The 55295-nt window shown below is 61.4% G+C and carries 58 protein-coding genes and 1 tRNA gene (1 of these 59 running past the window's edge); 33 read left to right on the forward strand and 26 right to left on the reverse strand.

Translation table 11 applies throughout. The annotated features are described in order from the left end of the window. Positions 1 to 880: electron transfer flavoprotein subunit alpha/FixB family protein (locus tag G9X67_RS27465; RefSeq protein ID WP_171600145.1), on the forward strand; the 880-nt coding region annotated here is incomplete at its 5' end. Between the two features lie 148 nt (positions 881 to 1028). Next, complete coding sequence (locus G9X67_RS27470; RefSeq protein WP_003543296.1) at positions 1029 to 1910, forward strand: 3-hydroxybutyryl-CoA dehydrogenase; 882 nt, start codon at positions 1029 to 1031, stop codon at positions 1908 to 1910. Between the two features lie 49 nt (positions 1911 to 1959). On the opposite strand, the gene G9X67_RS27475 is transcribed toward G9X67_RS27470, so the two are convergent. Then, positions 1960 to 2622 carry a TlpA disulfide reductase family protein gene (locus tag G9X67_RS27475; RefSeq protein ID WP_138331691.1) on the reverse strand — a complete coding sequence of 221 codons (663 nt, stop codon included), beginning with the start codon at positions 2620 to 2622 and terminating at the stop codon, positions 1960 to 1962. Positions 2623 to 2662: 40 nt separating this feature from the next. On the opposite strand from G9X67_RS27475, the gene argH reads away from it, so the two are divergent. From argH to G9X67_RS27495, 4 genes are all read left to right on the forward strand, one after another. Further along, complete coding sequence (gene argH / locus G9X67_RS27480) at positions 2663 to 4066, forward strand: argininosuccinate lyase (protein ID WP_138331692.1); 1404 nt, start codon at positions 2663 to 2665, stop codon at positions 4064 to 4066. A 134-nt stretch (positions 4067 to 4200) separates the two neighbouring features. Further along, a complete protein-coding gene (locus G9X67_RS27485) occupies positions 4201 to 4413 on the forward strand; it encodes a lipoprotein (RefSeq protein ID WP_138331693.1) in 213 nt (70 codons plus the stop codon). An 11-nt stretch (positions 4414 to 4424) separates the two neighbouring features. Beyond that, positions 4425 to 5693: a diaminopimelate decarboxylase gene (gene lysA / locus G9X67_RS27490; RefSeq protein ID WP_138331694.1), complete on the forward strand. Its 1269-nt coding sequence runs from the start codon at positions 4425 to 4427 to the stop codon at positions 5691 to 5693. A gap of 402 nt (positions 5694 to 6095) precedes the next feature. Further along, positions 6096 to 8747, forward strand: a complete 2652-nt coding sequence (locus G9X67_RS27495; protein WP_138331695.1) for a TIGR02302 family protein — start codon at positions 6096 to 6098, stop codon at positions 8745 to 8747. A gap of 145 nt (positions 8748 to 8892) precedes the next feature. Here the strand turns inward: G9X67_RS27495 and G9X67_RS27500 are convergent, their stop codons facing one another. The 3 genes from G9X67_RS27500 to G9X67_RS27510 form a co-directional block, all read right to left on the reverse strand. Next, complete coding sequence (locus G9X67_RS27500; RefSeq protein ID WP_003543311.1) at positions 8893 to 9252, reverse strand: response regulator; 360 nt, start codon at positions 9250 to 9252, stop codon at positions 8893 to 8895. Positions 9253 to 9368: 116 nt separating this feature from the next. Continuing rightward, positions 9369 to 9911 (reverse strand): hypoxanthine phosphoribosyltransferase, encoded by a 543-nt coding sequence (hpt, locus tag G9X67_RS27505; protein WP_003543314.1) that lies wholly within the window; start codon positions 9909 to 9911, stop codon positions 9369 to 9371. A 127-nt stretch (positions 9912 to 10038) separates the two neighbouring features. Then, positions 10039 to 10695 carry a hypothetical protein gene (locus G9X67_RS27510; protein WP_138389556.1) on the reverse strand — a complete coding sequence of 219 codons (657 nt, stop codon included), beginning with the start codon at positions 10693 to 10695 and terminating at the stop codon, positions 10039 to 10041. Positions 10696 to 10901: 206 nt separating this feature from the next. Between G9X67_RS27510 and ftsE the strand changes: the two genes are divergently transcribed. The 4 genes from ftsE to G9X67_RS27530 all read left to right on the forward strand — a co-directional run bounded on the left by ftsE (position 10902) and on the right by G9X67_RS27530 (position 14401). Beyond that, positions 10902 to 11561 carry a cell division ATP-binding protein FtsE gene (gene ftsE, locus G9X67_RS27515; RefSeq protein ID WP_003543317.1) on the forward strand — a complete coding sequence of 220 codons (660 nt, stop codon included), beginning with the start codon at positions 10902 to 10904 and terminating at the stop codon, positions 11559 to 11561. Continuing rightward, positions 11554 to 12567, forward strand: a complete 1014-nt coding sequence (locus G9X67_RS27520; RefSeq protein ID WP_011653715.1) for an ABC transporter permease — start codon at positions 11554 to 11556, stop codon at positions 12565 to 12567. The genes ftsE and G9X67_RS27520 overlap by 8 nt, the downstream gene beginning before the upstream one ends. 73 nt (positions 12568 to 12640) lie before the next feature. Continuing rightward, positions 12641 to 13351 carry a YdcF family protein gene (locus G9X67_RS27525; RefSeq protein WP_138331697.1) on the forward strand — a complete coding sequence of 237 codons (711 nt, stop codon included), beginning with the start codon at positions 12641 to 12643 and terminating at the stop codon, positions 13349 to 13351. Between the two features lie 252 nt (positions 13352 to 13603). Then, entirely contained in the window at positions 13604 to 14401 is a 798-nt protein-coding gene (locus G9X67_RS27530; protein WP_138331698.1) for a 1-acyl-sn-glycerol-3-phosphate acyltransferase, read from the forward strand. A 2-nt stretch (positions 14402 to 14403) separates the two neighbouring features. On the opposite strand, the gene G9X67_RS27535 is transcribed toward G9X67_RS27530, so the two are convergent. Continuing rightward, positions 14404 to 14934 (reverse strand): gamma-glutamylcyclotransferase, encoded by a 531-nt coding sequence (locus tag G9X67_RS27535; protein ID WP_138331699.1) that lies wholly within the window; start codon positions 14932 to 14934, stop codon positions 14404 to 14406. Positions 14935 to 14985: 51 nt separating this feature from the next. Here G9X67_RS27535 and G9X67_RS27540 point away from each other — a divergent pair, with 51 nt between their 5' ends. Next, positions 14986 to 15987: a DUF2125 domain-containing protein gene (locus G9X67_RS27540; RefSeq protein WP_062941176.1), complete on the forward strand. Its 1002-nt coding sequence runs from the start codon at positions 14986 to 14988 to the stop codon at positions 15985 to 15987. 97 nt (positions 15988 to 16084) lie between these two features. On the opposite strand, the gene G9X67_RS27545 is transcribed toward G9X67_RS27540, so the two are convergent. The 4 genes from G9X67_RS27545 to G9X67_RS27560 all read right to left on the reverse strand — a co-directional run bounded on the left by G9X67_RS27545 (position 16085) and on the right by G9X67_RS27560 (position 19546). Then, on the reverse strand, positions 16085 to 16504 hold the full coding sequence (locus G9X67_RS27545; RefSeq protein WP_138331700.1) for a GNAT family N-acetyltransferase: 420 nt from the start codon (positions 16502 to 16504) through the stop codon (positions 16085 to 16087). 8 nt (positions 16505 to 16512) lie between these two features. Continuing rightward, on the reverse strand, positions 16513 to 17436 hold the full coding sequence (locus G9X67_RS27550) for a prephenate/arogenate dehydrogenase family protein (RefSeq protein ID WP_138331701.1): 924 nt from the start codon (positions 17434 to 17436) through the stop codon (positions 16513 to 16515). Beyond that, positions 17433 to 18530, reverse strand: coding sequence for a histidinol-phosphate transaminase (hisC, locus tag G9X67_RS27555; protein ID WP_171600146.1), 1098 nt, complete (start codon positions 18528 to 18530; stop codon positions 17433 to 17435). Before hisC ends, G9X67_RS27550 begins: the two co-directional genes overlap by 4 nt. 224 nt (positions 18531 to 18754) lie before the next feature. Next, on the reverse strand, positions 18755 to 19546 hold the full coding sequence (locus tag G9X67_RS27560; protein ID WP_130727549.1) for a class I SAM-dependent methyltransferase: 792 nt from the start codon (positions 19544 to 19546) through the stop codon (positions 18755 to 18757). Between the two features lie 53 nt (positions 19547 to 19599). On the opposite strand from G9X67_RS27560, the gene gloB reads away from it, so the two are divergent. Together gloB and G9X67_RS27570 are read left to right on the forward strand one after the other, a co-directional pair. Then, positions 19600 to 20370, forward strand: a complete 771-nt coding sequence (gloB, locus tag G9X67_RS27565) for a hydroxyacylglutathione hydrolase (protein ID WP_138331703.1) — start codon at positions 19600 to 19602, stop codon at positions 20368 to 20370. Beyond that, positions 20370 to 20792, forward strand: a complete 423-nt coding sequence (locus tag G9X67_RS27570) for a cupin domain-containing protein (protein ID WP_138331704.1) — start codon at positions 20370 to 20372, stop codon at positions 20790 to 20792. Before gloB ends, G9X67_RS27570 begins: the two co-directional genes overlap by 1 nt. A 116-nt stretch (positions 20793 to 20908) precedes the next feature. Here G9X67_RS27570 and G9X67_RS27575 read toward each other — a convergent pair whose 3' ends face one another. Then, positions 20909 to 21799 (reverse strand): EamA family transporter, encoded by an 891-nt coding sequence (locus tag G9X67_RS27575; RefSeq protein WP_138331705.1) that lies wholly within the window; start codon positions 21797 to 21799, stop codon positions 20909 to 20911. Positions 21800 to 21829: 30 nt separating this feature from the next. After that, the gene (locus G9X67_RS27580; protein ID WP_138331706.1) at positions 21830 to 22612 is read right to left on the reverse strand and encodes a DUF3108 domain-containing protein; all 783 of its coding nucleotides are present in this window, start codon (positions 22610 to 22612) and stop codon (positions 21830 to 21832) included. Positions 22613 to 22855: 243 nt separating this feature from the next. Here G9X67_RS27580 and rpmB point away from each other — a divergent pair, with 243 nt between their 5' ends. Next, positions 22856 to 23152 carry a 50S ribosomal protein L28 gene (gene rpmB / locus G9X67_RS27585; RefSeq protein ID WP_003543341.1) on the forward strand — a complete coding sequence of 99 codons (297 nt, stop codon included), beginning with the start codon at positions 22856 to 22858 and terminating at the stop codon, positions 23150 to 23152. Between the two features lie 112 nt (positions 23153 to 23264). Continuing rightward, positions 23265 to 23900, forward strand: coding sequence for a VUT family protein (locus G9X67_RS27590; protein ID WP_138331707.1), 636 nt, complete (start codon positions 23265 to 23267; stop codon positions 23898 to 23900). 6 nt (positions 23901 to 23906) lie between these two features. On the opposite strand, the gene G9X67_RS27595 is transcribed toward G9X67_RS27590, so the two are convergent. The 5 genes from G9X67_RS27595 to G9X67_RS27615 all read right to left on the reverse strand — a co-directional run bounded on the left by G9X67_RS27595 (position 23907) and on the right by G9X67_RS27615 (position 29544). Beyond that, positions 23907 to 24473, reverse strand: coding sequence for an AAA family ATPase (locus G9X67_RS27595; protein WP_171600147.1), 567 nt, complete (start codon positions 24471 to 24473; stop codon positions 23907 to 23909). Positions 24474 to 24657: 184 nt separating this feature from the next. Then, complete coding sequence (locus tag G9X67_RS27600) at positions 24658 to 25698, reverse strand: esterase-like activity of phytase family protein (protein ID WP_138331709.1); 1041 nt, start codon at positions 25696 to 25698, stop codon at positions 24658 to 24660. Positions 25699 to 25708: 10 nt separating this feature from the next. After that, the gene (cobT, locus tag G9X67_RS27605) at positions 25709 to 27610 is read right to left on the reverse strand and encodes a cobaltochelatase subunit CobT (protein ID WP_020051849.1); all 1902 of its coding nucleotides are present in this window, start codon (positions 27608 to 27610) and stop codon (positions 25709 to 25711) included. Positions 27611 to 27622: 12 nt separating this feature from the next. Further along, positions 27623 to 28615 (reverse strand): cobaltochelatase subunit CobS, encoded by a 993-nt coding sequence (gene cobS / locus G9X67_RS27610; protein WP_011653731.1) that lies wholly within the window; start codon positions 28613 to 28615, stop codon positions 27623 to 27625. Positions 28616 to 28926: 311 nt separating this feature from the next. Next, on the reverse strand, positions 28927 to 29544 hold the full coding sequence (locus tag G9X67_RS27615; RefSeq protein WP_011653732.1) for a J domain-containing protein: 618 nt from the start codon (positions 29542 to 29544) through the stop codon (positions 28927 to 28929). Between the two features lie 101 nt (positions 29545 to 29645). On the opposite strand from G9X67_RS27615, the gene G9X67_RS27620 reads away from it, so the two are divergent. Beyond that, on the forward strand, positions 29646 to 29930 hold the full coding sequence (locus G9X67_RS27620) for a BolA family transcriptional regulator (RefSeq protein ID WP_171600148.1): 285 nt from the start codon (positions 29646 to 29648) through the stop codon (positions 29928 to 29930). A 47-nt stretch (positions 29931 to 29977) separates the two neighbouring features. Here the strand turns inward: G9X67_RS27620 and G9X67_RS27625 are convergent, their stop codons facing one another. From G9X67_RS27625 to G9X67_RS27635, 3 genes are read right to left on the reverse strand one after another with little or no spacing between them, the layout of a single operon-like run. After that, entirely contained in the window at positions 29978 to 31288 is a 1311-nt protein-coding gene (locus G9X67_RS27625; protein ID WP_138331710.1) for an HlyC/CorC family transporter, read from the reverse strand. Then, on the reverse strand, positions 31288 to 32418 hold the full coding sequence (gene aroB, locus G9X67_RS27630; RefSeq protein WP_171600149.1) for a 3-dehydroquinate synthase: 1131 nt from the start codon (positions 32416 to 32418) through the stop codon (positions 31288 to 31290). Before aroB ends, G9X67_RS27625 begins: the two co-directional genes overlap by 1 nt. Next, positions 32415 to 33005 carry a shikimate kinase gene (locus G9X67_RS27635; RefSeq protein ID WP_003543361.1) on the reverse strand — a complete coding sequence of 197 codons (591 nt, stop codon included), beginning with the start codon at positions 33003 to 33005 and terminating at the stop codon, positions 32415 to 32417. The genes aroB and G9X67_RS27635 overlap by 4 nt, the downstream gene beginning before the upstream one ends. A 148-nt stretch (positions 33006 to 33153) precedes the next feature. Here G9X67_RS27635 and G9X67_RS27640 point away from each other — a divergent pair, with 148 nt between their 5' ends. The 9 genes from G9X67_RS27640 (at position 33154) to G9X67_RS27680 (ending at position 41431) form a co-directional block, all read left to right on the forward strand. Then, the gene (locus G9X67_RS27640; protein ID WP_012759201.1) at positions 33154 to 33330 is read left to right on the forward strand and encodes a hypothetical protein; all 177 of its coding nucleotides are present in this window, start codon (positions 33154 to 33156) and stop codon (positions 33328 to 33330) included. 5 nt (positions 33331 to 33335) lie between these two features. After that, complete coding sequence (gene xerD, locus G9X67_RS27645) at positions 33336 to 34289, forward strand: site-specific tyrosine recombinase XerD (protein ID WP_171600150.1); 954 nt, start codon at positions 33336 to 33338, stop codon at positions 34287 to 34289. 62 nt (positions 34290 to 34351) lie between these two features. Then, on the forward strand, positions 34352 to 35305 hold the full coding sequence (locus G9X67_RS27650) for an acetyl-CoA carboxylase carboxyltransferase subunit alpha (RefSeq protein ID WP_138331713.1): 954 nt from the start codon (positions 34352 to 34354) through the stop codon (positions 35303 to 35305). 310 nt (positions 35306 to 35615) lie between these two features. Further along, complete coding sequence (locus G9X67_RS27655) at positions 35616 to 36863, forward strand: murein L,D-transpeptidase family protein (protein ID WP_138331714.1); 1248 nt, start codon at positions 35616 to 35618, stop codon at positions 36861 to 36863. Positions 36864 to 36868: 5 nt separating this feature from the next. Continuing rightward, positions 36869 to 37093: a sulfurtransferase TusA family protein gene (locus tag G9X67_RS27660; RefSeq protein ID WP_128404958.1), complete on the forward strand. Its 225-nt coding sequence runs from the start codon at positions 36869 to 36871 to the stop codon at positions 37091 to 37093. Between the two features lie 565 nt (positions 37094 to 37658). Further along, complete coding sequence (locus G9X67_RS27665; protein WP_171600151.1) at positions 37659 to 38636, forward strand: TRAP transporter substrate-binding protein; 978 nt, start codon at positions 37659 to 37661, stop codon at positions 38634 to 38636. Between the two features lie 148 nt (positions 38637 to 38784). Continuing rightward, on the forward strand, positions 38785 to 39363 hold the full coding sequence (locus tag G9X67_RS27670; RefSeq protein ID WP_138331716.1) for a TRAP transporter small permease: 579 nt from the start codon (positions 38785 to 38787) through the stop codon (positions 39361 to 39363). 4 nt (positions 39364 to 39367) lie between these two features. Next, the gene (locus tag G9X67_RS27675; RefSeq protein ID WP_029871070.1) at positions 39368 to 40648 is read left to right on the forward strand and encodes a TRAP transporter large permease; all 1281 of its coding nucleotides are present in this window, start codon (positions 39368 to 39370) and stop codon (positions 40646 to 40648) included. Between the two features lie 9 nt (positions 40649 to 40657). Further along, complete coding sequence (locus G9X67_RS27680; protein WP_138331717.1) at positions 40658 to 41431, forward strand: FadR/GntR family transcriptional regulator; 774 nt, start codon at positions 40658 to 40660, stop codon at positions 41429 to 41431. A 30-nt stretch (positions 41432 to 41461) separates the two neighbouring features. Here G9X67_RS27680 and G9X67_RS27685 read toward each other — a convergent pair whose 3' ends face one another. Both G9X67_RS27685 and G9X67_RS27690 read right to left on the reverse strand, forming a co-directional pair. Then, entirely contained in the window at positions 41462 to 42634 is a 1173-nt protein-coding gene (locus tag G9X67_RS27685; RefSeq protein WP_171600152.1) for a GTP-binding protein, read from the reverse strand. 19 nt (positions 42635 to 42653) lie between these two features. Further along, complete coding sequence (locus G9X67_RS27690) at positions 42654 to 43787, reverse strand: serine hydrolase (RefSeq protein WP_171600153.1); 1134 nt, start codon at positions 43785 to 43787, stop codon at positions 42654 to 42656. A 158-nt stretch (positions 43788 to 43945) separates the two neighbouring features. Here G9X67_RS27690 and G9X67_RS27695 point away from each other — a divergent pair, with 158 nt between their 5' ends. The 5 genes from G9X67_RS27695 (at position 43946) to eat (ending at position 49407) form a co-directional block, all read left to right on the forward strand. After that, positions 43946 to 45109 carry a M20 aminoacylase family protein gene (locus tag G9X67_RS27695; RefSeq protein WP_138331720.1) on the forward strand — a complete coding sequence of 388 codons (1164 nt, stop codon included), beginning with the start codon at positions 43946 to 43948 and terminating at the stop codon, positions 45107 to 45109. 54 nt (positions 45110 to 45163) lie between these two features. Beyond that, positions 45164 to 45240 (forward strand) — tRNA-Arg (locus G9X67_RS27700). Positions 45241 to 45823: 583 nt separating this feature from the next. Next, positions 45824 to 47272, forward strand: coding sequence for an ethanolamine ammonia-lyase subunit EutB (locus G9X67_RS27705; RefSeq protein ID WP_138331721.1), 1449 nt, complete (start codon positions 45824 to 45826; stop codon positions 47270 to 47272). Further along, on the forward strand, positions 47269 to 48015 hold the full coding sequence (eutC, locus tag G9X67_RS27710) for an ethanolamine ammonia-lyase subunit EutC (protein WP_138331722.1): 747 nt from the start codon (positions 47269 to 47271) through the stop codon (positions 48013 to 48015). Before G9X67_RS27705 ends, eutC begins: the two co-directional genes overlap by 4 nt. Positions 48016 to 48042: 27 nt before the next feature. Beyond that, positions 48043 to 49407: an ethanolamine permease gene (gene eat, locus G9X67_RS27715; protein ID WP_171600154.1), complete on the forward strand. Its 1365-nt coding sequence runs from the start codon at positions 48043 to 48045 to the stop codon at positions 49405 to 49407. A gap of 158 nt (positions 49408 to 49565) precedes the next feature. On the opposite strand, the gene G9X67_RS27720 is transcribed toward eat, so the two are convergent. After that, positions 49566 to 50084, reverse strand: a complete 519-nt coding sequence (locus G9X67_RS27720) for a DUF2937 family protein (RefSeq protein ID WP_138331724.1) — start codon at positions 50082 to 50084, stop codon at positions 49566 to 49568. A gap of 147 nt (positions 50085 to 50231) precedes the next feature. On the opposite strand from G9X67_RS27720, the gene G9X67_RS27725 reads away from it, so the two are divergent. Then, positions 50232 to 50474, forward strand: a complete 243-nt coding sequence (locus G9X67_RS27725; RefSeq protein ID WP_138331725.1) for a hypothetical protein — start codon at positions 50232 to 50234, stop codon at positions 50472 to 50474. A gap of 8 nt (positions 50475 to 50482) precedes the next feature. Beyond that, positions 50483 to 50746: a hypothetical protein gene (locus G9X67_RS27730; RefSeq protein ID WP_171600143.1), complete on the forward strand. Its 264-nt coding sequence runs from the start codon at positions 50483 to 50485 to the stop codon at positions 50744 to 50746. Positions 50747 to 50821: 75 nt separating this feature from the next. Here the strand turns inward: G9X67_RS27730 and G9X67_RS27735 are convergent, their stop codons facing one another. Both G9X67_RS27735 and G9X67_RS27740 read right to left on the reverse strand, forming a co-directional pair. Then, positions 50822 to 51112 carry a BON domain-containing protein gene (locus G9X67_RS27735; RefSeq protein WP_138331726.1) on the reverse strand — a complete coding sequence of 97 codons (291 nt, stop codon included), beginning with the start codon at positions 51110 to 51112 and terminating at the stop codon, positions 50822 to 50824. Between the two features lie 63 nt (positions 51113 to 51175). Continuing rightward, a complete protein-coding gene (locus G9X67_RS27740) occupies positions 51176 to 51826 on the reverse strand; it encodes a hypothetical protein (RefSeq protein ID WP_138331727.1) in 651 nt (216 codons plus the stop codon). A 378-nt stretch (positions 51827 to 52204) separates the two neighbouring features. Here G9X67_RS27740 and dxr point away from each other — a divergent pair, with 378 nt between their 5' ends. Then, complete coding sequence (dxr, locus tag G9X67_RS27745) at positions 52205 to 53395, forward strand: 1-deoxy-D-xylulose-5-phosphate reductoisomerase (protein WP_171600155.1); 1191 nt, start codon at positions 52205 to 52207, stop codon at positions 53393 to 53395. A 56-nt stretch (positions 53396 to 53451) separates the two neighbouring features. Here the strand turns inward: dxr and ugpC are convergent, their stop codons facing one another. Further along, a complete protein-coding gene (gene ugpC, locus G9X67_RS27750; protein ID WP_171600156.1) occupies positions 53452 to 54525 on the reverse strand; it encodes a sn-glycerol-3-phosphate ABC transporter ATP-binding protein UgpC in 1074 nt (357 codons plus the stop codon). Positions 54526 to 54549: 24 nt separating this feature from the next. After that, positions 54550 to 55295 carry the 3' end of a glycoside hydrolase family 127 protein gene (locus G9X67_RS27755; protein WP_171600157.1) on the reverse strand. Its footprint extends 1177 nt past the window's final position, so 746 of the gene's 1923 nt are visible here — the last part of the coding sequence; its start codon lies off the right edge, out of view; the stop codon is at positions 54550 to 54552.

The raw sequence follows: 55295 nt of genomic DNA on the forward strand, positions 1-55295 counted from the left end.
GACCGCCAAGGCGCTGACGGCAGCAGCCAAGATCGGCGGCGATATCCATGTGCTGGTTGCCGGCAAGGGCGCCAAGCCTGCTGCCGATGCCGCCGCCAAGCTTGCCGGCGTGTCCAAGGTGCTGCTGGCCGAAAGCGACGAACTCGCCAACAACCTGGCCGAACCGCTGGCCGACCTGATCGTTTCGCTGGCGGGCAGCTACGACACGATCCTGTCTGCCGCCACCTCGGTCGGCAAGAACGTGCTGCCGCGCGTCGCCGCTCTTCTCGATGTCGCCCAGGTCTCCGAGATCATCGAGGTGATCTCGTCCGATACCTTCAAGCGGCCGATCTATGCCGGCAATGCCATCCAGACGGTGCAGGCGAGCGATGCCAAGAAGGTGATCACCGTGCGCACCGCTTCCTTTGCCTCTGCACCGGAAGGTGGTTCGGCAACGATCGAGGCAATCCCGGCGGTTTCCGATCCGGGGCTTTCGACCTTCGTCAAGGACGCGCTGTCGGCCTCCGACCGTCCGGAACTGACCTCTGCCAAGATCATCATCTCCGGCGGCCGGGCACTCGGCTCGGCGGAAAAGTTCAGGGAAGTCATTCTGCCGCTTGCCGACAAGCTGGGTGCTGCCGTCGGCGCAAGCCGTGCTGCCGTCGATGCCGGCTATGCGCCGAACGACTGGCAGGTTGGCCAGACCGGCAAGGTGGTGGCGCCGCAGCTCTACATTGCCTGCGGCATTTCAGGGGCCATCCAGCATCTGGCCGGCATGAAGGATTCGAAGGTTATCGTCGCCATCAACAAGGACGAGGAGGCGCCGATCTTCCAGGTCGCCGACTACGGACTGGTCGCCGATCTCTTCGACGTCTTGCCGGAATTGCAAAAGGCGCTCTGACTGCGTCAAATGCTTTTCTTTCGCACTTGCGAATGACTGGAAAATTATCTTTTATCGGGCTACTACTGCTGCCGGGCGATCCTTCGTCCGGCAGTATTGCTAGAAAAATGCGGCGGCGCGGGGGCGAATGCCGTGCGGGGGTTTGGAGATGAATGCGGTGTTGAAGAATATTGGTATTATCGGTGCCGGCCAGATGGGCTGCGGCATCGCGCATGTTTCGGCCGCCGCAGGTTACAGGGTTCACATCTACGATCTCTCGCAGGACCGCATCGAATCCGGCCTTGCCACCATCAACGGCAACCTGGCCCGCCTGGTGACGAACGGCAAGATGACCGAAGAGGAGCGCAAGTCGACCTTGTCGCTCATCACAGGCTCGTCCGATGTCAATGATCTTGCCCCCTCCGATCTCGTCATCGAGGCCGCTACCGAGGATGAAACGGTCAAGCGCAAGATCTATACCCAGGTCTGTCCGGTCCTAAAGCCGGAAGCGCTGCTTGCCACCAACACCTCTTCCCTTTCCATCACCCGGCTTGCTGCCGCCACCGACCGCCCCGAACGCTTCATGGGCATACATTTCATGAACCCGGTGCCGGTGATGAAGCTGGTCGAACTGGTGCGCGGCATCGCCACCGACGAGAAGACCTTCTCCGCCGCCAAGGAATTCGTCGGCACGCTGGAAAAGACTATCACCGTCGCCGAGGATTTCCCGGCCTTCATCGTCAACCGCATCCTGCTGCCGATGATCAACGAAGCGATCTACACGCTCTATGAAGGCGTCGGCACGGTCGACGCCATCGATACGGCGATGAAGCTCGGCGCCAACCATCCGATGGGACCGCTGCAGCTTGCCGATTTCATCGGCCTCGACACCTGCCTCTCGATCATGCAGGTGCTGCATGACGGCCTGGCGGACTCTAAATATCGTCCCTGCCCACTGCTGGTGAAATATGTCGAAGCCGGCTGGCTCGGACGCAAGTCCGGCCGCGGCTTCTATGACTATCGCGGTGAAGTGCCGGTCCCGACGCGGTAAACGGTTGCTGCGCCCCCTCTTCAGCGAAGGAGGGTGACCCATCGCGGCTTTACGTCCCGATCGCGCCCTTGATCAGCGCCTTGGCATCTTCGCTGTCCCAGGCAGCCGGACCGTTCATCGCTGAAATCAGGCATCCCTTGTCATCGATCAACAGCGTCACCGGCAGCCCCATGGCGAGGCCCTCTTTTTTCAGGCTGTTGAACACCGAAATCGTATTGTCGCGATAGAGCTGCAGCGCATCGACGCCAATCTCCGCAAGGAAGGTCTTCGGCTTCTCGTCGTCGCCGCTATCGATATTGACCGGCACGACCTGGAACCTGTCGCTGCCCATCTCCTTCTCAAGCGCGTTCAGCGCCGGCATCTCCTCGCGGCACGGAACGCACCATGTCGCCCAGAGATTGAGAAGCACGGTCTTGCCGGCGAAATGATCGAGCGTCAGCGGCTTGCCATCCGGCCCGTTGAAGGAGACCGCGGTCAGCTTGCGCGGCTCGTAGGCGGCGACCATCGCGGCCACCTGTCCCTTCATCAGCGGCGTGACGCTGGCGACGCGATCCTTGGCAAGCTTGCATTCGGCCGACGCCGTTTCGCCGCCGCCATTGCCAATCCCCGTCTCCTTCACGTATACCGCTGCCGCACCGGCAACGACACCCGCAACGGCGGCCATCGCGATCCATTTCAGGGATGGCAGCCCGAGGGGTTTTCTTGTCGTCATTTCATTCTCCTGGACATGCATCCTCAAGGCGGACACCTTCATGGCCGACGACACCACGGACACCAAATCCTCCAACCAGATGTGGGGTGGGCGTTTCGCCTCCGGCCCGGACGCGATCATGGAGGAGATAAATGCCTCGATCGGTTTCGACAAGAAGCTATTCGCGCAGGATATTCGCGGTTCGATTGCCCATGCGACGATGCTCGCCCATCAGGGGATCATTTCCGCCGAAGATAAGGACAAGATCGTTCACGGGCTAAACACGATCCTGTCAGAGATCGAAAGCGGCAATTTCGAATTCTCGCGTCAGCTCGAAGACATCCATATGAATGTCGAAGCACGCCTGGCGACATTGATCGGACCGGCGGCCGGCCGGTTGCACACCGCCCGGTCGCGCAATGATCAGGTGGCGCTCGACTTCCGTCTCTGGGTGAAGGAAGAGCTGCAGAAGACCGAGCAGATGCTGACCGGCCTGATCGCGGCTTTCCTCGACCGCGCCGAAGAACATGCCGAAAGCGTCATGCCGGGCTTCACCCATCTGCAGGCAGCCCAGCCCGTTACCTTCGGCCATCACTGCATGGCCTATGTCGAAATGTTCGGCCGCGATCGCTCGCGTGTGCGCCACGCCATCGAGCATCTGGATGAAAGCCCGATCGGTGCCGCCGCACTTGCCGGCACCGGCTATCCGATCGACCGCCACATGACGGCCAAGGCGCTCGGTTTCCGCGAGCCGACCCGCAACTCCATCGATACGGTATCCGACCGCGATTTCGCCATCGAATTCCTGTCGATCGCAGCGATTGCGGGCATGCACCTGTCGCGTCTGGCAGAAGAGATCGTCATCTGGTCGACCCCGCAATTCGGTTTCGTGCGTCTCTCCGACGCCTTCTCGACCGGCTCGTCGATCATGCCGCAGAAGAAGAACCCGGATGCGGCCGAACTGGTGCGCGCCAAGACCGGCCGCATCAACGGCTCGCTGGTGGCGCTGTTGACGATCATGAAGGGCCTGCCGCTCGCCTATTCCAAGGACATGCAGGAAGACAAGGAACAGGTCTTCGACGCCGCCGAGAGTCTGGAACTGGCAATTGCCGCCATGACCGGCATGGTGCGCGATATGACCGTCAATACCGCGCGCATGAAGGCGGCGGCCGGCTCCGGCTATTCGACGGCGACCGATCTTGCCGACTGGCTGGTACGTGAAGCGGGCCTTCCCTTCCGCGACGCCCATCACGTCACTGGCCGCGCCGTCGCACTCGCCGAAAGCAAAGGCTGCGACCTTGCCGAGCTGCCGCTCTCCGATCTGCAGGCGATCCATGCCGCGATCACCGACAAGGTCTACGACGTGCTGACCGTCGAGGCCTCGGTCGCCAGTCGCAAGAGCTTCGGCGGCACCGCGCCGTCCGAAGTGCGCAGGCAGATCGCCTTCTGGCGCGCCCGCAACTAAGAGATACCAGGCGTGGCGAAAAGCCGCCGCGCCCTTCCTGCGGGGCGCGCAAAGACCGCCAACAATCAGGGTGCACAAGGCGGATAAACTTCGCTATGAAGATGTCCATTATTCGATATGAATGATGCCATCACATGCCGCAGAAGAGGATATCCATGAAGAGCTTGCCGCACCTCGTCCGCCTGACGGCGGTTCTCGCCGTCATCGGCCTTGCCGTTGCCGGATGCGGGCGCAAGGGCGACCTCGATCCGCCGAGCGCTGCTGCAACCAAGGAAGGCGACGTTTCCAAGCCGACGAAACGGCCGGGAACCGTCGACAGGCCCTTCCTTCTCGATCCCCTTCTTTAAGGCATAAACCCGTGAACCATTTCGAGTACCGCGACGGCGTCCTTCATGCGGAGAACGTCCCCGTTCCCGAGATCGCCAAGGCGGTCGGCACCCCTTTCTACGTCTACTCCACCGCGACGCTGGAGCGCCATTACCGCGTCTTTTCGGAAGCCTTCGCCGACATGGACTCCATGGTCTGCTATGCGATGAAGGCGAATTCGAACCAGGCGGTGCTGAAGACGCTGGGCCGCCTCGGCGCCGGCATCGACGTCGTCTCGGAGGGAGAGCTGCGCCGCGCGCTTGCCGCCGACATCCCGGCAAATCGCATCATGTTCTCAGGTGTCGGCAAGACCCCATCCGAGATGGATTTCGCTCTCGAAGCCGGCATTTACTGTTTCAACGTCGAATCCGAGCCTGAACTCGAGATCCTCAATCAGCGCGCCGTCAGCGCGGGCAAGAAAGCGCCGGTCTCCTTCCGCATCAACCCTGATGTCGATGCAAAGACGCATTCCAAGATCTCGACCGGCAAGAAGGAAAACAAGTTCGGCATCTCCTGGGAGCGCGCCCGCGCCATCTATGCCCATGCCGCCAAGCTGCCGGGCATCGAGGTCACCGGCATCGACATGCATATCGGCAGCCAGATCACCGAATTGCAGCCCTTCGACGACGCCTTCAAGCTGCTGCACGACCTTGTCGCGACGCTGCGCGCCGACGGCCACACCATCCATCACGTCGATATCGGCGGCGGCCTCGGCATCCCCTACAAGGACGACAACAATCCGCCGCCGCTGCCGGACGCCTATGCGGCAATCGTCAAGAACCAGCTGCGCGGTCTAAACTGCAAGATCATCACCGAACCCGGACGCCTGATCGTCGGCAATGCCGGCATCCTCGTGACCGAAGTATTGTATGTGAAGGATGGCGGCGAAAAAACCTTCGTTATCGTCGACGGCGCGATGAACGATCTCATCCGCCCGACGCTCTACGAGGCCTATCACGAGATCCGGCCGGTAACGATTTCGGCGGCCAACGCCCCCCGCATCCGCGCCGATGTTGTCGGCCCCGTCTGCGAGACTGGCGACTATCTGGCGCTCGACCGCGAGATGGCGATGCCGAAGCCCGGCGACCTGGTGGCCGTCAGCAGCGCCGGCGCCTATGGCGCGGTCCAGGCCGGCACCTATAACAGCCGCCTGCTGGTGCCCGAAGTTCTGGTCAGGGGCAGCGATTTCCACACGATTCGACCGCGCAGAACCTATGCCGAACTGATCAGCCTCGACTCCGTTCCGGCCTGGCTCGATTAGTGCATGATGCCGAAAAGTGTGAGCGGTTTTCGGACGACATCATGCTCTCACTATAGAATGTAGAACAGGATTTAGATTTTAGGCCGACCCGGCCTAAAATCATCCTGTTCTAGCGCATCGGCCCGAAAATCGGGATCGATTTTCGCGCAAAAGTGGGCAGCGATTTTGCGACTACCACATGCGTAAAACGAAGATTTAAAGCGCGCGAAGCAATCTGAAAGATCGCGACGCGCTTTAAGTCGCCATCACTTTTTGGCGAATAAACGTGAAAAGCCGGTATTGCCGGCCGCTCGCCCTCGCCTTCGCCACAAAGAGTGTTATCCTTTCGTTCATGAGCGTATTGCCCTGCAATCGCCGGAAGCGCCCTCTGTTCCAGAACGCCAGATCGCGGAGACCGGACCGATGACAAGCCCCTCGCGGCAGAAGAAAGGCGCATTTGCCTATCGTCCCTCGCTTGCCCGGCTGGTGACGACGAAACGACTGCTGGCGCGAATCGTGCTCTTTTTCGAGCAACTGCTGCCGCCTTTGATGCCGGTACTGTCCGTCATCGCCTTTTATCTCTCTGCCTCCTGGTTCGGCGTCTTCCGCAGCGTGCCGGACTGGCTGCGCATCTTGCTGCTGATTGCCTTTGCTGGCGCTTTTCTCGTCTCGCTCCTCCCCTTCCGCACCCTGCGCTGGCCGAGGGTTGCAGAAGCCGACCGCATGCTGGAAGAGCGCAACGGCCTGCCGCACCAGCCGGTCACCGTTCAGGAAGACGAGCCGGCCTTCGATACGCCCTTCGGCCGGGCGCTCTGGCGTGAGCACCAGACGCGCATGGCCGAAAAGATCGCAGCGCTCGATGCCGGACTGCCGCGGCCTGATATCGCCGCGCATGACCGTTTCGCGCTGCGCGCCGTCCCGGCGCTGCTGCTCGTCACGGCCTTCGGTTATTCGCTGTCGATCAACGGCGGCTCGATCCGCGACGCGTTGCAGGCAGCACCCGAGCAGGTGGTCAGCGATCCGGCAGTGCGCATTGACGCCTGGGTGACGCCGCCTTCCTATACCGGCCGCGCCCCGATCTATCTGACGGCTGACGGCAGCGAGCAGGCGCCGATCGGCATTCCGCAGTTTTCAGGCCTCACTGTCCGCGTCAGCGGCGGAAAGACGGCGGAAAAAGTCGTGTTCCGCAAGGCGAACGGCGAGGCACAGGATATCGCCGTGCAGGCCGATACCAAGCCGCAGCAGACCGCGGCATCAGCCAGCGAGCAGCCGACGGCGGCACCAGCCAGCCAGGCTCTCATCGCGCAGACGCATATGATGAAGCTTCAGGAGAACGGTGCACTCGAGGTCAATGGCCGGCGCTGGAGCTTCGACGTGCTCCCCGACAAGGCCCCGGAGATTGCCTTTGACGGCCTGCCGAAGCCCAGCGTCAACGGCGCGCTCGAAATCGGTTTCACCGTCAAGGACGATTACGGCGTCCAGGAAGCGCATGCGGAGATCGTTCCCGTCGAAACAGACCCGACCGCAACGCCGCTCTATCCGCTGCCGGAGTACCGGCTGGATGTCCCCCGCCGCAACGCCCGCGACGCCAAGGGTGTGACCAGCCGGAACCTGACCGAACATCCGCTTGCCGGCAAGCGCGTGCGCATCACCCTCGTCGCCAAGGATGCCGCCGGCCAGACCGGCCGCAGCCCACCGCATGAGATGGTGCTGCCGTCGCGGCCCTTCAACGAGCCGCTTGCCGCGGCCGTCGCCGAGGAGCGGCAGGTTTTCGCGCTCGATACCCGCAAGATGCCGCAGGCGATCGCCCTGAACGAGGCGCTGACCATCCGCCCCGAGGAGACGATCCCCAAGCTCACCAACTATCTGCTGCTCGAATCCGCCTTGGCTCGCATGAAGCTCGCAAAGGGTGAGGATGCGCTGAAGGATACGGCCCAATATCTCTGGGAGATCGCCCTCGGCATGGAGGACGGCGATCTCTCGCTTGCCGAGCGCAAGCTGCGCGAAGCCCAGCAGAAGCTTGCCGACGCGCTGGACCGCAACGCTCCCGACGCGGAGATCAAGAAGCTGATGGACGAGCTGCGCAAGGCGATGCAGGACTATATGACCGAGCTTGCAGAGCGCATGCAGAACGCGCCGATGCAACCGAACCAGAATGCGCAGAATATCCTGCGCCAGCAGGATCTGGAACGGATGATGGACCAGATCGAGAATCTCGCCCGCTCCGGCAATCGTGACGCGGCCCAGCAGATGCTGTCGGAATTGCAGCGGATGATGAACAACCTGCAGGCGGGCCGCCCGCAGCGCGGTCAGCAGGGCCAGGAAAACAGCGAAGCCCGCAAACAGATCGACAAGCTCGGCGAGATCCTGCGCGACCAGCAGAAGCTGATGGAACAGACCTTCCGGCTCGACCAGCAGCTCAGGGACCGCATGCAGCGCGGCGAGCCTGACATGGGCGAAAACGATCCGCTGCTCGACGAGATGAATCCCGGAGAGAACGGCGAGCCACAGGACCAGCAGCAGGGCCAGCAAGGCAAGGAAGGCCAGCAGCCCTCCGACCAGATGACGGCCGAGCAGCTGCGGGAGGCGCTGAAACAGCTGCGCGCCCAGCAGGATGCGCTGGGCAAGCAGCTCGGCGAATTGCAGAAGAGCCTCGGCGAGATGGGCATGAAGCCCGGCCCGGGCTTCGGCCAGGCGCAGCGTGAGATGGAAGGCGCCGGCCGTGAACTCGGCCAGGGCCGCGGCCAGCCGGCCGTCGAGGGCCAGGGCCGCGCGCTCGAAGCACTTCGCCAGGGCGCCCGCGACATGATGAACCAGATGATGCAGGCGCAGCAGGGCCAGCAAGGTCAAGGTCCGAACGGCCAGGTTGGCCAGGGCGACCAGAACGGCCGCGACCCGCTCGGCCGGCCACGCCGGACCCAGGGACCTGAATTCGGCGACAACGTGAAGGTGCCTGACGAAATCGACGTTCAGCGGGCGCGAGAAATCCTTGACGCGATCCGCGAAAAGCTTGGCAACAATCCGCCGCAGGAAATGGAACGGCGCTATCTCGAGCGGCTGCTGGACATCCAGTAGGTCCTACTCCACCACATAATGGATCGCAGTCGCTCTAACAGAATGATTTTAGGCCGGATCGGCCTAAAATCTAAATCCGGATATCAATCGAGGAAGGTGAGCACCATCTCGTCCGACGACCGCTCACACCTTTCGGCATTAAGCCCTAGGCGACGAGCGCCCGGGCAACAGCCTTGCGGATATCGGGAAGCGCGAATGGTTTGGCAACGACATCGATGATCTTTTCGGCAAGATCGTCGGCTCGTTCGCGCTGTTCGGCATAACCGGTCATCAGCAGGATCTTCAGACCCGGAAAAGCGTCTTTTGCCTGATGGGCGAGTTCAATGCCGTCCATCACGGGCATGCGGATATCTGAAAGCAGCAGATCGTAGACCCCGTCCTTGAGCTTCTCCAAGCCCTCGGCCCCATCGGCCGCCTCATCGGTCTCGTGGCCATCAAGCCGCAGGGCCCGGGCCACGAAGGACCGCAGGGAGTCCTCGTCTTCCGTAATCAGAATTCTTGCCATATGTGCATCGCTCCGTATCAGCCCCGCGACGGAAATCACCAGACTTTCCTTTTCGATCGGTAAAGATGGTGAAGCGATGGACGAGATGGTTAACAACCCGTCTTGAAGGCAACAGCTCAGGCGTCCCCGGTAACCACGCCGACGAAGGGCAGTTCGCGAAAGGCATAGGCGACATCCATGCCGTAGCCGACGACAAAATAGTCGGGGCATTCGAAGCCGACATAGTCGGCCTCCAGCTTTTCCTTGCGCTTGACGCGCTTGTCGAGCAGCACGGCGATCGTGACGTTGCGCGCGCCACGTTCGAACAGCAGCTCCTTGGCAAAGAGCAGCGTCCGGCCGGATTCGAGGATATCGTCGATCAGCAGGACGTCGCGGCCATGCACGTCGCTGTCGATATCCTTGACGATGCGCACGCCCTGAGAAACCGTGCCGATGCCGTAACTCGACAGGGTGATGAACTCGACCTCCGGGGCAAGCCCGCTATCATGCAGGGCACGGATCAGGTCGGCGGCGAAGATGAAGGAGCCCTTGAGCACGGCGATGACCAGCAGGTCCTTGGTCGGGCCGCTGGCGATCTCCCGCGCCATCGAATGATTGCGCTCGGCGATCTGCTCAGCGGTGAAGAGCGGCTCGATGTTTTTTCCGCGCACGACAGGCATAAGGGCTTGCTCCATGAAAAGAAGGGTAAGCCGTTAGCACATATGCGAGCCTGAAACAGCCTCGCCGGCTATGAAATTAACGCGATTGGCGCGACCTGCGACGCGAAAATCGGCAATCCATGTCCTGTTACGTCTGCGGCAGGAAGGAAAGCCGGACCTCCGGCATTTTTCCGCCGGCATGCTGGACGCGCGCCGAGAAGCCCCGGCTCTGGCCGCCATAGATCACATCGGCTGGCGGGTTGATGACGATGCTTGCGGTCAACCGTTCGTCGGTCACGAGATCGGCACGGATCGGATGCACCGTCTGCGTCGTGCCGCTCTCGTTTTCGATGATGCCGTTGATGACGAGCACGCGCATGCCGTTCGCATCACGCGGCGTCACCGTGACATGGGTGAAATGCAGCGATGCGCCGGAAGTGGCTCGCTCGCCGGAAAGGCCGGAAAAACCACCCGCAAGCCCGAAGACGAGCACGACGAGCGCCAGCACCAGCGCTGCGAAGCTCCGCATCGACGCGCGCTGCAGCCAGGATTCCACGGTCTGCAGAACGGAAGCAGCCATTGCCGGCATGAACGGCGGCGGTGCGGCGTTTGCGGCAGCCATACGCTTGCGGTTGTCGTTATAGGTCCTTGCATTGAATTCCCTGGGCCGAACTTTGCCGAGGGTGACGAATTCGGCGTCGGAGATATCGGCAGGACGCGCCGAGCGGTACCGACGGTTGGTGGGTTCCGGCGGCAGGAAATCATAGGCCTGGCCCGTCCGGCGACTGAAGGAGGATGCTTCCATGGTGGCTGCCTCGCAGATGTCCACATGGTTTCGCTGCCAGGGGAAATCTTGGCATTGAAACGAATCCTGCTCAGTCGTAAATTTTAATGGTTAATGCTTCGCAAAGATCGCCATCAAACGGGCGTCTTTCCAGCAAAATTTACCGGCTGTTAACGGTGTTGGTTAACAAGTCGTGCGGTGAAACCCACAACAGACTGAGCTGCCCGTTGATCCACTTCGAGAATGTCGGTTTGCGTTATGGCATGGGCCCGGAAATCCTCCGGGACCTGACCTTTGACATTCCGAAGAAATCCTTTCAGTTCCTGACTGGTCCATCGGGCGCCGGCAAGACGTCGTTGCTGCGGATGCTTTTCATGTCGCTGCAGCCGACGCGCGGCTTGATCCGCATGTTCGGGCGCGACATTTCCGAAATCCCCCGCCCCGAACTGCCGCTTCTGCGCCGCCGCGTCGGCATCGTCTTCCAGGATTTCCGCCTCCTCGACCATCTCACCACCTATGAGAATGTCGCTTTGCCCTTACGGGTGCGCGGCAAGGATGAGAGCTCCTACAAGACCGACGTCCTGGAACTTTTGAAATGGGTCGGCCTCGGCGAACGCATCAACGTGCTGCCGCCCGTACTCTCCGGCGGCGAGAAGCAGCGCGCCGCAATCGCCCGGGCGTTGATGGATCGGCCGGAAGTGCTGCTGGCCGACGAACCCACAGGCAATGTCGACCCGCCGATGGCAAAGCGCCTACTCAACCTTTTCCTCGAGCTGAACCGCCTCGGCACGGCAGTCGTGATCGCCACGCATGACCTGGCGCTGATGGAGCAGGTGGAAGCCCGCCGCATGATCCTCTCAGAGGGGCATCTCGATATTTATGACTGAGCCCCCGTCCAGAAACCCCGAGAAGGCGTCTGCCAAGACCCAGCAGAAGCGGCCAGAATTGCGCGTGCGTCCGACCGCGCCGATCCTGCCGCCTTCCAACATCCAGGGCAGCGCCTTGATGGTGGTGATATCAATCATGGCCTTTCTCGCCTGCCTGACGCTCGGCGGCGTCAGCATGGTGCGCTCGACGGCGGCCAGCTGGGAGAGCCAGATCTCGCGCGAGATTACCATCCAGATCAAGCCGGACGACAATCTCGACATGGAAAAGGCGCTGACCCAGGCGCGCGATCTCGCGCTGACCTTCGTCGGCACCAAGAGTGGCCAGATCGTCGATGAGGCGGCGACCGCTCGCCTGCTCGAACCCTGGCTCGGCCCTGGTCTCGATCTCAAGGATCTGCCCGTTCCCCGCCTCGTCATCATCACCATCGACGAGAGCAATCCACCGGATTTCGATTCGATGCGGGCGCTGCTGAAGGAAAGCATTCCGCAGGCCACCCTTGACGATCACCGCACCTGGGTCGACCGGTTGGTGTCCATGGCGCACACGACTGTGATGATCGGCACCGGCATCCTGCTCCTGGTTTTCACGGCGATGGTGCTCACTGTCGTCTTCGCCACGCGCGGCGCGTTGTCGGGCAATCGTCACGTCGTCGAGGTGCTGCATTTCGTCGGCGCCGAAAGCTCCTTCGTCGCCACCGAATTCCAGAAGCATTTCCTGAAGATCAGCCTCAAGGGCTCGGCGATCGGCAGCGCGCTTGCCGCCCTCTTCTTCGCCACCGCCGGTTTCTGGCAAAGCCGCACCCTCGCCACCCCCGAAACGGACCAGGCGACCGCGCTCTTTGGCACCTTCTCCGTCGGCGTGCTCGGTTATGCCGGCATCTTCGCAACGATGATCGTCATCGCGCTGCTCACCACCTTCACCGCCCGGCTCACCGTCATGCGGACGATCTACGAAATCGATACGCTACGCTCGGACCCGACACGCACGGACGGCATCGGAAGTTGATCGTGACCGTGCCGTTTTGCCATGAAAGCGTCTGTTCCGCGCCGCAATCAGCGTATAATCACGATTCATGACGATGGGACACACGACACCCAACCCGATTCATCAGGACCCGGAGCTTGATCGCCCGGCGGGTCTGCCGCCGCGGCGTGGGCCGATCCGCCGCCTGCTGCGCTGGGGCGGCTTTGGCTGCCTGCTGGTAATCGCCCTGGTGTTCGGCGGCTTTCTGCGTTTTGCCGATTCGGTGACGACACTCAGGCCGCCGGCCGAGCCTAAAGCGGATGCCATTGTGGTATTGACGGGTGGTTACCAGCGCATCGACCAGGCCGTGGAGCTGCTGCAGAAGGGTGCCGGCAAGCGCCTGCTCATTTCCGGCGCCCACCCGACGACGACACCGGCACAGATCCGCAAGATGACGCAGGGTTCGGCCGATCTCTTCTCCTGCTGTGTCGATATCGGCTACGATGCGATCGACACGATCGGCAATGCCGAGGAAGCTTCGAACTGGATCCACGCCAAGGGATACCGCAGCGTTCTGATCGTCACCAACAACTACCACATGCCGCGAAGCCTCGCCGAGCTCTCCTATGTCGATCCCGACATCGAGTTCATCGCTTATCCCGTGGTCAACTCGGATTTGAAGAGCCGCAACTGGTTCACCGACCCGAATGCGATGCGCGTCATGCTGGCCGAATATGTGAAAGTGCTGCTGACTGGCGCCCGCAACATCACCGGCTTCGGCCGCCACACTGGCTTGCGCTCGGCAAGTGCGTCCGGCCAAGAATAGAGCGCCGCGCTTCGATAGGACGCGCAAGGACGGTCCATCCCTTTGAAAGTCGCGCATAATCCCTTGCGAAAATCGATTCCGACTTTCGGGGTCATGCGCTATCTTCTTGTTTTTGCGCAATTCCGGACGCAAAACCGCTGCGCACTTTTGCTGGAATTGCTCCAGGCTTTTACATCAAGGCAGCATCAAACGCTTTTTATGGCGGGCAATATCGTGTAGGCCGGTCGCGTGAGCATGCCTCGGGAAAGTTTCATGATCGCCCTGCGTTCCGTTCTCTTCAACACGATCTTCTACGCCAACCTCATCATCCGGATGATTGTGCTCTCGCCCTACTATTTCGTGGTGCCGCGCAAGATCGCCTATGCGATCCCGAAGAACTGGGCGCGCTCCAACCACTGGCTGATGCGGGTGATCGTCGGCACCACCTTCGAGATCGAGGGCCTGGAGAACCTGCCTGACGGCAGTTACATCCTGGCGCCGAAGCATCAGTCCTTCTGGGATACCTACGCACTGCTGCCCTGGCTGAAGGATCCGGTTTATATCCTGAAGCGCGAACTGATGTGGATTCCGCTCTTCGGCTGGTATGCGAAGAAACAGCGCATGATCCCGGTCGATCGCGGCGCCCGCGGCAAGGTGATGGTGGAAGTGCTGAAACGCACGAAGGAAGAGCTTTCGACCGGCCGCCAGCTCATCATCTATCCGGAGGGCACCCGCCGCCCGCCGGGCGCAGAACCGCTCTATAAATACGGCATCGCCCGCATGTACCGCGATCTTAACCTCCCCGTCGTGCCGGTCGCCATGCATCCCGGCCTCTTCTGGCCGCGACGGAGCATTCGTCGTTATCCCGGTCATTTCAAGGTGAGGATCCTGCCGCCGATCATGCCGGGAATGGATCCGGACGCCTTTTTTACCCATCTGATCGAGGTATCGGAGCGGGCAAGCGACGAGCTTCTGCTCGAAACCGTCGAGCGAAATCCGCATCTGCCGCTCCCGCCGACGGCGGTCGAAAGGCTGGTCGAGTTGCGCAAGCTGAACGCGGCAACGGGCTGAGATCAGGCGGCGCGTAGCCGCTCCACTTCGTTGACGACCTGCTCCAGCCAATGGTCGCGAATGCCCATCTGCTTCAGATGCGTCAGCGTGTTGAAGACATAGGCGTCATTCGGACCAGACTGGCCTTTTGCTTCGTTCACCACGCGCGCCGCCGCCAGCGCATCGAGCGCGCCGGCATATTGTTCATGCTCGCGGTCGATGATGTAGGCGACCGCCTCCACCCGGCGCCGTCCGGCAAGCTGCAGCCGCACCCGGCGCTCCAGGTAGACATTGGTGACCAGCTCGCGGGCGCGGAGATAATCGATCACCTCATCCCATTTTTCCGGCGAAATGCGGAAAGCCATGCCGCGGCAGGCGCCACCCCTGTCGAGGCCGAGAACCAGGCCCGGATTGTCGCGGGAGCCACGATGGACAAAGGAGCGGACGCAGAGCGAACGCCTGTAGCCGTAGACCAGGGCCTCTGCCCGCTCCATGAACTCGAAGCCCGGATTCCACATCAGCGAACCGTAGCCAAATACCCAAAATTCGTCCATATCGCACGCCAGACCGGGAATCACATTTGCGATTCACCATTGGAGAACATCATGGCAGCGTCAAGCCAATCCGGCAGCGGTAAGAAATTCTGGTTGCTGGGTGGAGGCGTCCTCCTGGTGATTGCGCTTTATACCGGCGGCTGGTTCTATGCGGCCTCGGCGCTGAAGAACACAGTGCTGAAAGCGATCGCGCCGCGCGATCAGGCAGGCGTCAGCGGCGAATGCTCCGATATCGAATTCCGCGGCTATCCCTTCCGTATCGGTCTGTTCTGCTCGAAGATTGACGTCGACGACAATGTCAACGGCGTCTCCGCCACCTTCGGCGCACTGCGTTCGGCAGCCCAGGTCTATGCGCCCGGCAATATCGTCTGGGAACTCGATTCGCCGGCCGAAATCCGCACCAGCAACGGCCTTTCGATCTCGGCCCAATGGACGGACCTGCAGGCAAGTCTTGCAACCAGGCTGCAGGGCGTCGACCGCAGCTCGACCGTCATCGAAGGTCTGAAGGCGATGGCCGTCTCCTCCTACACCGGCCAGACCATGAGCTTCGATGCCGCTCGCACCGAAATCCATCTGCGCCAGAATGGTGCCGATCTCGACGGTGCGATTTCCGTGCAGGACGCCAACGCGGCGATCAAGGACTGGCCGCAGATCTTCCCGAAATTGTCTGCCAGCATCGATCTGACCGTCGCCGGCAAGGCCGGCCTGATCGACGGCAGTGACCGGAACGGCCTCAATGGTGCCACCGGCGACCTGCGCCGCATCGTCGCCGACATCGGCGACGGCAAGGTGATGACGCTCACCGGCCCCTTCTCCTTCGATGAGCAGGGCTTGCTCTCGGGAAAATTCAAGCTGGAGATCGAACAGCTCGGCCCTTGGGGGGACAGCCTGAAACAGGCCTTTCCGGATATCGCCTCGACCGTCAATACGGCGACCAAGCTCTTGAAGGCGCTTGCCGGCGGCGGCGACAAAGTCTCTGTCGATCTCGTCGTCGATCGCGGCAATGCCACCGTCAGCGGTTTCATCCCGCTCGGCCGGATTCCGCCGATCTGATGCATCCCCCCAAAAGTGTCCAGAGGTTTCTGGGATAACAGGATGCATAGGAAAGGCCTGAAGCGCGTCGCATGATTCCGGCTCGACGCGAGGCGCTTCAGGCGATTCGCTTGATGAAGAAGACTTCCGGCACCGATTGCAGGTCGGGCAGCTCGATCGCACCGGTTTCGGAAAATCCGTTGCGGCGATGCCAGTCCTGAGGCCGGCTTTCGTCGCATTCGCTCGACGTCATCAGCAGGCGGGCGCCGTCGCCGCGCATGGCGTCTTCCCAGGCGAGAAACAGCGCCGTGCCGACGCCCGACCGGCGGTGACCGGGCAGGACGCGGATCATTTCCATATAGGGAACCCTGCCCCAGAAGCGGGAAAAGCGCAGGAAACCGACAATCTCATCGGCCTCCCTGGTAACCAGATATTCGCCGAGCGCGACGCAGCGCGACACCCATGCCGCACCGGCGCTAGCATCCTCGCGCGCCAGCCAGTCGATATCCGCCCGGCCGGCACGTGCCACCTCCACCATCGCCGCGGCTACTTCTTGTCCAGCGCATGGCGGCCGAAATCCGGCGCGTCGACATCCTGGCCAGCCTGGACGATCGAACGGCGGATGGCGCGCGTGCGGGTGAAGAGTTCGAATATCTTGTCGCCCTCGCCCCAGCGGATGGCGCGCTGCAGATAGGCGAGATCCTCAGAGAACCGTGCCAGCATTTCGAGGATCGCATCGCGGTTATGCAGGCAGACGTCGCGCCACATGGTCGGGTCGGAGGCAGCAAGGCGGGTGAAATCGCGAAAGCCGGAGGCGGAATATTTGATGACTTCCGATTCCGTCACCGTCTCCAGATCGTCGGCGGTGCCGACGATATTGTAAGCGATGATATGCGGCAGGTGTGAGACGATGGCGAGCACCTTGTCGTGATGCTCGGCATCCATTTCGTCGACTTTCGAGCCCAGCGCTTCCCAGAAGCTGCGCAGCCGCTTCAGAGCCACCTCATCGGTGCCAGCGACCGGCGTGAAGATGCACCAGCGGCCTTCGAAGAGGCCGGGAAAGCCGGCATCCGGGCCGGATTTTTCGGTACCGGCCAGCGGATGGCCGGGGATAAAATGCACATTATCAGGCATATGCGGCAGCATCTGCGCAATGACAGAAGCCTTTGTCGAACCGACATCGGTGACGATGGCCCCGGGCTTCAGGTTTCCCGAGATCTCCTTCGCCACACTTTCCGAAGCGCCGACCGGCACCGAGACGATCACCAGATCGGCATCCGTGACGGCATCCTGCGACGACGCCGTATAGCGATCGCCGAGGCCAAGCTCTTCCGCGCGCTTCAGCGTATCGGGGCTGCGTGTGGCGACGACGATCTCCCTCGCAAGGCCAAGCCGCCTGATGTCATAGGCGAGCGACGATCCGATCAGGCCGATGCCGATCAGCGCGATACGATCGAACTGCACGCTCATGGCTGATGACCCATGAATTCGGTGAGCGCGGCAATCACGCCGCGATTGGCCTCCTCGGGGCCAATGCTCATGCGCAGCGCATTGGCGAAGCCATAACCGCGCACGGCGCGCAGGATGTAACCGCGGCTCGTCAGCAAATCGTCGGCATCCGCGGCGCGCTTACCGTCGATCTCGGGGAAATGGATGAGGACGAAATTGGCGACGGACGGCGTCACCTTCAGCCCGATCGCTTCGAGCGCCTGGGTCAGCGTCTCCACCCACATCTGGTTGAAGGAGACGGCCTGCTGGATGAAGGCCTGATCGCGGATGGCAGCGGCTGCGGCGGCGATTGCCGGTGCGTTCAAGTTGAACGGCGCGCGCACGCGGTTCAGCGCGTCGACGATCTCGGCGGGCGCATACATCCAGCCGACGCGCAGCGCCGCAAGACCATAGGCCTTCGAGAAGGTGCGGGTCATCACCACGTTGGCATTGGAGGATACGACCTCGATGCCGGCTTCATAATCGTTGCGGCGCACATATTCGGCGTAAGCCGCATCGAGCACCAGGACGACATGTTTCGGCAGTCCGGCCTGCAGGCGGCGGATCTCGCTGACGGAAACATAGGTGCCGGTCGGATTGCCGGGATTGGCGATGAAGACGATCTTCGTCTTCTCCGTCACCGCGGCAAGGATCGCATCGACATCGACGGTATAGTCCTTCTCCTTGACGACGACAGGCGTGGCGCCTGCGCCCAGGATCTGGATCTTGTAGACGAGGAAGCCGTGCTCGGTGATGATGCCCTCATCGCCGGCGCCGAGATAGACATGGCAGAGCAGGCCGAGCAGCTCGTCCGAACCGTTGCCGCAGAGGATGTTTGCCGGATTGAGACCGTGCACGGCGGCGATCGCCTCGCGCAGTTCGATCGCCTGCCCGTCGGGATAACGCCCCAGATTGTCGGCAACCGTCTTGAAGGCCTCAATTGCCTTCGGGCTGGCGCCGAGCGGCGTTTCGTTGGACGAGAGCTTGTAGACACGGGCAACACCCGGCGCATGTTCCTTGCCCGGCACATAGGCTGCGATATCGAGAATACCGGGACGCGGAACGGGCTTGCTCATCTCAACGCTCATGGGTTCGACCTTGGAATTGCCGGTAAATCCGGGCTGAAAAACACCAAGTGGCATTAAAGCGGAATGCGATTGTTGTCGAGAGCTATGGGCGTGACACAAGCAGTTGGACACCGCCGGGAGCGACGTCAGCTCCCGCATAATTCCTTAAATCGGAATCGATTTAAGGATAAAATTATGCAGCATTCAAAGTGCTACAGCGTCCTTTGCGCGTCTTAAAAGACGCGCGGCGCTGTCGTGCGTGTGGTCGGCACGCCATGAGGTGCGAGAACCGGCACGAAGACGCGGCGGGAGGCCCGCGCAGCAACCGGCAGCCCCTGATAGAGCCGCTTCTGCGCTTCGACGATGATGACGCCCGAGAAGGCCGGCCAAAGCGTTCGGCCGATCCGCTCGAAGGCGCGCCGCAGGCGCAGGATGGTTCTGAGCTTCGAAGGCGGGAAGAACAGCGCTTCAGCCGTCGCGCCCGGCGTGAAATTCGTCTCGCGCAGCAGATTTGTCAGCTGACCGCGGGAATAGGGCCGGCCCGAACCGAAGGGCGTATGCTCCATGCGTGCCCAGACGCCGCGCCGGTTCGGCACGACGATGACCAGCCGTCCGCCCGGCGCCAGCACCCGCCAGAGCTCCTTCAGCGTCTCGCGCGGGCTTTCGGCAAATTCCAGCGAATGCACCATCAGCACCCGGTCGATCGAGGAATCCGGCAGCGGCAATTCCTCGTCGAAAACCAGCGCCGTCGTCGAGAGCGAGCCCATCGGCCAGTTCACCGCGCCCTGCCCGGCCGGCATGAAGGCGAAGGTGCGTTCGGTATCGGCCTGGAAGCGATCGAGGAAGGGCACGGCATAACCGAGACCGACCAGACGCTCCTGCGGCAGCCGCACCCAGAGCGAGGACAGCGCCATGGCGATCGACTGCTCGGCAAGACGTCCGAGCTCGGAATGATAGAACTGGCGTAAGTCGACGATATCGGCGTGCATTGCGACAAATGTTATCAGCGGGCGGTTGGACTTCAAGGCCGGAACCTCTACATTTCCGCGAGACTCCTGGGATAAGGGATTATTGAACGATGAAACCTTTGGAATTAGACGTTTTTCTCTGCCGCACCGACAATTTCGGCGTTCTCGTGCATGATCCGGAGACAGGCTTTACCGCGGCGATCGATGCGCCGGAGGAGGCGCCGATTCTGGAAGCGGCGACACGTCGCGGCTGGAAAATCACCCATATCTTCACCACGCATCATCACACCGACCATGTCACTGCCAACCTGGCACTGAAGGAACAGTTCGGCTGTGAGATCATCGGCCCGATCAACGAGGCCATTGCCATTCCCGGCCTCGATCGGACGATGGCCGATGGCGACAGCTTCCTTTTCGGCGATCACACGGTCAACGTCATCGAGACGCCCGGCCACACCGCCGGCCACATCTGCTATTACTTTGCCGATGACAAGCTGCTGTTTGCCGCCGACACGCTGTTTGCGCTCGGCTGCGGCCGGCTGTTCGAACGCCCGGCCGCCGATATGTGGCATTCCCTGCAGAAACTCGCCGTGCTGCCCGATGAGACCGCCATCTATTTCGGCCATGAATACACATTGTCCAATGCCCGCTTCGCGCTGACCGTCGATCCCGACAATGAGCGACTGAAGAACCGCGCCGCCGAGATCGAGGCCTTGCGCGCCGACGGCAAATTCACCATCCCGACGACGCTGGGGCTGGAAAAGGAAACCAACCCGTTTCTGCGCGCCGCCGATCCGGCGATCCGCCGCAATCTGCTGATGGAAGGTAAGACCAACGAGGAAGTCTTTGCAGAGATCCGCAAGCGCAAGGACCATTTCTGATGTCGCCTGAGGACATCATCAGCGAACTCGGCATGCAGCCGCATCCCGAAGGTGGCTGGTACGTGCAGACGTTCCGCGATACGGCGGGCGGAGAACGCGGCCATTCGACGGCGATCTATTATCTGCTGACCAGGGGGCAACGTTCGCACTGGCATCGTGTCCATGATGCGGCCGAGGTCTGGCATTATTACGCCGGCGCGCCGCTCTCGCTGCATCGGTCGGAAGACGGAACGGCAAGCGAGACCCTGACGCTCGGAACGAATCTTCCTGCCGGCGAGCGGCCGCAAGCAATCATTCCCGCCAATTGGTGGCAATCGGCCGAAACCCTCGGCGATTTCACCCTGGTCGGCTGCACCGTCTCACCCGGCTTCGAATTCTCGAGCTTCGAGATGGCTCCACCCGGTTGGAAGCCAGGCGGCTAGAGCATGATGCCGAAAAGTGTGAGCGGTTTTCGGGCGACATCATGCTCCAACTATCTAATTTAGAACAGGATTCAGATTTTAGGCCGACCGGGCCTAAAGTCATCCTGTTCTAAGGCCTATGCTGCAGCCGCAGGCTGCGCCGGAACTTTGCGGCGAAACATGTCCTGAGCGGCGAGCACCGCCCCGCCGGTGACGAGCAGGCAAGCGAGAGCAATGCGCCAGCTCGGCTCGGCAAATCCAAACAGCACCAGAATGAGCGTCGAAAGCAGAGGTGCTGCATAACTTGCCGCGCCGAGAATCTGGATATCGCCGTTCTTGACGCCGTAATCCCACGCGTAGAAGGCAGCACCGACCGGAAAGAGCCCGAGCCCGGCGACGGCGACCCATTCGAAAATCGTTTCCGGCCAGACGGTCGTCTCAAGGCCGAGATGGCAGAAGAGCGACAGCATGGAGGTCGCAAGGCAGAAGCCGGTGACGACATCCGTGGAGACGGCGTCGAAACGCCGCGTTAGCAGCGAATAACCGGACCATGTGAAGGCGCAGAGAAAGGCGGCACCGTAACCGACGGCATAGGCGCCGTCGAAATCGACGCCGTTGCGGCCAACGATCAGGAAGGTACCGCAAAGTCCGGCAAGCGCACCCGCCACATGATACCAGCGCAGCCGTTCGCCCGGCAGCAGCGCCGAACCGACGACGATCAGCAGCGGCCAAAGATAGGCGACCAGCCCCGCCTCCACCGCCGGCGCGTTCCGGAGCGCGGTAAAATAGAGAAAATGATAACCGAACAGCCCCGCAATGCCTGTTATCCAGACCTTGGCCGGCTGCTTCAGCAGCGCCAGCCGCGCGGGATTGAGGATAAGCACCACAAGGCCGGGAAGGCTGCCGATCGCAAAGCAGACGGCCGAAAGCTGGAACGGCGGCATCTTGCCGGAGGCGGCCGTGAACAACGCCAGGAACGACCACATCAGAATGGCCGTAAAACCGATCAACGTCGCGCGAAGCTTCACCTGTCCCCCTTCACGGAGGCAGAAGCCCCGTCAGCTGTTGCTGCCGTATTTGACGGCAGTGATCGTCACCATTCCATATTCGGTTGGAATGCGCACATAGACAGGAGCGTATACATTTGCCGCGTCCGACTTGGCAAACCAGATTTCCATCCGGTTACTCTTGCTGAGATAGTCGATGTCCTTGCGGCCCTTCTTGTAGCCCGAGCGCGGTACGAAGCGCACGCTGCAGACGGTCGCCTTGCCCTTGAAACCATTGGTGGAAAAATCCTCGTCGCCCTTCGGCGACAGCACCAGATCCATGCGTGTCTCGCCATCGAAGATCGGCAGCGTCTGCGAGCAGACCTTGGTGTCGCCGGTGAAGACCAGGCCGGAGATCGGGTCGAGCACCGAGCGCATGTCGCGCGGCGTGACGTCGATCCAGTTCTTCGGACGCTTCGGCATCGGTGTCGTCGTCGCCGAGATGATGTTGCCGTTGCGGTAGCTGACCTCGTAGAAGCGGGCCTTCCGCTTGCCGCTCTTGTAGTAGAGAGAGTATTTTTGCGCCTGCAATCTGTCATTGCGAACTACGCCGGTGACGCTGGTCTTGGCCGAAATCGACGTGACGAGATCGGCAAGACCGGCAGAATTGATGTCGCCGGCGATCTTGTAGCTGTGATCGTCCTCGATCTGCGTCAGGAACGCGGCGCGCGCGATCGGCAGGCCGGCGAGCGCCACCCGGTATTCCGTCCGATGCTGGATTTCGGCCGCCGATGCCGGTATGGCAAGAAGTGCGGCGATGGCCGAAATGAAAATCCGTCTGCCCGAATGAGCCATGGAAAAAAGCCTTGTCTTGCTGCGCGCTGGCAGGCCCTTGCTGAGCGCTCTATACTCCTGCCGCGAAGGGAAGAAAACAGCAGCTTTTTGACAGAATTGCGGGAAAGGCCAAGGTTTGGCTTGACGCGAGCAGCCTGTCTGACTATAGAACCGCAACTTTCCAATCATGCCCGTTGGATTGCGCGCCTGGCTTTGCCGGGAATGGCAATTCGATGGCCCGAGAAAAACAAGAATAGGTGTTCCATGTCCCGCGTGTGCGAATTGACCGGCAAGGCCGTCCTGACTGGTAACAATGTCAGCCATGCCAACAACAAGACCAAGCGCCGGTTCCTGCCGAACCTGTGCCAGGTAACGCTGATTTCCGACGCTCTCAACCAGCGTTATCGTCTTCGCGTTTCGGCTGCCGCTCTTCGCACCGTCGAGCATCGTGGCGGCCTCGATGCCTTCCTGCTGAAGGCCAGCGAAAACGAACTGTCGATGCGCGCTCGCCTGCTGCGCCGTCAGATCGCCAAGAAGACTGCTGAAGCCGCTGCTGCGTAAGCTTCTGCCCTTCTTTTATACGGCTTCAAAAGGCTTGAACGGATAATACCGGACAAGCCTTTTGCTTTGCCGGTTTGCTCCTCCAACTGGTGGCATCACCCAGGATAAAAAAATGCTGAAGACCCGCTATACCATCGCCTATGTCGCGCTGATGACACTCGTCGTCGTCGCCTCCAACTTCCTCGTCCAGTTTCCGCTGAACGCCGAAGTCGCCGGCATCAACCTTGCCGACATCCTGACCTGGGGCGCTTTCTCCTATCCGATCGCCTTCCTGATCACCGATCTGACCAATCGTCAGTTCGGCCCGCAGGCAGCCCGCAAGGTCGTGTTTGCCGGCTTCGTCGTCGGCGTGACGCTCTCCTTCTTCACCTCAGTGCCGCGTATCGCCATCGCCTCCGGCTCGGCCTATCTCGCCGGCCAGCTGCTCGATATCGCCGTCTTCAACCGCCTCCGCCGCCAAGCCTGGTGGCGCGCGCCACTGGTCGGTTCGCTGATCGGCTCGGCGCTCGATACGGTAATGTTCTTCTCGTTGTCCTTCGCCGCCGTTTTCGTCTTCCTCGGCCCGAACGATCCCTTTGCGCTGGAAGCAGCCCCCATCCTCGGCGTCTTCGCCGCGGAGGCTCCGCGCTGGATTTCCTGGGCGATCGGCGATTTCGCCGTGAAGATGATCGTCGGCCTCGTCATGCTGCTGCCTTATGGCGCACTGATGAATGTGCTGCGGCCGATGCAGGCTGCTCGCGCCAGCTAGCTGAAGTTACGGACGCCGCCGGACCGCGTCGGCGGCGAGGGCCGGATGCAGCAGCACCTCTGCCGTCAGATCGTCGATACCTAGCGATGAATCGAGCCGCAGCACCGGCGCTGTCTGTGTTTCCAGCCATTGCTCATGTGCCACAAGGCTGCGGCGTTCGGGGCCGGCCGTATCGTAGCTGGCCGCCCATTCCAGGAATTCCCCGCTTTTTACGGCCATGTCGCCGCCCGGCCTGATTCTATTGCCGTATCGGGCAATCTCCCGCGCAAGGATGCGCGCCATTCTAAGCTCCGAGTCGATCCTGAGGGACACGATCAGATCGTAAAGCGGCTCGAGCGGCCTTCCCCATTTCAGCGCCGATCCGGAGAGGACCCAGCCGTCATGCCGCGCCACCTCATCGAGGAGCAGCCCGATGCGCTCGTCGGCATCCCTCGGCGTCGCGAAGGGCGGATCAGTCGGTAACCAGAAGAAATCGTCGGTGTCGAGATGGGCGATATCGAGCTTCTCGGCAAGCGCACGGCCGAGTGATGTCGTGCCTGAACCGGACGCGCCCATGACATGAATATGCACCACGAACTTCCCTCCGAGGCTGCTTTCCCGATGTCGCAAGCCGACCGATTGCGGCGGGATAGCCGAGGCATATGACATCAGTCTGACGTCTACGTCCTTTCGGACGCACAAAGGACGCTCTAACATTTTGAATCTACGCATCGTGCTTTCCGAAAATCGATTCCGATTTTCGGGCCGATGGCTAGGATCAATTCCGCTTCCGGGAACTCGGCGCTGACCACGCGGCCTCTTCCGAAAGCCGAAATTCCAGCATCAGATTGCGCTGCAGGATCGAATGATTGTCGTCCGACACTAGAATGATATGGGTCGTGCCGTCGGCGGCCTGGAAAGCATCGAGCCCTTCCATATTGTCGATCTGCGAGTTGAAATTGCCTTCCAGCAGCAAGTCGCCGTCGACGACGGCGCCGGGCCTGATGTCGGCGCCCTTGATGCGCCGAAGACGCATGCCGATGCCTTCGGCCATGTTGAAGCGGCGCTCCAGCAGCAGCAGGTCGCCGTTCGGCAGGAAGGCACCGTCGGTGATGTCGAAGCTGCCGTCTCGCTTAACCGAGAAACGGCCTTTCAGCGGTCCGCTGAGAATGGCCGCCAGCCGATTGCCGTCACTGTCGAGACCGCGTTCGGAGACGATGACCACGCCGCCCTTGAGTGGGCTGGATGCCGGCGCCACGGCGATGGTTTCGATGCCGCGGTTGTCGTCCAGCATCTTTCGCGGGATGAGGATCGGCAGGGTGGCGATCACTCCCGAGCCGGCAAAGCCGGGATCGGGATAGACATCGACGCGATGAGCCTGCTCGAAGGAGACCAGGATCCGGTCGCCGTCGAGCGCCAGGCCTTCGGCATCCATATGTCCCTTGCCCTCGAAGCTGCGCCCGGCGCTGTTCTTCATCGGCGTGATCTCGACATCCGAAAGGCCGGAAAGCCTGCCCTTGACGTCGCGCTCGATGCTGCCGGTCAGCCACTGGCCGGTGTCGAGCACAACGACGAAATGTTTTTGGTCCGGCCGGAAACGGATGGAGGAGAGCGAGCCGAATAGCGCTCGGCTGGAGACCATTTCCAGCCCGCCGAGAAATTCCAGCGAACCGAATTGCGTCTCCGAAGAGCCGATCCTGTAATCGGAGATTTGCCGGCTAATGACCGGCACGTCGTCGCCGGCCGCCCATGACGAGGAAGCGCCGGCCGCGACGCAGAGAACGATCGACGCCGCACGGCAGAGGCGCTTGACAGTCATTCTTCCGACGTCAGCCGGCACGGCGTATCCGGCCGCCGCGCGGCTGGACGGATTGGTCCTCGAACAGTGAGGCAAGCTGCTCGGTCATCGCACCGGCAAGCTCGTCGGCATCGACGATCGTCACGGCGCGGCGATAGTAGCGCGTCACGTCGTGGCCGATGCCGATCGCCAGCAGTTCGACAGGCGAGCGCGTCTCGATCTGTTCGATGACGGCGCGCAGGTGCCGCTCCAGATAATTGCCCGGATTCACCGACAGCGTCGAATCGTCCACCGGCGCCCCGTCCGAGATCATCATCAGGATGCGGCGCTGCTCGCGGCGCGCGAGCAGGCGATTATGCGCCCAGATCAGCGCCTCGCCGTCGATATTTTCCTTGAGCAGGCCCTCGCGCATCATCAGCCCAAGATTGGCGCGCGCGCGCCGCCACGGCGCGTCGGCCGATTTGTAGATGATATGACGCAGGTCGTTGAGACGGCCTGGCGTCTGCGGCTTGCCGCCGGCAAGCCAGTTTTCACGCGCCTGCCCGCCCTTCCAGGCCTTGGTCGTAAAGCCCAGGATCTCGACCTTGACGCCGCAGCGCTCCAGCGTGCGGGCGAGAATGTCGGCGCAGGTGGCGGCAACCGTGATCGGCCGACCGCGCATCGAGCCGGAATTGTCGATGAGCAGGGTAACGACGGTATCGCGGAACTGGGTGTCGCGCTCCATCTTGAAGGAGAGCGCCTGCATCGGATCGATGATGATGCGCTGCAGCCGGGCCGGATCGAGATAACCCTCTTCCAGGTCGAAATCCCAGGAGCGGTTCTGCTGCGCCATCAGGCGGCGCTGCAGCCGGTTGGCGAGACGGCCGACGGCGCCTTGGAGATGCGCCAACTGCTTGTCGAGGAAGGCGCGCAGGCGCTCCAGCTCGGCGGCGTCGCAAAGTTCCTCGGCGGTGATGATCTCGTCAAACTCTTCGGTAAAGACGTGATAATCGACCTTCTCGTTGAAATCGGCAAAAGGCGTATTCGGCCGGCGGGTCTCGCCCGGCGTTTCCGAATCGTCCTCACCCTCTTCCATCATGTCGTCGTCGGAGATTTCGGCGCCTTCGGTCTCGCCGTCCTCCATCTGCTCGTCGGCGACTTCACTGTCCTCGACGGGGGCGGCATCGGTGCCGGCATCCTCGTCGACCTCGTCCTGGTCCTGCTCATCGCCGCTCGGCTGGTCTTCCTGCTCCGACTGGTCGTCATTGTCGGCGTCGCTGTCGTCGTCGCCGTACTCCTCGGCCATTTCCATGGCCGACAGCATGTTGCGGATGACCTTGGCGAAGGCCTGCTGGTCGTTGATCGCGCTCGACAGATTGTCGAGTTCGGACCCTGCCTTGTCCTCGATAAAGTCACGCCAAAGGTCGAGCACCTTGCCGGCGGAGGCCGGCGGGCGCTGGCCGGTCAGCTTCTCGCGCACCATCATCGCAACCGCTTCGCCGACCGGTGCGTCTTCCTGGCGCTCGATGCCGGTAAAATTCGCCTTGGAATATTTCTCATCCGTCATGGAGCGCAGGTTCGACGCCATGCCCTCCATGCGCAGCGCGCCGATCGATTCGACACGCGCTTGCTCGACCACATCGAAGATCGCCCGGGCATCCGAGCCCTGCGGCGCCATCGTCGCATGCACCTTCTCGTCATGGCAGGCGAGCCGCAGCGCCATCGAATCGCCGAGACCGCGGGTGACCGCCAGCTCATGCGCCGTCGGCCGCTTGGAAAGTTCCGGCAGCCGAATGCGCTCGCCGGTCATCCCCGGCCGTTCATTGGCGAAGGTCACCTCGACGTCGCCGTCGCCGGCGATCGAGCGCACGCAGCCGGTTATCGCCCGGCGCAATGGCTCGACGTCGACAGGCGCGCCGGGCTTTGCTTTCGAATTGTCACCGCGAGCTGCCATGATCGGTCGGTCTCAAGCTCCGAGAACGATATTGGCGGCACTTTCCTTCAGCTCGACGCCGAAGGCCCGCTGATAGTGCTCGGCGACCAGCGGACGCTCCAGCTCGTCGCACTTGTTGAGGAATGTGACGCGGAAGGCGAAGGCGAGATCGCCGAAGATCTCGGCATTTTCGGCCCAAGTGATGACCGTGCGCGGGCTCATGACGGTCGAGAGATCACCGTTCATGAAGGCAGCGCGCGTCAGGTCGGCGACGCGCACCATCTTCGACACGGTCTCGCGGCCGCCCTTGTCCTTGCCGAAGCTCTTCACCTTGGCGGCGACGATATTCACTTCATGATCATGCGGCAGATAGTTCAGCGTGGTGACGATCGACCAGCGGTCCATCTGCGCCTGGTTGATCTGCTGCGTACCATGATAGAGGCCGGTCGTGTCGCCGAGGCCGATCGTATTTGCGGTCGCAAACAGACGGAATGCCGGGTGCGGCCGAATGACGCGGCTCTGGTCGAGCAGCGTCAGGCGACCGGAGGATTCGAGCACGCGCTGGATTACGAACATCACATCGGGACGGCCGGCATCATATTCGTCGAAGACGAGCGCAACATTGTGCTGATAGGCCCAGGGCAGGATGCCGTCCTTGAATTCGGTGACCTGCAGCCCGTCCTTGACGACGATCGCATCCTTGCCGACGAGATCGATACGGCTGACATGGCTGTCGAGGTTGATGCGCACGCAGGGCCAGTTGAGCCGCGCCGCCACCTGCTCGATATGCGAGGACTTGCCCGTGCCGTGGTAGCCGGAGATCATCACGCGGCGGTTATGGGCGAAGCCTGCGAGAATGGCGAGCGTCGTGTCGCGGTCGAACAGGTAGTCGGTATCGAGGTCCGGCACATAGGCGTCGCCCTTGCTGTAGGCGGGAACGCGGATGTCGGAATCGATGCCGAAGGCCTCGCGAACCGAAACGGTGGTATCGGGCAGTTCGGAAATATCAAGGTCGATCTTGCTCATCATGTCTCCAAGGCGGGTGATGCCACCCGGCCATACTGTCTCAGGCCATGTCGCAACCGTGACGCCGCGTTTTTTTATTCCGCGCCCGTCCAGGTCGGAACGTCGGCGATGCTTCTCCGGGACTGAAACGAAACCTCGGCGGGATAATGACCGCGTGCGAGCATTCTTGAAAGAGTCCCGGACAAGAAACGCCGCGTCCGGAAGGTCGGCGGAGGCGATGTCGGGAAAACGCACAAATATGAGCCGCGTTTGCCTGCGGCCTCAGCCGATTTGGACCATACCCGATTGAAGCCCAAGAGCAAGGACGGGAATTAACAAAAACCGTTCTGCTTCAACAATTGATAGGCCTGGATGACGGCGCGGAAACGCTCCTCCGAGCCGCGGTCGCCGCCATTGGCATCCGGATGGTGTTTCTTCACCAGTTCCTTGTAGCGGCTCTTGATCTCCGCCGATGTCGCATTGGCGTCGAGGCCCATCGTTTCGAAGGCCTTGGTTTCGAGCGATTTCAGCTTGCGTGCCTGCGGAAAACGCGGCCCGCTGCCCTTGCCGCCTTCCTTGACGAAGCCGAAGGGATCGCGAACGCGGGTATAGGCGCCGGAGCGGATCTCCGAATGCAGCGGACTGTCCTTCGCCGCCTTGTTGACGCCGACCGTCCATGTCGGCCGGTGACCGGTGATCGCCTCTTTCTGGTAACGCGCGATCTCGCCGTCCGAAAGACCGGAGAAATAATTGTAGCCCTTGTTGTATTCCTTGACGTGCTCGAAACAGAACAAAAAGAACTGGCCTTCCGCATTGCGGCCGACGGGAGCGCGATGCGCCCCCTTTTTGTCGCAGCCGTCCCACTGACAGGTAGGCGGCGCCTGCTCTGTCTCTGGCTCGCGTTTGCGGCGTGTTCGGATGCGATCGAAATATTTGGAATCAAGTCTCATGACGGCGCTAATTATGGGGCTGTCGCGAAGCGACAACAAGAATTGACAAACGGGAATGTTGCTGGCTTGGTAGGAACCCTTTTCGCGAACAGCAAGACCGGATGATGACCCTGCGAACCCGCATCGAAGAAAAACTTGTCGAAGCCTTCGCGCCCGACCGCCTGAGCGTCATCGACGAAAGCCATCTGCATGCCGGCCACCAGCCCGATATCACGGGCACCGGCGAAACCCATATGCGGGTGAGGATCGTTTCCGGAAAATTCGCCGGCATGTCGCGGCTGGCGCGCCACCGGGCCATCACCGACCTGTTGAAACCGGAGCTCGATGCCGGCCTGCATGCGCTGGCCGTCGAACCGGCTGCACCTGATGAACCGACCCGCTGGTAGCGGCACGCAACCCATATGGGCATTCGCCGTCTAAGATCCAAGCAGAATCAGCCTGGCTTTGCGCCGTCTTCCCCGGCCGGGCGGATGCGCAGCTTGGTGATGCGGTTCTTCTCCCGCTTCATGACGACGAAACGCTTGCCGTAGAAGGTGAAGGCCTGGCGCTCTTCCGGGATGGTCATCGATTCGTGGATGACGAGTCCGGCGATCGTCGTCGCCTCCTCGTCCGGCAGGTTCCAGTCGAGCGCGCGGTTCAGGTCGCGGATCGGCACGCCGCCATCAACGACGACGGAACCGTCGGCCTCCTGGCGCACACCCTGTATTTCGATATCGTGCTCGTCGGAGATGTCGCCGACGATTTCCTCGAGAATATCCTCCAGCGTGACGATGCCCTGCACCTCGCCATATTCATCGACGACGACGGCGAAATGCTGCTTGCGGCGCAGGAAAGCGTTGAGCTGGTCCTCGAGGTTGGTGCTGTCGGGCACGAACCACGGCTTCTGCGCGATCTTCACGATATCGAGGTTCTGCGGCTCCATGTTCGGCTCGGCGAGCGCCCGCAGCAGATCCTTGGCGTGGACGACGCCGATGATGTTGTCGATCGTGCCGCGCCACAACGGCATACGCGTATAGGGGCTTTCGAGGATGACGCGCACCACCGCTTCCGGCGCATCGTCGGCGTTGATCGCCCGCATCGCGGTGCGGTGGACCATGATGTCGGAGAGTTCGAGCTCGCTAAGATCGAGTATGCCGCCGAGGCGGTCACGGTCGGCCTTCACCACCGATCCCTCGCGGTGCAGCAGATCGACGGCGCCGCGCAGCTCCTCATGCGCCGTCAGCATCGATGTCTCGCGTGAGAGATTGATGCCGAACAGCGAAAGAATCTGCCGGACGATCGCATTGACGAAGGAGGAAACCGGGCCGACGACGGCGACGAAGAGCTTGGCCGGCAGCGCGATGGCGAGTGCGAAGCGCTCAGGCGCCGAAATCGCCCAGCTCTTCGGCAGCACTTCCGCGAAGATGACCAGAATGACGGTCATCGCAAGCGTCGCCAGCGCCACGCCGGAACTGCCGAACAGCCCGAGGAAGAGGCTGGTGGCGATCGAGGAGGACAGGATATTGGCGAGATTGTTGCCGATGAGCAGCGCGCCGATCAGCCGGTCGCGCCGCTCGATCAACTGCCGGACGAGGCCGGCGCGTTCGTCGCCATTGACCTCGAGCGTATGGATACGGCTGCGCGAAACGGCGGTCAACGCGGTCTCGGAGCCGGAAAAGAAGGCGGACATGAGCACGAGCGCCGTGATCGAAAGGATCTCCGGCCAATATGTCGAAAGAAATGCCAGAGCGCCTTCGACCGACATCAGGCGTGTTTTTCCCGGAGAAAGCTGATCACTTCGGACGCCGGAACATCGTCGGCGACGAAGGACTGGCCGATGCCGCGTGTCAGGATGAAGGTAAGCTTGCCGCTCTTGACCTTCTTGTCCTGGGCGATCGCGTCCATCAGCGTTTCGGCCGGCGGCAGGTCGCCTGGAATGTCGGACATGCGGGTCGGCAGGCCGACCTCCTTCAGATGCCGCTCGACGCGCCGCGCATCGTCCGGGCTTGCAAGGTTCATCCGTGCGGAGAATTCGTGCGCCAGCACCATGCCGATCGAAACGCCCTCGCCATGCACGAGGCGAGAACTGTCATAGGCGGTCGCCGCTTCCAGCGCGTGGCCGAAGGTATGGCCGAGATTGAGCAGCGCTCGCTGACCATTCTCACGCTCGTCGGCAACGACGACATCGGCCTTTGCCTGGCAGCTTGCGGCAATCGCCTCGATGCGCGCGGAGCCGCCGGTAAAAACCGCTTTCCAATTCGCTTCCAGCCAGGCAAAGAAATCCGGCTTGTCGATCAACCCGTATTTCGCGACCTCGGCGTAACCTGCGCGGAATTCGCGCTCGCTCAGCGAATTCAGCACATCCGTATCGGCCAGAACCAGGTCCGGCTGATGGAAGACGCCGATCAGATTCTTGCCGTGGCGGGAATTGATGCCGGTCTTGCCGCCGACCGAGGAATCGACCTGAGACAGCAGCGAGGTCGGTACCTGCACCAAGCGCACGCCGCGACGGACGATGCCGGCCGCAAATCCCGAAAGATCGCCGATGACCCCGCCACCGAGCGCGATGACGTAATCATTGCGCTCGACGCGCGCCTCCAGCACCTTGTCGCAGGCCGTCATCAGATGTTCGAAGCTCTTGGTCTTCTCGCCGGCCGGCAGGACGACCTCAGCCGAGGCGATACCTGCTTCATCCAGACTTGCGACCAGGGCTTTGAGATAGAGCGGCGCGACATTTTCATCGGTGACAACAGCCGCCTTGCGGCCCTTGAGGCGAGAGGCGATCTCGGCACCGGCCCGCGTAATCAGCCCCGGCCCGATCAGGATGTCGTAGGCGCGCTCGCCGAGCGGCACATGCACCGTTCGGATGGCGGAGGCGGAGGTTATCGCATTCATGACGCTGCACTTTCTTTCTGAGCTTCGATCAAGGCCTTTAAGACTTCGTCGGCCATGATTTCCTTGCGGACGTCGCGCGAAAGCACGGTCAGATCGGCCTGCGCATAGATCGGATAACGCGCATTCATCAGGCCCTCGAGCGTCTGCTTCGGATTTTCGGTCTTGAGCAGCGGCCGTGTGTCGCGCTTGGCGACCCGGTCCCAGAGCACGTCGAGATCGGCCTTCAGCCAGACGGAAAGACCGCCCTTCTTGATATGCTTGCGCGTCCGGTCGTTGATGAAGGCGCCGCCTCCGGTGGAGACGACACGCGGCCCGCTCTTCAGCAGCCGCTTGATCACCCGCGCTTCCAACGCCCGGAACTCCTGCTCGCCATAGGCGGCGAAAAGCTCGGCGATCGTCATGCGCGACACCCGCTCGATCTCGAGATCGCTGTCGATGAAGGGAATGGCGAGCTGGCTGGCGACGATGCGCCCGACAGAGGATTTGCCGGCGCCCATCAGGCCGACAAGGATGAGATTGCGTGAACCGAGCGCGGCGCGAGCTCTGTCTTTCAAGCTTTCAGCAACGGTCAGCAGTTGTTCACTCATCGGTCCATTCACACTTTGTTTGCAAACGGTATCGACAAATGCAGATGGAGCGTCAAGTCGCGGACTAGGGAATCATGGCTTGAATACCGCTTCTTGCACTTGCAGATAGGCTTCTTATAACAGAAGCAGAGCATGAAGGAGTTGCTGGATGCCGACCCTGTTCCGTTTCCTGTTCGTCTGCGCGATCCTCGCCGGGACGGTCTACGGAGCGATGCTGGCGCTTGTGACCTTCGTGGAGCCGCAGCAGCGCGACGTGACGATCCGCATTCCGTCCGAGCGGGTCAATCCGCCCGCGACGGGCGCGATCGACACGACCAGGAAGTGACCGGCATGGTGGATCTCGGCCGCGTCCATGTGGAATCCTTCCTGGAGATGATGAGCGCCGAGCGCGGCGCTGCCGCCAACACGCTGCAATCCTATGAACGCGATCTCGACGACGTCCGCTCCTTCCTGACGGAGCGCAGCATACGGCTCACCGAAGCTGCCTCCGCCGATCTCGCCGCCTATCTCTCCTCGCTCGCCCGAAAGGGTTTCAAACCCTCGTCCCAGGCGCGCCGGCTTGCCGCCATGCGGCAGTTCTACAAGTTCCTCTATGCCGAGGGCCTGAGGACCGACGACCCCACTGGCATTCTCGACGCGCCGAAGAAGGGCCGTCCGCTGCCGAAGACGATGGGCGTCGACGAGGTCGGCAGGCTGCTTTCGCAGGCCGAGGCCGAAGCCGAGGATCCGGCTCCGGGCCAGTTGCAGCGCCTGCGCATGCTGGCGTTGCTGGAGCTGCTCTATGCCACCGGAATGCGGGTCAGCGAACTCGTCTCGCTTCCCGCCCGCGTGCTCGATCAGGAAGGCCGTTTCCTGATGATCCGTGGCAAGGGCAACAAGGAGCGGCTGGTGCCGCTGTCGCATTCGGCAATATCAGCCCTGAAATCCTACGGGCGCCTGCTGGCGGCCGAAAATGCAGCCGTGAAGGAACAGCAGGAAAGCCCGTGGCTGTTTCCCTCCGCCTCGAAGGAGGGATACCTGCCGCGCCAGGTTTTTGCCCGCGACCTCAAGAACCTGGCGATCCGCGCCGGCCTGACGCCGTCGCTGATCTCGCCGCATGTCATGCGCCACGCCTTTGCCAGCCACCTGCTTGCCAACGGCGCCGATCTGCGCGTCGTACAGGAACTCCTCGGCCATTCGGACATTTCGACCACGCAGATCTACACACATGTCCTCGAAGAGAGGCTGCAGCAGCTTGTCCAGACGCATCACCCCCTTGCCAAACAGGCGAAAAAGCACGAATAGGACCGGCGACATGGGGCGGAGCCAGGAAAACGCCCCGGGCACAAGGAACGGAAACGCACCTCATGCACAATTATCTCGACTTCGAAAAGCCGATCTCCGACCTCGAAGGCAAGATCATCGAGCTGAAGAAGCTCGCAACGGAAGACGAGAGCATCGACACCACCGATGAGATCGGCCGGCTGGAGGTTCGCGTCCGTGAGGCGATCGTCGAAATCTATTCCAAGCTCAATCCCTGGCAGAAGACGCAGGTCGCCCGCCATCCGCAGCGCCCGCATTTCATCGATTACGCCAAGACCCTGTTCCAGGAATTCACACCGCTCGCCGGCGACCGCAAATTTTCCGAGGATGCCGCGATCCAGGCAGGCCTTGCCCGCTTCCGCGGCCAACCCGTCGCCGTCATCGGCCAGGAAAAGGGCAACGACACCAAGAGCCGCATCAAGCACAATTTCGGCAGCCCCCGTCCGGAAGGCTATCGAAAGGCGATCCGCATCCTTGAAATGGCCGATCGTTTCGGCCTGCCGGTGATTTCGCTGGTGGATACGGCAGGCGCCTATCCCGGCGTCGGCGCCGAAGAGCGCGGCCAGGCCGAGGCGATCGCCCGCTCAACGGAAATGTGTCTCGGCGTCAAGGTTCCACTGGTCTCCGTCGTCATCGGCGAAGGAGGCTCGGGCGGCGCCATCGCCATCGCCACCGGCAACAAGGTCTATATGCTCGAGCATTCGATCTACAGCGTAATCTCGCCCGAAGGGGCAGCTTCCATCCTCTGGCGCGATTCCACCCGCGCCCGGGAAGCGGCGACCAACATGAAGATCACCGCCGAGGACCTGAAGTCGCTCGGCGTTATCGACGGCATCATTTCCGAGCCGCTCGGCGGCGCGCATCGCGATCCCGACAGCGTGATTGCCGCAACCGGTGACGTGATCGCCAGTGCTCTGGCCGAAATGGCACCCCGCTCGGGCGAGCAGCTGCGCAACGACCGCCGCCAGAAATTCCTCGCCATGGGACGCAATCTCTAGAGCATGATGCCGAAAAGTGTGAGCGGTTTTCGGATGACATCATGCTCTATTTCTTTGATTTAGATCCGGATTCGGATTTTAGGCCGATCCGGCCTAAAACATCCGGATCTGGGCGCAACATTCGGTTTCTCATCGATTGGGGCCAAATCTTGGCCACATTGATGTTATCTGTAGCATTCGCGCTTGCGGGGATGTTCCAGGCACGTCATAGGCTGGTAAGGACTTGTAAAGTATAAACCGTCTATGATTCCGTTTGATGCCTGGACTCCATGGGCGGACCGGGTCGCATTATCTTTATGGGCTAGTTGGGATGCGCATACGTCATTTTGCCTATATCTCCCTCATGGCGCTGGCTCTGTCCGGCTGCAATGACGCGTTGGAAACCGCGCAGGTCGATCTTTCCAAGGTCAAGAACAAGGTCGAGCAGCCGCTTCCCAGCCATATCCTCGCTCAGATGTCCGCCAAGGGCATGGACCGTAATTCGCCGATCATGATCCGCATCTTCAAGGAAGAAGGTGCCATGGAGATCTGGAAGGCGAAAACCGACAACCGTTTCGACAAGATCGCCGATTACAAGATCTGCGCCTGGTCCGGCCGTCTCGGCCCGAAGGTAAAGACCGGCGACCGGCAGGCGCCGGAAGGTTTCTACGACCTGACGCGCGCCAACCTCAATCCCAATTCCAAATATTATCTGGCGATCAACACCGGCTTCCCGAACCGCTACGACGCGGCGAACGGCCGCACCGGTTCCGATCTGATGATCCACGGCGCCTGCTCGTCCTCCGGCTGCTATTCGATGACCGACCAGCAGGTGCTGGAGATCTACGCTTTTGCCCGCGACGCCTTCAAGGGCGGCCAGGCGACGGTGCAGCTGCAGGCCTTCCCCTTCCGCATGACGGCGGAAAACATGGTGAAGCATCGCCTCGACGGCAATTACGACTTCTGGAAGATGCTGAAGGTCGGCTACGACAATTTCGAAGTGACGAAGCGCCCGCCTGAGGTGAATGTCTGCGAGAAGAAATACGTCTTCAATCAGCAGGCAACCGACGGCAACGCCTTCAATGCCGCCGGCAAATGCCCGGCAATGTCGACGCCGCCGGCGCTGACGGCCGCCCTTGCCTCCTACGGCAAGACCTACGATGCCGATTATGCCAAGGCGATGAGCAAATTTGACGGCATGGCCTGGTACGATCCCACCGAAGCCGAACGCAAGGCCGTGGTCGCCAAGCAGCGTAAGGGCCGCGAGCTTGCTTACGCTCCGACCGGCACCTCGCTGGAAGCCGGCCGCATGGTCAAGGTCGCCGAACTCGAAGACATGATGGCCAAGCGCACCGCGCAGGGCCTCGCCGCCAAGAGCGCGCCGGGCGCCACGCCGGCAACACCTGCCGGGCCGCAGGCAATCTCTGCCCAGCCGCAGGCAACGGCCGTCGCTGCCGCGACACCTGCGGTCGTGCCGGTGCCGATGCAGAACCCGCTGGCCTTTGCGGCGCCCGAACCGCAGGAAACGGCGGAAGCCACGGCAAAGAAGCCGTTCTGGAAATTCTGGGCGAGGAACTGAACGGCTTGAACCCCGTTCTCTACGATCTTCGCGGCCTGAAATGCCCATTGCCCGTGATCAAGACACGCAAGAAGCTCGCCGCCATGGCGAGCGGCACGCTCATTCGCGTCGACACCACCGACCCGCTGGCCGTGATCGATATGCCGCATTTCTGCAATGAGGACGGCCACGAACTGGTCGAGACGGAAAAGACCGAAAACGGCCACCGCTTCCTGATCCGCAAGCGCTAAAGCGCGTCGCGCAAAACTGTGCAGCGGTATTTGCGACAACGAGATGCGTAAAAACAAAAACCTAAAACGCGACGATTAAATCCGAAAGTTCGCCGAAGCGTACGCCTCCACCATAAGGCCGTCGTCCGCATCTCCAACCTTGCCTGCTCGCGCTTCCGCAGCTGCCGATCTGAGACCAGGCGCGGTGAAAATTCATCATACAACTACACAGCTTTTGTATGTTGACATTATACTTTACAGGTTCTAGCCATAGTGAGCCGGTCGGAGGAACGGCAAGAATAGAGGAGGCTATTGATCCAAGTCTTCTGTTTCCACAAGAAGAGCGACAGTGTTCGCGTGTAGAGGTCAGCAGCTGCTCCATCGAACCCGATGGGCACCGCTGAGCCATGTCGGTATGTCTCGATGAGGCTCTTCCAACTCGCGCAACTTTTCGTGCCGGACCATCAGTGCCCGATTGTGGAAATATCGCTGGAAGGAGGCGAAGCGTGCAGAGGACCTTCCTCTAAGTCGCAAAGCCGGGATACCGACTCTGAGAATTCATCGTCATGCAAAACGGGAGGAGAGCATGAAAAATTTCGTTAAACTGGCGGCCGGTCTTATGGTTGCCGCTTCATTCATGAGTGGCGCGGCCAGCGCTCAAACGGTGCTGAAATCGTCCGATACGCATCCGGACGGCTATCCGACAGTCGAGGGCGTCAAATATTTCGGCGAGCTCTTGAAGGAGCGGACGCAGGGCCGCTATTCCCTCGAAGTCTATCATTCCGCCCAGCTCGGCGAGGAGAAAGACACGATCGAGCAGGTGCGCTCCGGCGTAATCGAGCTCAATCGCGTGTCAATGGCGCCCTTCAACGGCACGGTGAAGGAATCGATCGTTCCGGCTTTGCCCTATATCTTCCGTTCGGAAGAGCACATGCACAAGGTCATGGACGGCGCCATCGGCGACCAGATCAAGAAGGCGTTCGAACCGGCCGGTCTCGTGGTGCTTGCCTTCTACGATGCCGGCGCGCGCTCGTTCTACAACAAAACGAAGCCGATCAATTCGGTTGCCGATATGAAAGGTCTGAAGTTCCGCGTTATCCAGTCCGATATCTTCGTCGACATGGTGGCGGCCCTCGGCGCCAATGCCACGCCGATGCCCTATGGAGAAGTCTACTCGGGGATCGAAACGGGCGTTATCGACGGCGCGGAAAACAACTTCCCGAGCTACGACACCGCCAAGCACGCCGAAGTAGCGAAGAACTACTCGCTCGACGAGCATACGATCCTGCCGGAGGTGTTCGTCATGAACAAGGCGGCGTTCGACAAGCTGACGCCTGACGATCAGGCGGTCTTCAAACAGGCAGCCAAGGACAGCGTCGCCAAGCAGCGCGAGCTGTGGTCAGCCAAGGTCACTGAATCGCGCGCCAATGTCGAAAAGCTCGGCGCCCAGATCAGCACGCCGGACAAACAGGGGTTCATCGACGCCATGGCCCCGGTTTATGAAAAGCACGTGAAAGACGACGTGCTGAAGAAGATGGTCGAGGATGTAAAGGCTGTGCAATAGCCATAGCTTGCCTTCCTTTTTTGCGGAAAGCGGCGTCGGTTATCGGGGTGGACAGGTATCGCCACCCCGGTTCACCCGCCGTTTCGTGCACATCTTTCTCGATCCTCCCGACAAGGGAGAGTGAGCGCCCAATTTCGACGAGGCCCTTATGTCGAACAACCTGACACCCGTCGTCAATTCTCTGACACGCCTGAGCAACGCCGCCCTTTGGCTCGCGGGCACCGGCTTGGTGCTGATGACGGTCTTTGTCGCCTGGCAGGTATTTTGCCGCTATGTGCTGAACGACTCGCCGAGTTGGACGGAGCCGGGCTCGGTCATGCTGATGAGCTGGTTCATCTTCCTCGGCGCCGCCGTCGGCATCCGGGAGAATAATCATCTTGGTTTCGACGTGCTGCTCTATGTGCTGCCGAAATCCGGCAAGCGCGTCCTGCGCATGATCTCGGACGTCGTCATTCTCGCCTTTGGCGCCGGCATGGTCTGGTACGGCGGCGCGCTCATAAGCCTGACCTGGAACACAACCTTGCCGTCGCTGGGTATTTCCGGCGCGTTCGACTATCTGCCGCTCGCAGGCGGCGGCGTGCTTGCCGTCGTCTTCTCGCTGGAGCGCATCGTGCTCCGCCTCGCCGGCGAACCGATTGACGATGCGTTGGATGAGATTCTGCCGGCGGAAATCGCCGTCGAGATCGAAAACATCAATGCCGATCCGAACGTCAAATTGAAGGTGTAGCGCGATGGAACTCTGGATCCTGTTCGGTGTTTTCACCACCCTGATGCTGATAGGCACGCCGATCGCCTTCTGCCTCGGCGTCGCCAGCTTCGCTACGGTGCTCTACATGGGCCTGCCGCCGCTGGTCATCTTCCAGCGGCTGAATTCCGGCATGAGCGTATTTTCGCTCCTCGCCATCCCCTTTTTCATCTACGCTGGCGACCTGATGGTGCGCGGCGGCATCGCCAGCCGCATCGTCGCCTTCGCCGCATCACTGGTCGGCCACGTGCGCGGCGGCCTCGGCCAGGTCAACATCGTCACCGCCACGCTGTTCGGCGGCATCTCCGGTTCGGCCGTGGCAGAAGCCGCAGCCGTCGGCGGCCTGATGATCCCGCAGATGAAGCAGCGCGGCTATGGCGCCGATTATGCGGTGAACGTCACGTCAATGGCAGCGCTGATCGCGCTGCTCCTGCCGCCCTCCCACAACATGATCATCTATTCGATCTCTGCCGGCGGCAAGATCTCCATCGCCGACCTGTTCACCGCCGGCGTGTTACCCGGACTATTGCTTGCGGTCGCGCTCATGGTGACGGCCTACATCGTTGCGCGCTCGCGCGGCTATCCGACAGAGCCCTTTCCGGGCTTTGTCATGGTGGCTCATTTGTTCGCCGTCGCACTGCCCGGGCTTCTGCTGATCGCCATCATCTTCGGCGGGGTGAGGTCCGGCGTCTTCACCGCGACGGAAAGCTCTTGCATCGCGGTGCTCTACGCGCTGCTGATAACTCTCCTGGTCTACCGGCAGATGAGTTGGAGAGACTTCGTTCACGCCACACAGGGTGCCGTGCGCACGACGGCAATGGTGCTTTTGATTATCGGCACAGCTGCCGCCTTCTCCTGGTTGATGGCCTTCCTGAAGGTGCCTGCCTCGCTGGTGATCTGGATGAAGAGCGTCGCCGACGATCCGCTGACGGTGCTGCTCCTGCTGAATGTCCTCATGCTTGTGCTCGGCACTTTTATGGACATGGGGCCGACCATCATTATCTGCACGCCGATCTTCCTGCCGGTTGCCCAGGCCTACGGTGTCGACCCGGTGCATTTCGGCGTGATCATGATCCTGAATTTCGGCATCGGGCTGAACACGCCTCCAGTCGGCGCGGTGCAATTCGTGGCTTGTGCAGTCGGCAAGATCACGGTCTGGGAGGCCATGCGCTCGATCTGGCCGTTCTACGGTGCGGGCATCGTGGTGCTCGGGCTGGTCACCTACATCCCGGCGATTTCACTGTGGCTGCCGAGCGTGTTCAAATAGGAGTGCGACATGGCGACCGACACAGCCGTAGACTTCAGGGTCGAGCGAAGACCGAAACTCTCCGAAGGCGTCGTTTCGGCCATCCGCGCTCAGGTCGTGTCCGGAGTGTACGCGCCCGGCCAAAAGCTGCCGACGGAGATCCGGATGGGCGAACTCTTCGGCGTCAGCCGCACCGTTGTCCGCGAGGCGATTGCAACCCTTGCCGCCGACGGCCTCGTCGAGGCGCGGCAAGGCGCCGGCGTCTTCGTCAAGAACCATCCGACGATTGCCTTCGGTTCGATCAGCGCCGATGTCGGCAACAAGGTTTCCCATGCACTCAACATAATCGAGGTGCGCATGGGGCTGGAAATCGAGAGCGCAGGGCTTGCTGCACTACGGCGCAATGCAGCTCAGGAAGCGCAGATTCAGGAAGCATTCTTCGAATTCGACCGGCTGCTCGAGCGCGGTGAAGCAACCGGCAAAAGCGACTTCGCCTTCCACCGAGAAATCGCGGCTGCCACCAATAACTCATATTATGTCGAAGTTCTCGATGCGCTTGGCCTGCGGGCCATCCCCTGCGACGTCGCCTCGCCTTGGGGTACAGATAGCACCCTGTCGCGTGACTATCAGGAGGGCCTGCAGCGCGAGCATTTGGCGATTTTGAAGGCGATTTCTGCCGGGGACCCGGAAGCCGCCCGCGCCGCCATGCGCGCCCATCTGGCGGCAAGCCAGGAGCGCTATCGCAGCCTTCTCAGCGGCCAGCAGGCCAAGTGGCTTTCAAGTATCCTTAAACGCAAGACCTGAAGAAAATCGCGCAACAACAAAACCAACGGTTTAAATCCGCATGCCGGGAATGGCGAGCGGATTGTCCGACAGCGCCGCACGATCGGGCATATCGATGCGCGGCTTGCCGAGGAAGGCGTCGAAGAGATCCTTCACGAAGGCTTCCGGCAGATCGCGCGTGATCAGCACCATGCGCGTGCGCCGGTCTTCCCCCGGCCAGGCGGGAAGCCGCACCGGCGGGTGGAAGATGCTCTGCACCCCGTGCAGCACCAGCGGCCGATCCGGCCGGTCGGAGACGGACACGATCGCCTTCATCCTCAACAGCTTCTCGCCATGGGCCGAACGCAGAAGATCGATGAACATCTCAAGCGCCATCGGATCGATCGGCTTTTCCTCGATGATCGAGAAAGAGCGGATCGAGGCATCGTGACGATTGACGTCGTGCGGATCCTGATGCGCGTGCCCCTGTTCACCAAGATGGTGATGATCATGATGGTGGTGACCATGGTGATGGTGATCGCCATCATGATCATGATGATGATGCGCCTCGTGCGCATCCTCGTCCTGCAGCCAGCGGCCGACATCGGCAATCTTCGTCGCCGGATCGTAGAGCCCGTTGACCAGCACCGCGGCACTGCCCGCCTCGGCGCTGTCGGCATCCATCATCGTCGCGCGCGGATTGAGCGCCCGCAGCCGCTTTACCAGCTCGTCCGTTGCCTCGGCCATCGTCTTTTTCGAGACGATCAGCCGGTCGGCGACCGCCGCCTGCTTGCGCGCTTCCTCGTGATTGTCGAGTGTCTGCAGCCCATTCACCGCGTCCACGACGGTGACGACCCCATCGAGTTCGAAATTCGTGGCAATGACGGGATTGCCCATGATCGCCTGCATGACCGGTGAAGGATCGGCAAGACCCGTCGTCTCGATGACGACGCGCTTGACCGGTTTGACGCGGCCCGTCTGCACGGCGTCCATCAGGTTCGCCAGCGTATCGACAAGCTCGCCGCGCACGGTGCAGCAGAGGCAGCCATCGGAGAGCTCGATGATCGAATCGCCGGAACTCTCGACCAGAAGATGATCGATGCCGACATCGCCGAATTCGTTGATGATGACGGCCGCATCCTTCATGACAGGATCTTTGAGGATGCGGTTGAGCAGCGTCGATTTGCCGGCGCCGAGAAAGCCGGTCAGGATGGTGACCGGAATCCTGTCGTTGAGCGCGCTCATGTCATTTTACCTTAAAAGCTTAGAAGGATGTCGGGCGCGGCATCGGCACCGGCACGTTGGCGATCACTCCCGCCGTATCACCCCGCGCCATTTTTTCCGGCTGCGCGGTCGGCTGCGGATCCTGGCCCGGAATGAGGCCGGCAAAGACGAATTGCGGATCGTGATCCATCGGCTGGATATAGGGTGACTGTACCTTCATGCGGCCGACTTCGTCGCGCGTTTCGCTGCGCACCTTGGCGCCCTTGGCGCTACAGATATCGGCACTGATGTCGGTCACCTGGTCCTGTCCCGACCCGTAAGGTCTCAGCGAACCTAATGTGTCGTTGCTGGCAGGCTGGGTGGTGAAGCCCTTCTGCAAAAGATTTGCCGTCGCATCGGCGCGGGCTGCAAGGCTGTCGGTGCCGAGCACGACGGAGACCAGTGTGCGGCCATTGCGCGTCGCCGAACCGATCTGGTTGAAGCCCGAGGCACAGATGAAGCCGGTCTTCATGCCGTCGGCGCCGGCGAAACGACCGATCAGCATGTTGAGGCTCGGCACGTTCTGCTGGCCGTTGGTGAAACCCTCCAGCGAGAAATAGCCGGCATATTGCGGAAAATCGCGGCGCAGCGCCACCGTCAGCACCGCAAGGTCGCGCGCCGTCGTATACTGGCCCTTGCCGGGCAAGCCGTTCGGATTGACGAAGTGCGAATCCGTCATGCCGAGCTTCAGCGCCTCGCCGTTCATCCGCGTCACGAAGCCTTCCTGCGTGCCGCCGATGGCTTCGGCGACCGCGACCGCCACGTCATTGGCCGACTTCACCAGCAGGATCTTCAATGCGCTGTCGAGCGTCAGTTTCTGGCCTGGTTTGAAATACATCTTGGCGGCCGGCTGCGCGGCGGCGCGTTTGCTGATGACGACGGGCGTATCAAGGCTGATCTGACCGGCGCGGATCGCATCGAACACGGTATAGACGGTCATCAGCTTGGTCAGCGAGGCCGGATACCATTTGCGGAAGGCTTCTTCATGCTCGAGCACGCGGCCGGTCTGCACATCGACGAGAATATGCGGATTGGCCTGGGCCAGCGGAACGGAGGCCAGAAAAACGGCCGTCGCCGCTGACGCGAAAGAAAGCGGCCGCAAGGCAGCAAACAAACGGAAGTGGCTCGTCGACACGGTTCGTCCTTCGGATATCAGGAAAATCTCGAAATCTTCCCCTATTTAGCCTATATGGCTATGACATGGCAAAGGTCATTGACTAAGTAATTTCCGTGAGCCTCACACCCTTGTGATGCGATGAAAGATTGTCGAGATTTCATAACAGGAACGCCGATATGCCGATTTTGAACAGAGCCGCGGAGTTGCAGGACGAGGTCGCCGAATGGCGCCGCCACATCCACGCTCGGCCCGAACTCCTCTTCGCGGTGGAAAACACGGCCGCCTTCGTCGCCGAAAAACTCAAGGAATTCGGCGTCGACGAGATCGTCACCGGCATCGGCCGAACCGGTGTCGTCGGCCTGATCAAGGGCAAGGGCGAAGGCCGCCGCACGGTCGGCCTGCGCGCCGACATGGACGCTCTGCCGCTCACCGAAATCACCGGCAAACCCTGGGCTTCGAAGACGCCGGGCAAGATGCATGCCTGCGGCCATGACGGCCACACCGCCATGCTGCTCGGCGCCGCAAAATACCTGGCCGAGACCCGCAACTTCAACGGCAATGTCGCTGTTATCTTCCAGCCCGCAGAAGAAGGCGGCGGCGGCGGCAATCTGATGGTCAAGGACGGCATGATGGAGCGCTTCGATATCGAAGAGGTCTACGGCATGCACAACCTGCCGGGCCTACCGGTCGGCCAGTTCGCCACCCGCAAGGGCGCCATCATGGCGGCGACCGATGAATTCACCGTCACCGTCAAGGGCCGCGGTGGCCACGCCGCCCAGCCGCATAAGACGATCGACCCGATCGCCATCGGCGCCCAGATCATCGCCAATCTGCAGATGATCGCCTCGCGCAGCGCTGATCCGCTGCGCTCGGTCGTCGTCTCGGTGACCAAGTTCAATGCCGGCTTCGCCCATAACGTCATTCCGAACGATGCGACCTTCGCCGGTACGGTCCGCACCCTCGACCCCGAGGTGCGCACGCTCGCCGAGACGCGGTTCCGGCAGATCATCGAGGGCCTGGTCGCGGCCCACGGCGCCGAGGCCGAAATCAGCTTCCACCGCAACTACCCCGTTACCGTCAACCACCCGGATGAGACCGAGCATGCGGTCGCCACCGCCAGCGCCATCGCCGGCGAAGGCAACGTCAACGCCGAGATCGATCCGATGATGGGCGGCGAGGATTTCTCCTACATGCTGAACGCCCGGCCCGGCGCCTTCATCTTCATCGGCAACGGCGACAGCGCCGGCCTCCACAACCCGGCCTACGACTTCAACGACGAAGCCATCGCCCACGGCATCTCCTACTGGGTCCGCCTCGCCGAACAGCGGCTCGGTCTCTGACAACAATTAAGGCTTGGCTTCCCGCCAAGCCTTTTGTATGCATGGCACTCAAGTGGTCCCGTAGCTCAGCAGGATAGAGCACCAGATTCCTAATCTGGGGGTCGCGCGTTCGAATCGCGCCGGGATCACCAGTCAATCAGATGCTTATCTCGACAGAACGCACGTTCCTGCAGACATGCAAGAACGCAATAACGATGTCATGAGAAACCGGCCTTTGATTGGCAGTAGCGAGGCCGAGTGTCGCGTTGAGGCCGCATGACCAAGCTCTTCGGGCCGAGGAAATTGGGCGATCGATTAGACTCGTTCAACTGGCTAGTTTTTCAACATCGGCGTCGATCCACGGGCGGTTCGTTCATGGTTGACGATCGCGTCTCAGCGCAGACTGCCCCACCGAAAAAGCACTCGGGGCCGAACCACTGGATCAGGACGATCAACGAATATATTCGAAATCGGTGTCGAGCCGGGCGCAAATCTGCGCACATCGGAGCATACTATCGTAAAGTGGATACAACCACGCTAGCGAATTAGCTACCCTAAATTGAAAACAGTCTGTGCGATAGCCGCGCGCAGCGTCGGCCCTGATGGTCAGCCATGCGAAGTCCTTGGCACGGCTGCCTCGGCATCCCAGCCCATAAAGAATGGCACGCTTCTTGCGTTGCTTGGCGTAGAGCCGAGCATAGTCGGCGGAAGCCCGCGGATGCTCACAACCGGAAGGTGGATGGGTTCTCGGACATTTGGAATAGGCCGGCCGACGGCCAGGAGCAGATGACAACATATTCGATCGTTCTAGGACGCGAACGCCATGTCTTTCAGGATCTGAAATCGGTATTGGCTTGCGCTTCGCCGCTGAAATCTGGTGACGTGCTGGCTGGGATCGCAGCGTCAAGCAACGAGCGGCGGGTGGCCGCCCGTTATCTGCTCGCGGATATGCCACTCAAAACTTTCCTGGAGGATCTCGTCATCCCATACGAGGTCGACGAGGTCAGCCGACTGATCGTCGACCGCCATGATTGGATGGCATTCGCGTCGGTATCTCATATGACGGTCGGTGAGTTTCGCGATTGGCTTCTCTCTTATGACGCGACCGCGGAAAGACTGCTTGCCATTGCACCAGGCCTCACCCCCGAAATGGTCGCGGCGGTCTCCAAGATCATGCGCAACCATGATCTGATCACCGTCGCCGGCAAATGCCGGGTGGTGACTGCCTTTCGTTCCACGATCGGTCTGCCCGGCCGACTATCGAGCCGTCTTCAGCCCAATCATCCCACCGATGATCCTGAAGGCGTTGCCGGCTCGACGCTCGACGGACTTCTTTATGGGATCGGCGATGCGGTGATCGGCATCAACCCGGCGACCGACAATCTCGAAGCCTGCACAAGGTTGATGGTTCTTTTCGACCGGCTGCGCGAACGGTTCGAGATCCCGACCCAATCCTGCGTGTTGACCCATGTCACCACGTCAATCAAGGCAATCGAGGCTGGAGCGCCGCTCGATCTGGTGTTCCAGTCAATCGCCGGCTCGGAGGCCGCTAACAAGGGTTTCGGCGTCGATCTCGCCGTCCTGAGGGAAGGCCAGCAGGCAGCACTTTCCATGAAACGCGGCACGGTCGGAAACAATGTCATGTATCTCGAGACCGGCCAGGGCAGCGCTCTCTCGGCCGACGCCCATCATGGTGTCGACGAACAGACGGTGGAGGCGCGGGCCTATGCCGTTGCACGTGAACTCAATCCGTTGCTCGTCAATACAGTAGTTGGCTTCATTGGCCCCGAATACCTTTTCGACGCCAAGCAAATTATCCGCGCCGGGCTCGAAGACCATTTCTGCGGCAAACTGCTTGGTGTGCCGATGGGGGTCGACGTCTGCTACACGAACCATGCGGAAGCCGACCAGGACGACATGGACAATCTGATGGTGTTGCTGACTGTCGCGGGCGTCAGCTTCCTCATCGCGGTGCCCGGCGCCGACGACGTCATGCTCAATTATCAGAGCCTTTCCTACCACGATATTGTCGGCCTCAGGCACCAGTTCAATCGTCCGCCCGCCCCGGAGTTCGAAGCCTGGCTCCACCGCATGGGCATGCTTGATCACACGGGTCGTCTTGCGCCTGCCAGCGCCTCGGGCGCCTTTTCTCGCAATCTCTTGAGCTACAGGGCATCGGCATGACTCCCTTCGAACGAGATCCGTTTGCGCGGTTCCGCAACGCCACCCGCGCCCGCATCGGGCTTGGAAGGGCGGGCGACGCCTTGCCGACATCGGCAATTCTCGACTTCCAGCTTGCCCATGCCCGGGCGCGGGATGCTGTGCATGGGCAAGTGGATTTTGTCGTCCTTGCCAAGCAGCTTGCTCCCGTGCCGACGGTCCGGATTCGGTCTCGCGCCAAAGACCGTACGATCTATCTGGCGCGCCCCGATCTCGGCCGTCAGACCAACGCTGCCGATCTCCCGAGCTCAGGCGACCGCTATGATATCGCCTTCATCATTGCAGACGGACTTTCGGCCTCGGCGGTCGAGCACCATGCGGTGCCGCTGTTTAAGGCATGCATGAAGCGTCTCGGCGGCTTCAGCGTCGCCCCGGTGATATTGGGCGAGCAGGCGCGGGTGGCATTTGGTGATGAGGCAGCGGCGGCGTTTGGTGCGGAAGTTGCCATCGTGCTGATCGGCGAGAGGCCGGGGTTAAGCGTGCCTGACAGTCTCGGTGCCTACATCACGTTCCGCCCGCAATCAGGACGGCGTGACAGCGAGCGCAACTGTATTTCGAATATTCATGCCGACGGGCTCAGCTACGAGGTCGCAGCAGACAAGATCGTTTGGATCGTCCGGGAGGCGCTTCGCTTGCAGCTGACCGGTGTCGATCTCAAGGAAAATGCCGAAGGCGCCATAGAAGCGCTGCCACACCAAGAAATCTAAAGTTCAATACAAAAAAGGGGAACAATCATGTCAAATTCTCAACCGACGCTCGCCAAGAGCCTGACCGGGCTGCATTTATGGGGACTTGCAGTCGGCCTCGTCATCTCGGGCGAATATTTCGGCTGGAGCTATGGCTGGGCGGCCGCCGGCACACTCGGCTTTTTGATCACCACGATCCTGATCGCCGTCATGTACACCACCTTCATTTTCTCCTTCACGGAGTTGACGACGGCTATTCCCCATGCGGGCGGACCGTTTGCCTATGCGCTCAGGGCCTTCGGCCCACTCGGCGGCTTCGTTGCGGGTTTTGCAACACTGGTGGAATTCGTCTTCGCCCCTCCAGCCATCGCGCTTGCCATCGGCGCCTATCTCAATGTGCAGTTCCCGGGGCTTGATCCGAAAATGGCGGCCGTCGGCGCCTATATCATTTTCATGGCGCTCAATATTGTCGGAGTCACCATCGCGGCAACCTTCGAACTCTTTATCACCGTTCTGGCGATTGCCGAATTGCTGATCTTTATGGGTGTCGTCGCGCCGGGCTTCTCTTTTGCCAATTTCGCGGCCAATGGCTGGGCTGGCGCCCCTGAATTCTCGGTCGGTGCCATTGGAGGCATCTTTGCCGCCATTCCATTTGCCATCTGGTTTTTCCTGGCGATCGAAGGTGCGGCGATGGCGGCTGAGGAGACCAAGAACCCCACCCGCACCGTTCCCATTGCCTATATTGCGGGTATTCTGACACTCGTCTTCCTCGCCTTCGGCACCATGATCTTCGCCGGTGGCGTCGGCGACTGGCGTACGCTGTCCAACATCAACGATCCGCTACCGCAGGCGATGAAGGCGGTCGTGGGCGAATCCTCCGGTTGGCTGCATATGCTGGTCTGGATCGGCCTGTTCGGCCTGATTGCTTCCTTTCACGGCATCATCATGGGCTATTCCAGGCAGATTTTTGCACTGGGCCGCGCCGGCTACCTCCCGGAAGTCCTTGCAAAAATCCATCCGAAATTCCGCACGCCTTATCTCGCAGTCCTTGCAGGTGGCGCCGTCGGCATCGCAGCCATCTTTTCCGACAGCCTGATCCAGATCGGCGGTTTGCCGCTGACCGCCAATATTGTCACCATGTCGGTGTTCGGCGCGATCATCATGTACATCGTCTCGATGGCGTCGCTGTTTAAGCTGCGTCAGGCCGAACCTGAACTCGCCCGACCCTTCAGGGCCTGGGGTTATCCCGTGGTGCCAGCCATTGCCCTCGGGCTCGCCCTCGTCGCGCTGGCAGCGATGATCTACTACAACTTCCTGATCTTTGTGATCTTCCTCGCGATGGGCGTGGTGGCATTCGGCATTTGGCGTTTGCTTTCAGGTGGCATCGCCAAGGAAGCGGCAGCGTCCACGTAACAAGGCTCTCTGGCCCGATCACCGGGAAGGCAACTGGACGAACCGGTTCCGATCAATATCGACGACTCCCGCCGAAGTTTGGCGGGGGTCATTTCAGTGCAAAGCTTGGCTGATATCATTACGTTCCGGGGCCAGTGCCACGTTCGCCACCGATTGGTTCACCGCACCTGACGATGAATTCGCCGCGTCCTCGTGAGCCGCCGCGCCCCCAATCCCAGCAGCGCCGCCACGACCCAGCCGCCGAGAAATCCAATCGCACCCCAGACGAGACCGGCAAAGCTGACCGGCACACCGGGCACGAAATCGCGCCAGGTATTGGCGAAAACGACGTCATCGGCATTCCGCAGCAGAACGAAGGGCTTGGCGACGGGTGCGGCGGTGCCGAGGTGGAGCTGCTGCGACAGCAGCGTTTCGTAGCGCGAGATCGTGCTCTGCATCGAGACGCCGCGGTCGCGCAGGAAATCGTCGGATGATTGCGCATAGGCGCTCAGCGCCTGCTGGCGATCGAGATGGTGCTCGGCCGCCTGGGCATTGAAATCCTCGACGATGACCCGCAATTCGTCGATCGCCCCGCCGATCCGCTGGCGGTATTGCTGCGCAAATTCCGGTGCCTGCGAAAAAACCGTGCCGCCGGCAAGCCCGGCGACGATGGTGATGATCCTTGCAATCTGTCCCATGATCTATGCCTCCGGCTATCCCCTTGCGCTAACGATCCGGCGCGTCAAAGGTTTCTGCCGTCGACACAATCGGTAACTCTATGTGATTGAACCGACGGCGCTTCCGGCGAGTTGATGCCGTGACCAACTCAGAAAGAGAGGCTTGTCATGAAACAGATTATCCTTGCCTGCACGCTCGCTGCTTCGTCCATCTTTTCCGCAATGCCGTCCCAGGCAGCAAGTGTGACGATCACCACCGATGACGCGCGCCCCTACTACCGCCATTCGGACAGGCCCAATTACCGCCATGACATGAGGGCGCGCCACGTTTCCCGCGATTGCTTCACCAAGACGGAAAAGATTCGCCGTCACGGCCATACGGTCGTCAAGGAAACCCGAATCTGCCGATAAGGCAATCCATGCAGGAAAAGCCCGGCCGATCCTCCCCGGCCGGGCTTTTTCTTTCTGATCTCGCCGATGCGGAACTTCGCCATACCAGCTGCGTTTATCGCGAAACAGGAGTATTCATCATGCGTATCAAGATGACTCTTTTGGCAATCGCCTATGTCGCCGTCAGTGTCCTGCTGCTCGCCATCGCCTACCAGCCGCAGGGATCGGGCGCCGCGCAGAAAACGGATCGTCTGGCGGGCTCGTCCTTCCTCGTCGAACGCTTCGCCGGTTGATCGGCGGCTTATAGGCGACGATGTGGAAATAGTCCTCGCCCGGCAGGGTCCAGGCTCGGAGCGGCCCGCCGTTGGTTAGTGCGAGCCGTCGAGCGAGGATCCGCCAAGCAGGATCCGGTTCTGCACAGCATGCACGCCCTCGACCGCCTTGGCGACCGCGGTTGCCCGTTCGATTTCGCCCACCGTGCCGACGGTGCCGCTCAGTATGATCTGGTCGTTTTCCATCGTCACCTCGACATCCGACGCATCGATGCCGCCGGCAATCGCCAGCGCATTGGCAACGGCTGACTCGACCGTTGCGCGATTGGCGATCTCTATCTCCATCTCGGGTTCGAGCCCGTGAAATGTCTGCTCCTTGAAAACCATGATCCGTTCCTCCGTGAAAGCTTCGTAGGAAACGCTGATCGGCGGAGTTTGGTTCAGTCCCCGCTACCAGTTGACGCGATAGCGGAGATTGACACTGCCCGCCTCACCTCCCGAAAATGGATTGCTCACCGAGGCATCGAGATTGAGGTTCGGCAGAATGGTCTGGCTGACCCCTACCGTGCTCGAGAAGTCGCCGCTGGCATTGCTGACGCCTGTCCCTGCCGAAAGCGAGGTTCCCGTCCAGGGATGAATCAGCTTCAGCGCCTGCGATGCCGTCACCGAAGCCTGCCGGGCCTCGACCGCGTCATATTGCACGCTGATGGATCGGCTCGATTGCATGTCGAGCGAATCGGACAGGATCCAGCTGCGCGAGCGGCTGAGGGTCAGCGCGCCGCTGCCGCGCAGCGTATCGACGCTGACGCTGGCACCCTGCTGTGACCGGCCTGCCGGGGTAACGCTCGTTCTGCTGATCCTGCCCCAAAGCATTGCCTGTTCGGAATCGGGCAGCAGCGCCCCGCCTTTGGTCGAGGCAAGCGCGATGTCGGCGCCGGCACTCGTTTCCCATTCCGCCGGCAGGCGAAAACCCATCGTCGCTTTGTAGGACCGGTCCGAAAGCTTGGCCGGCGACCAGATCAGCAGGTCGTCTGCCCTGGCTGCGGCTGTGAGCGAGGGCAGGATGGCGAAAAGGATGCATGCTAATTTGAATGTCGTCATGAAGTAAGAACGTTTTGCCTGACACAGGGCTGCGGCTCCGAAACCGAAGCAGCAGCGAACATGAAGCGCTCGCAGCGAACGCGATGGGGATCACGGCCAAGCCGCCCATCCCGGTTTCATCCTCGATTTAATGGTTGGCTCGGAAAGCCGACGGCACCGAGTGCCTGTTCTTCAATAGGCGCCTTAGCGCCCCGAATTGCCCTGCGACCGCGACCGGCCGCGGCGGAACCGAATCCACCAGCAATGTTAGAAGGATCACATCCAACCGCCGTTCTGTAAACCCCTCAGGGGTTGAAATCTGCTGCACTGCACACTTGCCGCCCCCCCCAAAGCCTAGTAGAGCCTGAGCCTACGAGAGAAATTTTCGCGAAATTCTACATGATGACCGGCAAAAGCGCGCCGCGGCGCCTCAGCATCTTCGGTTCGACGGGTTCGATCGGCCAGAATACACTCAATGTCGTCGATCATCTGGGCGGACGGGAGAACTTCGAAATCTCCGTGCTGACCGGCAGCGGCAATGTCGAATTGTTGGCCCGGCAGGCGAAATCATCGGGCGCGCGGCTGGCGGTGACGGCAAATGACCGGCATTACGAATCACTGAAGAGCGCACTTTCCGGCACCGGCATCGCGGTCGCTTCAGGAAAATCCGGCCTGATGGAAGCCGCGGACCGCGAAGCCGACTGGGTGATGGCGGCAATCGTCGGCACTGCTGGCCTGGCGCCCACCCTTGCCGCTGCCCGCCGCGGCGCCGATATCGCCCTTGCCAACAAGGAATGCCTGGTATCGGCCGGCGACCTGTTCATCGCAGCGATCCGGGCGGGCGGCGGCAAGCTGCTTCCGGTCGACAGCGAGCACAACGCGATTTTCCAGGTGCTGGAAGAGAACCAGCGCCACGCCGTCGAGCGGGTCATCCTGACGGCTTCGGGTGGCCCCTTCCGCACCGCCTCGCTGCGTGACATGGCGGATGTGACGGTGGAAACTGCGCGCGCCCACCCGAACTGGTCGATGGGATTGAAGATCTCGATCGACAGCGCCTCGATGTTCAACAAGGCGCTGGAGATGATCGAAGCCCGGCACCTTTTCGGTCTCAGACCCGAACAGATCGAGGTTATCTTCCATCCGCAATCGATCATTCATTCCATGGTCGGCTATACCGATGGATCGGTGCTGGCGCAGCTCGGCGCGCCGGATATGCGCACCGCCATCGGTTATGCCCTGTCCTTTCCGCGCCGGCCGAACCTGCCGGTCGAGCGGCTGGATTTCGCCAAGCTCGCCAGGCTGGATTTCGAGGCACCGGATGAGGTGCGGTTTCCGGCGCTGCGGCTCGCGCGCCTGGCGATGACGCGCGGCGGTGTTCAGGGCGCGGTGCTGAACGGCGCCAAGGAAGTGGCGCTCGAAGCCTTCATCGAAGGGCAGCTCTCCTTCCTCGCCATGGCCGAGGTCACCGAGAGGGTCATGGACGATCTGGCCGGCCTGCCGCCGGCCTCCACCATGGACGATGTCTTCGCCGCCGACAGGCAAGCCCGGCAAAGGGCGGCGGAGCTCATGACACTCGCGATCGCCGAGTGAAGTTCAGACGGGCCGATCGCCGAGTGGTCGCCCGCCTGTGATCCTGACACCCGCGATTAGCGCAACCGGTTCCCACCCTCGTCGAACAATCGGCAATCCGACGGTTCAAACAGCAGGCTCACCTGCTCGCCCGCCGCAATACTGATCGGTGACCGATGTTCGACGGTCAGTGACTGGCCATCGGCAAGCTGGCAATAGAGATATTGCGTTCCCCCGAGATACTCTGAAAAATCCACCCTCGCCGTCAGGCTGCCCGATAGGTCGGATGCCACCTTCAAATGCTCCGGCCGCAGACCGAGCGTCACCGCGGCACCAACCGGCCGATTTGCGGGCGGCAGGCCGCTTTCGATCTGCCGGCCGGCGACTTCGACCAGGCCGCCCTCACCCCAGCGGGCATTGAGCAGGTTCATCCGTGGCGAGCCGATAAAGCCCGCCACGAAGGTGTTCGAGGGATTCTCGTAGATTTCCCGCGGCGTTCCCGCCTGTTCGACGCGCCCGTCGCGCAGCACGACGATCTTGTCGGCGAGCGTCATCGCCTCCGTCTGGTCGTGGGTGACATAGATCATCGTGTTGCCGAGTTCGCGGTGGAGGCGGGCGATCTCGATGCGCATCGAAACGCGCAGTTCCGCATCGAGATTGGACAGCGGTTCGTCGAACAGGAAGACGTCGGGCTTGCGCACGATCGCCCGGCCGATCGCCACACGCTGCCGCTGGCCGCCGGAAAGCTGTCCCGGCCGCCGGTCGAGAAGATGGTCGATCTTCAGGATCGCGGAAGCAGCCTTGACGCGCGTCTCTATCTCCGCGGCATTGGTGCGCGCCATCTTCAAACCGAAGGCCAGATTGTCGCGCACGCTCATATGCGGATAGAGCGCGTAGGACTGAAAGACCATGGCGATGCCGCGCTCGGATGGATCGAGATCGGTGACAACACGTCCCTTGATCTCGACCTCCCCGTCGGTCACGTCTTCCAAGCCGGCGATCATGCGAAGAAGCGTCGATTTTCCGCAGCCGGAAGGGCCGACGAAGACGACGAATTCACCCTCCGCGATCGTCAGGTCGATCCCGTGGACCACCTGCAGATTGCCATAGCTTTTTCGCACGTCCTGGAGCACGACGCTCTTGTTACCCATACCGTTCGTCATCCCCAAAAAGACCTATCTGTCCGACTGGACCCAGACGAGCATCTCTCCGGGCGCGCGGTTGTCCCAGAGATGATAGGGCACGAAACGCGCGGTGGCGACCTGCCTTTCGGCAGGCGCCTTGCGGTAGAGCGCCGTTCCCCAGTTCGAGGTTTCCTCGCGCTCGACCTTGAGATCGAGGGCGACGGCATCATTGAGATCCTTCAGTACGACGGTTTCGGCTGTGGAGAGCTCACGCGGCAGGACGATGGCGTTGAGGTCTTCGCCGTTGTCGGTCGTTTCGACGCAATAGACCAGCGGGCCGCGCATCAATGCGACGCGCCCGGCATCCTGGCGCACCTTCGGGTTGGCATATTGCGGCCGAAGCGCCAGCGGCAGGTAGAGGGCGACACGATCGCCCGCAGCCCACTCACGATCGATCCTGGCATATCCGTCCTGCATATTGGCGTTGAGATCGAGCATCTCTCCATTAACGCTGAGGGTTGCGCCTTCAGCCCAGTCCGGAATGCGCAGCGACAGTGCAAACTTCGCCGGCTTCTCCAGCTTGGTGGTAAAGGCGACGGCACCGTCCCACGGATAGTTGGTGGTCTGCTCGAGTTCGACCTCGGCGCCGTTGGCCAGCTTCAGCCTTGCGGTGCTCTCGCCATAGAGGTGCACGGCGATCTCATTGTCCGAAACGGCGTACATGTAGGAGCCGATCGAGGTCACCAGCCGGGCGATGTTGGGCGGGCAGCAGGGGCAATGGTGCCACTTCCACCGGT

The sequence above is a fragment of the Rhizobium sp. WYCCWR 11152 genome (genome assembly GCF_013087615.1).
GTDB classification, from domain to species: Bacteria; Pseudomonadota; Alphaproteobacteria; order Rhizobiales; family Rhizobiaceae; genus Rhizobium; species Rhizobium indicum.

Excerpts from the sequence above, each read along its gene's own strand:
- ugpC (WP_171600156.1), bottom strand. The coding sequence starts at position 54,525 with ATGGGTAACAAGAGCGTCGTGCTCCAGGACGTGCGAAAAAGCTATGGC.
- eat (WP_171600154.1), top strand. The coding sequence starts at position 48,043 with ATGTCAAATTCTCAACCGACGCTCGCCAAGAGCCTGACCGGGCTGCAT.
- G9X67_RS27680 (WP_138331717.1), top strand. The coding sequence starts at position 40,658 with ATGGCGACCGACACAGCCGTAGACTTCAGGGTCGAGCGAAGACCGAAA.
- G9X67_RS27600 (WP_138331709.1), bottom strand. The coding sequence starts at position 25,698 with ATGACTGTCAAGCGCCTCTGCCGTGCGGCGTCGATCGTTCTCTGCGTC.
- G9X67_RS27590 (WP_138331707.1), top strand. The coding sequence starts at position 23,265 with ATGCTGAAGACCCGCTATACCATCGCCTATGTCGCGCTGATGACACTC.
- G9X67_RS27470 (WP_003543296.1), top strand. The coding sequence starts at position 1,029 with ATGAATGCGGTGTTGAAGAATATTGGTATTATCGGTGCCGGCCAGATG.
- G9X67_RS27625 (WP_138331710.1), bottom strand. The coding sequence starts at position 31,288 with ATGTCGGTCGAAGGCGCTCTGGCATTTCTTTCGACATATTGGCCGGAG.
- hpt (WP_003543314.1), bottom strand. The coding sequence starts at position 9,911 with ATGCCTGTCGTGCGCGGAAAAAACATCGAGCCGCTCTTCACCGCTGAG.
- G9X67_RS27730 (WP_171600143.1), top strand. The coding sequence starts at position 50,483 with ATGCAGGAAAAGCCCGGCCGATCCTCCCCGGCCGGGCTTTTTCTTTCT.
- G9X67_RS27670 (WP_138331716.1), top strand. The coding sequence starts at position 38,785 with ATGTCGAACAACCTGACACCCGTCGTCAATTCTCTGACACGCCTGAGC.
- G9X67_RS27580 (WP_138331706.1), bottom strand. The coding sequence starts at position 22,612 with ATGGCTCATTCGGGCAGACGGATTTTCATTTCGGCCATCGCCGCACTT.
- G9X67_RS27525 (WP_138331697.1), top strand. The coding sequence starts at position 12,641 with ATGGGACACACGACACCCAACCCGATTCATCAGGACCCGGAGCTTGAT.
- hisC (WP_171600146.1), bottom strand. The coding sequence starts at position 18,530 with ATGAGCAAGCCCGTTCCGCGTCCCGGTATTCTCGATATCGCAGCCTAT.
- eutC (WP_138331722.1), top strand. The coding sequence starts at position 47,269 with ATGACTCCCTTCGAACGAGATCCGTTTGCGCGGTTCCGCAACGCCACC.
- G9X67_RS27550 (WP_138331701.1), bottom strand. The coding sequence starts at position 17,436 with ATGAGCGTGCAGTTCGATCGTATCGCGCTGATCGGCATCGGCCTGATC.
- G9X67_RS27740 (WP_138331727.1), bottom strand. The coding sequence starts at position 51,826 with ATGACGACATTCAAATTAGCATGCATCCTTTTCGCCATCCTGCCCTCG.
- G9X67_RS27615 (WP_011653732.1), bottom strand. The coding sequence starts at position 29,544 with ATGAGACTTGATTCCAAATATTTCGATCGCATCCGAACACGCCGCAAA.
- G9X67_RS27475 (WP_138331691.1), bottom strand. The coding sequence starts at position 2,622 with ATGACGACAAGAAAACCCCTCGGGCTGCCATCCCTGAAATGGATCGCG.
- argH (WP_138331692.1), top strand. The coding sequence starts at position 2,663 with ATGGCCGACGACACCACGGACACCAAATCCTCCAACCAGATGTGGGGT.
- G9X67_RS27520 (WP_011653715.1), top strand. The coding sequence starts at position 11,554 with ATGACTGAGCCCCCGTCCAGAAACCCCGAGAAGGCGTCTGCCAAGACC.
- G9X67_RS27545 (WP_138331700.1), bottom strand. The coding sequence starts at position 16,504 with ATGGTGGAGGTGGCACGTGCCGGCCGGGCGGATATCGACTGGCTGGCG.
- G9X67_RS27530 (WP_138331698.1), top strand. The coding sequence starts at position 13,604 with ATGATCGCCCTGCGTTCCGTTCTCTTCAACACGATCTTCTACGCCAAC.
- G9X67_RS27570 (WP_138331704.1), top strand. The coding sequence starts at position 20,370 with ATGTCGCCTGAGGACATCATCAGCGAACTCGGCATGCAGCCGCATCCC.
- G9X67_RS27535 (WP_138331699.1), bottom strand. The coding sequence starts at position 14,934 with ATGGACGAATTTTGGGTATTTGGCTACGGTTCGCTGATGTGGAATCCG.
- G9X67_RS27685 (WP_171600152.1), bottom strand. The coding sequence starts at position 42,634 with ATGAGCGCGCTCAACGACAGGATTCCGGTCACCATCCTGACCGGCTTT.
- G9X67_RS27695 (WP_138331720.1), top strand. The coding sequence starts at position 43,946 with ATGCCGATTTTGAACAGAGCCGCGGAGTTGCAGGACGAGGTCGCCGAA.
- G9X67_RS27720 (WP_138331724.1), bottom strand. The coding sequence starts at position 50,084 with ATGGGACAGATTGCAAGGATCATCACCATCGTCGCCGGGCTTGCCGGC.
- G9X67_RS27495 (WP_138331695.1), top strand. The coding sequence starts at position 6,096 with ATGACAAGCCCCTCGCGGCAGAAGAAAGGCGCATTTGCCTATCGTCCC.
- G9X67_RS27485 (WP_138331693.1), top strand. The coding sequence starts at position 4,201 with ATGCCGCAGAAGAGGATATCCATGAAGAGCTTGCCGCACCTCGTCCGC.
- G9X67_RS27735 (WP_138331726.1), bottom strand. The coding sequence starts at position 51,112 with ATGGTTTTCAAGGAGCAGACATTTCACGGGCTCGAACCCGAGATGGAG.
- G9X67_RS27655 (WP_138331714.1), top strand. The coding sequence starts at position 35,616 with ATGCGCATACGTCATTTTGCCTATATCTCCCTCATGGCGCTGGCTCTG.
- rpmB (WP_003543341.1), top strand. The coding sequence starts at position 22,856 with ATGTCCCGCGTGTGCGAATTGACCGGCAAGGCCGTCCTGACTGGTAAC.
- aroB (WP_171600149.1), bottom strand. The coding sequence starts at position 32,418 with ATGAATGCGATAACCTCCGCCTCCGCCATCCGAACGGTGCATGTGCCG.
- G9X67_RS27640 (WP_012759201.1), top strand. The coding sequence starts at position 33,154 with ATGCCGACCCTGTTCCGTTTCCTGTTCGTCTGCGCGATCCTCGCCGGG.
- dxr (WP_171600155.1), top strand. The coding sequence starts at position 52,205 with ATGATGACCGGCAAAAGCGCGCCGCGGCGCCTCAGCATCTTCGGTTCG.
- cobT (WP_020051849.1), bottom strand. The coding sequence starts at position 27,610 with ATGGCAGCTCGCGGTGACAATTCGAAAGCAAAGCCCGGCGCGCCTGTC.
- G9X67_RS27540 (WP_062941176.1), top strand. The coding sequence starts at position 14,986 with ATGGCAGCGTCAAGCCAATCCGGCAGCGGTAAGAAATTCTGGTTGCTG.
- G9X67_RS27635 (WP_003543361.1), bottom strand. The coding sequence starts at position 33,005 with ATGAGTGAACAACTGCTGACCGTTGCTGAAAGCTTGAAAGACAGAGCT.
- G9X67_RS27665 (WP_171600151.1), top strand. The coding sequence starts at position 37,659 with ATGAAAAATTTCGTTAAACTGGCGGCCGGTCTTATGGTTGCCGCTTCA.
- G9X67_RS27500 (WP_003543311.1), bottom strand. The coding sequence starts at position 9,252 with ATGGCAAGAATTCTGATTACGGAAGACGAGGACTCCCTGCGGTCCTTC.
- cobS (WP_011653731.1), bottom strand. The coding sequence starts at position 28,615 with ATGAGCAAGATCGACCTTGATATTTCCGAACTGCCCGATACCACCGTT.
- G9X67_RS27510 (WP_138389556.1), bottom strand. The coding sequence starts at position 10,695 with ATGGAAGCATCCTCCTTCAGTCGCCGGACGGGCCAGGCCTATGATTTC.
- G9X67_RS27725 (WP_138331725.1), top strand. The coding sequence starts at position 50,232 with ATGAAACAGATTATCCTTGCCTGCACGCTCGCTGCTTCGTCCATCTTT.
- gloB (WP_138331703.1), top strand. The coding sequence starts at position 19,600 with ATGAAACCTTTGGAATTAGACGTTTTTCTCTGCCGCACCGACAATTTC.
- G9X67_RS27675 (WP_029871070.1), top strand. The coding sequence starts at position 39,368 with ATGGAACTCTGGATCCTGTTCGGTGTTTTCACCACCCTGATGCTGATA.
- G9X67_RS27650 (WP_138331713.1), top strand. The coding sequence starts at position 34,352 with ATGCACAATTATCTCGACTTCGAAAAGCCGATCTCCGACCTCGAAGGC.
- G9X67_RS27620 (WP_171600148.1), top strand. The coding sequence starts at position 29,646 with ATGATGACCCTGCGAACCCGCATCGAAGAAAAACTTGTCGAAGCCTTC.
- xerD (WP_171600150.1), top strand. The coding sequence starts at position 33,336 with ATGGTGGATCTCGGCCGCGTCCATGTGGAATCCTTCCTGGAGATGATG.